The organism is Peptococcus simiae, assembly GCF_046097595.1.
Classification (GTDB): domain Bacteria; phylum Bacillota; class Peptococcia; order Peptococcales; family Peptococcaceae; genus Peptococcus; species Peptococcus simiae.
Window position 1 is genome coordinate 1 of record NZ_JBJUVG010000010.1, and the last position, 57,171, is coordinate 57,171.

Annotated in this window: 63 protein-coding genes (1 of these 63 only partly in view); 56 read left to right on the forward strand and 7 right to left on the reverse strand. The window is 42.4% G+C overall.

Going from position 1 to position 57,171, the window contains the following annotated elements:
- The 5 genes from ACKQTC_RS06975 to ACKQTC_RS06995 all read left to right on the forward strand — a co-directional run.
- Positions 1-478: CAP domain-containing protein (locus ACKQTC_RS06975; protein WP_408977721.1), on the forward strand; the 478-nt coding region annotated here is incomplete at its 5' end.
- Between the two features lie 123 nt (positions 479-601).
- The gene (locus ACKQTC_RS06980) at positions 602-814 is read left to right on the forward strand and encodes a zinc-ribbon domain-containing protein (protein WP_408977722.1); all 213 of its coding nucleotides are present in this window, start codon (positions 602-604) and stop codon (positions 812-814) included.
- A 29-nt stretch (positions 815-843) separates the two neighbouring features.
- On the forward strand, positions 844-1,527 hold the full coding sequence (locus ACKQTC_RS06985) for a hypothetical protein (RefSeq protein WP_408977723.1): 684 nt from the start codon (positions 844-846) through the stop codon (positions 1,525-1,527).
- 208 nt (positions 1,528-1,735) lie between these two features.
- Positions 1,736-3,064 (forward strand): stalk domain-containing protein, encoded by a 1,329-nt coding sequence (locus ACKQTC_RS06990; protein WP_408977724.1) that lies wholly within the window; start codon positions 1,736-1,738, stop codon positions 3,062-3,064.
- A 112-nt stretch (positions 3,065-3,176) separates the two neighbouring features.
- Positions 3,177-3,485: a hypothetical protein gene (locus tag ACKQTC_RS06995; protein WP_408977725.1), complete on the forward strand. Its 309-nt coding sequence runs from the start codon at positions 3,177-3,179 to the stop codon at positions 3,483-3,485.
- Here ACKQTC_RS06995 and ACKQTC_RS07000 read toward each other — a convergent pair.
- Complete coding sequence (locus ACKQTC_RS07000) at positions 3,448-4,329, reverse strand: Abi family protein (RefSeq protein WP_408977726.1); 882 nt, start codon at positions 4,327-4,329, stop codon at positions 3,448-3,450. The two genes, ACKQTC_RS06995 and ACKQTC_RS07000, sit on opposite strands and share 38 nt — an antisense overlap.
- Before the next feature lie 66 nt (positions 4,330-4,395).
- Here ACKQTC_RS07000 and ACKQTC_RS07005 point away from each other — a divergent pair, with 66 nt between their 5' ends.
- On the forward strand, positions 4,396-7,137 hold the full coding sequence (locus ACKQTC_RS07005) for a DUF7927 domain-containing protein (protein WP_408977727.1): 2,742 nt from the start codon (positions 4,396-4,398) through the stop codon (positions 7,135-7,137).
- 136 nt (positions 7,138-7,273) lie between these two features.
- The gene (locus tag ACKQTC_RS07010; protein WP_408977728.1) at positions 7,274-10,261 is read left to right on the forward strand and encodes a DEAD/DEAH box helicase; all 2,988 of its coding nucleotides are present in this window, start codon (positions 7,274-7,276) and stop codon (positions 10,259-10,261) included.
- A 78-nt stretch (positions 10,262-10,339) separates the two neighbouring features.
- Here ACKQTC_RS07010 and ACKQTC_RS07015 read toward each other — a convergent pair whose 3' ends face one another.
- Positions 10,340-11,701 carry a stalk domain-containing protein gene (locus tag ACKQTC_RS07015; protein WP_408977729.1) on the reverse strand — a complete coding sequence of 454 codons (1,362 nt, stop codon included), beginning with the start codon at positions 11,699-11,701 and terminating at the stop codon, positions 10,340-10,342.
- A 316-nt stretch (positions 11,702-12,017) separates the two neighbouring features.
- Between ACKQTC_RS07015 and ACKQTC_RS07020 the strand changes: the two genes are divergently transcribed.
- The 5 genes from ACKQTC_RS07020 (at position 12,018) to ACKQTC_RS07040 (ending at position 15,095) form a co-directional block, all read left to right on the forward strand.
- Complete coding sequence (locus tag ACKQTC_RS07020) at positions 12,018-12,476, forward strand: Panacea domain-containing protein (RefSeq protein WP_408977730.1); 459 nt, start codon at positions 12,018-12,020, stop codon at positions 12,474-12,476.
- Entirely contained in the window at positions 12,427-13,077 is a 651-nt protein-coding gene (locus ACKQTC_RS07025) for a hypothetical protein (protein WP_408977731.1), read from the forward strand. The genes ACKQTC_RS07020 and ACKQTC_RS07025 overlap by 50 nt, the downstream gene beginning before the upstream one ends.
- 175 nt (positions 13,078-13,252) lie before the next feature.
- On the forward strand, positions 13,253-13,858 hold the full coding sequence (locus ACKQTC_RS07030) for a hypothetical protein (RefSeq protein ID WP_408977732.1): 606 nt from the start codon (positions 13,253-13,255) through the stop codon (positions 13,856-13,858).
- Positions 13,859-14,074: 216 nt separating this feature from the next.
- Complete coding sequence (locus ACKQTC_RS07035) at positions 14,075-14,527, forward strand: Panacea domain-containing protein (protein ID WP_408977733.1); 453 nt, start codon at positions 14,075-14,077, stop codon at positions 14,525-14,527.
- Positions 14,520-15,095 carry a hypothetical protein gene (locus ACKQTC_RS07040; protein WP_408977734.1) on the forward strand — a complete coding sequence of 192 codons (576 nt, stop codon included), beginning with the start codon at positions 14,520-14,522 and terminating at the stop codon, positions 15,093-15,095. Before ACKQTC_RS07035 ends, ACKQTC_RS07040 begins: the two co-directional genes overlap by 8 nt.
- 176 nt (positions 15,096-15,271) lie before the next feature.
- Here ACKQTC_RS07040 and ACKQTC_RS07045 read toward each other — a convergent pair whose 3' ends face one another.
- From ACKQTC_RS07045 to ACKQTC_RS07060, 4 genes are all read right to left on the reverse strand, one after another.
- Positions 15,272-15,694, reverse strand: coding sequence for a hypothetical protein (locus ACKQTC_RS07045; protein ID WP_408977735.1), 423 nt, complete (start codon positions 15,692-15,694; stop codon positions 15,272-15,274).
- Positions 15,694-16,059, reverse strand: a complete 366-nt coding sequence (locus tag ACKQTC_RS07050) for a hypothetical protein (RefSeq protein ID WP_408977736.1) — start codon at positions 16,057-16,059, stop codon at positions 15,694-15,696. The genes ACKQTC_RS07045 and ACKQTC_RS07050 overlap by 1 nt, the downstream gene beginning before the upstream one ends.
- An 88-nt stretch (positions 16,060-16,147) precedes the next feature.
- Positions 16,148-16,492: a type II toxin-antitoxin system RelE/ParE family toxin gene (locus tag ACKQTC_RS07055; RefSeq protein WP_408977737.1), complete on the reverse strand. Its 345-nt coding sequence runs from the start codon at positions 16,490-16,492 to the stop codon at positions 16,148-16,150.
- Entirely contained in the window at positions 16,489-16,794 is a 306-nt protein-coding gene (locus tag ACKQTC_RS07060; RefSeq protein WP_408977738.1) for a type II toxin-antitoxin system RelB/DinJ family antitoxin, read from the reverse strand. Before ACKQTC_RS07060 ends, ACKQTC_RS07055 begins: the two co-directional genes overlap by 4 nt.
- A gap of 177 nt (positions 16,795-16,971) precedes the next feature.
- Here ACKQTC_RS07060 and ACKQTC_RS07065 point away from each other — a divergent pair, with 177 nt between their 5' ends.
- The 32 genes from ACKQTC_RS07065 (at position 16,972) to ACKQTC_RS07220 (ending at position 46,373) form a co-directional block, all read left to right on the forward strand.
- The gene (locus ACKQTC_RS07065; RefSeq protein WP_408977739.1) at positions 16,972-17,424 is read left to right on the forward strand and encodes a Panacea domain-containing protein; all 453 of its coding nucleotides are present in this window, start codon (positions 16,972-16,974) and stop codon (positions 17,422-17,424) included.
- Complete coding sequence (locus tag ACKQTC_RS07070; RefSeq protein ID WP_408977740.1) at positions 17,399-17,860, forward strand: hypothetical protein; 462 nt, start codon at positions 17,399-17,401, stop codon at positions 17,858-17,860. Before ACKQTC_RS07065 ends, ACKQTC_RS07070 begins: the two co-directional genes overlap by 26 nt.
- A 167-nt stretch (positions 17,861-18,027) precedes the next feature.
- Complete coding sequence (locus ACKQTC_RS07075) at positions 18,028-18,417, forward strand: hypothetical protein (RefSeq protein WP_408977741.1); 390 nt, start codon at positions 18,028-18,030, stop codon at positions 18,415-18,417.
- 36 nt (positions 18,418-18,453) lie between these two features.
- Positions 18,454-19,455, forward strand: a complete 1,002-nt coding sequence (locus ACKQTC_RS07080; RefSeq protein WP_408977742.1) for a type II toxin-antitoxin system antitoxin SocA domain-containing protein — start codon at positions 18,454-18,456, stop codon at positions 19,453-19,455.
- Positions 19,456-19,524: 69 nt separating this feature from the next.
- Complete coding sequence (locus ACKQTC_RS07085; protein ID WP_408977743.1) at positions 19,525-20,067, forward strand: hypothetical protein; 543 nt, start codon at positions 19,525-19,527, stop codon at positions 20,065-20,067.
- 216 nt (positions 20,068-20,283) lie between these two features.
- Complete coding sequence (locus ACKQTC_RS07090; protein WP_408977744.1) at positions 20,284-20,940, forward strand: hypothetical protein; 657 nt, start codon at positions 20,284-20,286, stop codon at positions 20,938-20,940.
- Positions 20,933-21,358, forward strand: coding sequence for a hypothetical protein (locus ACKQTC_RS07095; protein WP_408977745.1), 426 nt, complete (start codon positions 20,933-20,935; stop codon positions 21,356-21,358). Before ACKQTC_RS07090 ends, ACKQTC_RS07095 begins: the two co-directional genes overlap by 8 nt.
- A 308-nt stretch (positions 21,359-21,666) precedes the next feature.
- On the forward strand, positions 21,667-22,092 hold the full coding sequence (locus ACKQTC_RS07100) for a hypothetical protein (protein WP_408977746.1): 426 nt from the start codon (positions 21,667-21,669) through the stop codon (positions 22,090-22,092).
- Positions 22,065-22,619, forward strand: a complete 555-nt coding sequence (locus ACKQTC_RS07105; RefSeq protein WP_408977747.1) for a hypothetical protein — start codon at positions 22,065-22,067, stop codon at positions 22,617-22,619. Before ACKQTC_RS07100 ends, ACKQTC_RS07105 begins: the two co-directional genes overlap by 28 nt.
- Before the next feature lie 152 nt (positions 22,620-22,771).
- Complete coding sequence (locus tag ACKQTC_RS07110) at positions 22,772-24,823, forward strand: hypothetical protein (protein WP_408977748.1); 2,052 nt, start codon at positions 22,772-22,774, stop codon at positions 24,821-24,823.
- Positions 24,824-24,899: 76 nt separating this feature from the next.
- Positions 24,900-26,642, forward strand: a complete 1,743-nt coding sequence (locus ACKQTC_RS07115) for a CHAP domain-containing protein (RefSeq protein ID WP_408977749.1) — start codon at positions 24,900-24,902, stop codon at positions 26,640-26,642.
- Between the two features lie 189 nt (positions 26,643-26,831).
- The gene (locus ACKQTC_RS07120) at positions 26,832-28,049 is read left to right on the forward strand and encodes a phage tail tip lysozyme (RefSeq protein ID WP_408977750.1); all 1,218 of its coding nucleotides are present in this window, start codon (positions 26,832-26,834) and stop codon (positions 28,047-28,049) included.
- 7 nt (positions 28,050-28,056) lie between these two features.
- Entirely contained in the window at positions 28,057-30,441 is a 2,385-nt protein-coding gene (locus ACKQTC_RS07125) for a VirD4-like conjugal transfer protein, CD1115 family (RefSeq protein WP_408977751.1), read from the forward strand.
- A 105-nt stretch (positions 30,442-30,546) separates the two neighbouring features.
- A complete protein-coding gene (locus tag ACKQTC_RS07130) occupies positions 30,547-30,906 on the forward strand; it encodes a type II toxin-antitoxin system RelE/ParE family toxin (RefSeq protein WP_408977752.1) in 360 nt (119 codons plus the stop codon).
- The gene (locus ACKQTC_RS07135; protein ID WP_408977753.1) at positions 30,899-31,183 is read left to right on the forward strand and encodes a helix-turn-helix domain-containing protein; all 285 of its coding nucleotides are present in this window, start codon (positions 30,899-30,901) and stop codon (positions 31,181-31,183) included. The genes ACKQTC_RS07130 and ACKQTC_RS07135 overlap by 8 nt, the downstream gene beginning before the upstream one ends.
- A gap of 158 nt (positions 31,184-31,341) precedes the next feature.
- Positions 31,342-32,391, forward strand: coding sequence for a hypothetical protein (locus ACKQTC_RS07140; protein WP_408977754.1), 1,050 nt, complete (start codon positions 31,342-31,344; stop codon positions 32,389-32,391).
- Positions 32,392-32,518: 127 nt separating this feature from the next.
- Positions 32,519-33,004 carry a hypothetical protein gene (locus ACKQTC_RS07145; RefSeq protein ID WP_408977755.1) on the forward strand — a complete coding sequence of 162 codons (486 nt, stop codon included), beginning with the start codon at positions 32,519-32,521 and terminating at the stop codon, positions 33,002-33,004.
- A gap of 1 nt (position 33,005) precedes the next feature.
- Positions 33,006-35,570, forward strand: a complete 2,565-nt coding sequence (locus ACKQTC_RS07150; RefSeq protein WP_408977756.1) for a VirB4 family type IV secretion system protein — start codon at positions 33,006-33,008, stop codon at positions 35,568-35,570.
- A complete protein-coding gene (locus ACKQTC_RS07155) occupies positions 35,567-36,115 on the forward strand; it encodes a DUF5697 family protein (RefSeq protein WP_408977757.1) in 549 nt (182 codons plus the stop codon). The genes ACKQTC_RS07150 and ACKQTC_RS07155 overlap by 4 nt, the downstream gene beginning before the upstream one ends.
- 2 nt (positions 36,116-36,117) lie before the next feature.
- The gene (locus ACKQTC_RS07160; protein WP_408977758.1) at positions 36,118-36,804 is read left to right on the forward strand and encodes a hypothetical protein; all 687 of its coding nucleotides are present in this window, start codon (positions 36,118-36,120) and stop codon (positions 36,802-36,804) included.
- Between the two features lie 290 nt (positions 36,805-37,094).
- A complete protein-coding gene (locus ACKQTC_RS07165) occupies positions 37,095-38,249 on the forward strand; it encodes a hypothetical protein (protein ID WP_408977759.1) in 1,155 nt (384 codons plus the stop codon).
- 13 nt (positions 38,250-38,262) lie between these two features.
- Positions 38,263-38,586 carry a hypothetical protein gene (locus ACKQTC_RS07170; RefSeq protein ID WP_408977760.1) on the forward strand — a complete coding sequence of 108 codons (324 nt, stop codon included), beginning with the start codon at positions 38,263-38,265 and terminating at the stop codon, positions 38,584-38,586.
- A gap of 17 nt (positions 38,587-38,603) precedes the next feature.
- Positions 38,604-38,804, forward strand: a complete 201-nt coding sequence (locus ACKQTC_RS07175; protein ID WP_408977761.1) for a hypothetical protein — start codon at positions 38,604-38,606, stop codon at positions 38,802-38,804.
- 567 nt (positions 38,805-39,371) lie between these two features.
- A complete protein-coding gene (locus ACKQTC_RS07180) occupies positions 39,372-40,616 on the forward strand; it encodes an RNA-guided endonuclease InsQ/TnpB family protein (protein WP_408977762.1) in 1,245 nt (414 codons plus the stop codon).
- 104 nt (positions 40,617-40,720) lie between these two features.
- Positions 40,721-42,310, forward strand: coding sequence for an Ig-like domain-containing protein (locus ACKQTC_RS07185; protein WP_408977763.1), 1,590 nt, complete (start codon positions 40,721-40,723; stop codon positions 42,308-42,310).
- A 54-nt stretch (positions 42,311-42,364) separates the two neighbouring features.
- Positions 42,365-42,877, forward strand: a complete 513-nt coding sequence (locus ACKQTC_RS07190) for a metal-dependent hydrolase (protein WP_408977764.1) — start codon at positions 42,365-42,367, stop codon at positions 42,875-42,877.
- Positions 42,864-43,094, forward strand: a complete 231-nt coding sequence (locus ACKQTC_RS07195) for a hypothetical protein (RefSeq protein WP_408977765.1) — start codon at positions 42,864-42,866, stop codon at positions 43,092-43,094. The genes ACKQTC_RS07190 and ACKQTC_RS07195 overlap by 14 nt, the downstream gene beginning before the upstream one ends.
- A complete protein-coding gene (locus ACKQTC_RS07200) occupies positions 43,087-43,605 on the forward strand; it encodes a helix-turn-helix domain-containing protein (protein WP_408977766.1) in 519 nt (172 codons plus the stop codon). The genes ACKQTC_RS07195 and ACKQTC_RS07200 overlap by 8 nt, the downstream gene beginning before the upstream one ends.
- Before the next feature lie 5 nt (positions 43,606-43,610).
- On the forward strand, positions 43,611-44,648 hold the full coding sequence (locus ACKQTC_RS07205; RefSeq protein ID WP_408977767.1) for a hypothetical protein: 1,038 nt from the start codon (positions 43,611-43,613) through the stop codon (positions 44,646-44,648).
- A 12-nt stretch (positions 44,649-44,660) separates the two neighbouring features.
- Complete coding sequence (locus tag ACKQTC_RS07210; RefSeq protein ID WP_408977768.1) at positions 44,661-45,020, forward strand: hypothetical protein; 360 nt, start codon at positions 44,661-44,663, stop codon at positions 45,018-45,020.
- The gene (gene tnpB, locus ACKQTC_RS07215) at positions 44,998-46,119 is read left to right on the forward strand and encodes an IS200/IS605 family element RNA-guided endonuclease TnpB (protein ID WP_408977769.1); all 1,122 of its coding nucleotides are present in this window, start codon (positions 44,998-45,000) and stop codon (positions 46,117-46,119) included. The genes ACKQTC_RS07210 and tnpB overlap by 23 nt, the downstream gene beginning before the upstream one ends.
- A gap of 80 nt (positions 46,120-46,199) precedes the next feature.
- Positions 46,200-46,373: a hypothetical protein gene (locus tag ACKQTC_RS07220; RefSeq protein ID WP_408977770.1), complete on the forward strand. Its 174-nt coding sequence runs from the start codon at positions 46,200-46,202 to the stop codon at positions 46,371-46,373.
- 424 nt (positions 46,374-46,797) lie between these two features.
- Here the strand turns inward: ACKQTC_RS07220 and ACKQTC_RS07225 are convergent, their stop codons facing one another.
- Positions 46,798-47,529, reverse strand: a complete 732-nt coding sequence (locus ACKQTC_RS07225) for a hypothetical protein (protein WP_408977771.1) — start codon at positions 47,527-47,529, stop codon at positions 46,798-46,800.
- Positions 47,530-47,673: 144 nt separating this feature from the next.
- Between ACKQTC_RS07225 and ACKQTC_RS07230 the strand changes: the two genes are divergently transcribed.
- The 12 genes from ACKQTC_RS07230 to ACKQTC_RS07285 form a co-directional block, all read left to right on the forward strand.
- Complete coding sequence (locus ACKQTC_RS07230; RefSeq protein WP_408977772.1) at positions 47,674-48,342, forward strand: hypothetical protein; 669 nt, start codon at positions 47,674-47,676, stop codon at positions 48,340-48,342.
- Positions 48,342-49,079 (forward strand): hypothetical protein, encoded by a 738-nt coding sequence (locus ACKQTC_RS07235; protein ID WP_408977773.1) that lies wholly within the window; start codon positions 48,342-48,344, stop codon positions 49,077-49,079. Before ACKQTC_RS07230 ends, ACKQTC_RS07235 begins: the two co-directional genes overlap by 1 nt.
- A 394-nt stretch (positions 49,080-49,473) precedes the next feature.
- The gene (locus tag ACKQTC_RS07240) at positions 49,474-50,331 is read left to right on the forward strand and encodes an Rpn family recombination-promoting nuclease/putative transposase (RefSeq protein WP_408977774.1); all 858 of its coding nucleotides are present in this window, start codon (positions 49,474-49,476) and stop codon (positions 50,329-50,331) included.
- A gap of 108 nt (positions 50,332-50,439) precedes the next feature.
- A complete protein-coding gene (locus ACKQTC_RS07245) occupies positions 50,440-51,051 on the forward strand; it encodes a hypothetical protein (RefSeq protein ID WP_408977775.1) in 612 nt (203 codons plus the stop codon).
- Positions 51,052-51,149: 98 nt separating this feature from the next.
- The gene (locus tag ACKQTC_RS07250; RefSeq protein WP_408977776.1) at positions 51,150-52,628 is read left to right on the forward strand and encodes a hypothetical protein; all 1,479 of its coding nucleotides are present in this window, start codon (positions 51,150-51,152) and stop codon (positions 52,626-52,628) included.
- A 24-nt stretch (positions 52,629-52,652) separates the two neighbouring features.
- Complete coding sequence (locus tag ACKQTC_RS07255) at positions 52,653-53,177, forward strand: hypothetical protein (RefSeq protein ID WP_408977777.1); 525 nt, start codon at positions 52,653-52,655, stop codon at positions 53,175-53,177.
- A 30-nt stretch (positions 53,178-53,207) separates the two neighbouring features.
- Positions 53,208-53,639, forward strand: a complete 432-nt coding sequence (locus ACKQTC_RS07260) for a hypothetical protein (protein ID WP_408977778.1) — start codon at positions 53,208-53,210, stop codon at positions 53,637-53,639.
- A gap of 47 nt (positions 53,640-53,686) precedes the next feature.
- Positions 53,687-54,442 (forward strand): BRO family protein, encoded by a 756-nt coding sequence (locus tag ACKQTC_RS07265; protein ID WP_408977779.1) that lies wholly within the window; start codon positions 53,687-53,689, stop codon positions 54,440-54,442.
- A gap of 49 nt (positions 54,443-54,491) precedes the next feature.
- Entirely contained in the window at positions 54,492-55,403 is a 912-nt protein-coding gene (locus ACKQTC_RS07270; protein ID WP_408977780.1) for a BRO-N domain-containing protein, read from the forward strand.
- Between the two features lie 32 nt (positions 55,404-55,435).
- Positions 55,436-56,167 (forward strand): Fic family protein, encoded by a 732-nt coding sequence (locus ACKQTC_RS07275; RefSeq protein WP_408977781.1) that lies wholly within the window; start codon positions 55,436-55,438, stop codon positions 56,165-56,167.
- A 1-nt stretch (position 56,168) separates the two neighbouring features.
- Entirely contained in the window at positions 56,169-56,732 is a 564-nt protein-coding gene (gene fic / locus ACKQTC_RS07280) for a protein adenylyltransferase Fic (protein ID WP_408977782.1), read from the forward strand.
- Positions 56,733-56,818: 86 nt separating this feature from the next.
- Positions 56,819-57,171 carry the 5' portion of a JAB domain-containing protein gene (locus tag ACKQTC_RS07285; RefSeq protein WP_408977783.1) on the forward strand. 160 nt of this gene lie beyond the right edge of the window, so the window shows 353 of its 513 coding nt (coding positions 1-353); its start codon is at positions 56,819-56,821; the stop codon falls past the right edge of the window.

Genomic DNA, 57,171 nt, shown 5'->3' on the forward strand with positions numbered 1-57,171 from the left:
TTACAAAGCCTTGGAGGCCCCTCGAAAGCCTTTTACAGCAGACCAGCTGCGGATGCTGGAGCTGGTGAACGCCGCCCGGGCAGAGCATGGACTACAGCCTGTTAAGCTCTCTCCAGCCCTCTGTGAAGGGGCTGAGATTAGGGCGAGGGAGTTTGGAATTGATCAGAAAAGGATTGGTGCAACTAATTACGATAATTATGTAAAAGCTAAAAATAATGGTTGGGATCCACACAACAGATTAGATGGAAAAGAATATGATACTGTTTTGCTAGAAATAGGACTTGCTTCAGCAGGTATTTCAATGCGAGAAAATTTAGCTGCACTCCCCCCCGTTCTAAGTACACCTGAAAATGCTATGAAAGGCTGGATGGAATCTCCTGGACATCGTGCGAATATTTTAAACCCATTTAATGTATATATGGGAATTGCTCATAGCGATTCTACAGCTTGGGATAACTGGGCTCAGCTTTTCCAATAAAAATATAAAAAAGTCGGGTTATCCCGACTTTTTTGCTTATCATTAGTATTTTAGAATATGACACAAAAAGAAAAGTATGGTAAATTAGTTACAATATCTCATTAAAACAGGAGGATTAAAGTTATGAATACGTCTGATCAATATTCTGTGATTCTATGTCCTTTTTGCGGCTCCATGGATTTAGAAGCTGTATATGACGAACATAGCGACAACTTTTCTATAGGAAATCTTTTTCGGAGAGGTCTTCTAGGATTGATTTTTTCAGTCGCTCGTGGCAGCAGACAAAACGCTTTTTGGGTTTGTCAAAATTGCGGGCACCAATTCCCTATTCAATAAAATCCAATATATAGATAGTGGAGGAAAATATGAATAAGAATGAGGCAATGAAGTCTGTCTATGAGGCATTACCTATTTTGCAAGAAATAAACCGCTTGTATTTTAAAGCCCGAAGTATAGAGCAACAAGCTTCAGTAGCAATGGTAAAAACCCAGAGAAGTAAGGCTAGGATATCTTGGATTCCTGCAATAATCGCAGCCTTCATTGTTTTTTATTTACTAGATATTTTTTTCAAACTTTTTATTGCGGGAAGAAGCGGCTACATTGTTCCTATTTTTATTATTAGCAGCTTGATATTATGTTTTGTTATCTATAAATTTATAAGAAAATCCTTAAATTTTAATCCTAATGCACCTAATAAAGGACTCTCTGCGGCTAGGAATGAGATAGACTTTATCTCAGATCAAATTTTTAGATTGGCAAGTGAGAATACTGAAATATTGGAAAAAATACCAAGGGACTATAGGAATTATGAGGCTGTAAGTTATTTTGAAAAATTATTTGCTAATGGACAAGCCGATTCTATGAAAGAAGCGGTCAACTTATTTGATGAATATGTACACAGATCTAAGATGGAGAGCAACACCGAGCGTTCTCTAATGATTGCTAGACAGCAGTCTCTAATGCTACAAAATATAGAATTCAACTCAGCACGAGCAGCTGATGCTGCTTCCGTGGGAGCATTTTTTTCTGTACTTAACTATTTAAAGTAAAAATACAGGCCAGAAACATCGTAAGTTTTATCTATAGAAAAAGAGCCGATCATTTTAGAGTGAACCCAAAAAGCTGGACCAAAGAGATAAGTACATTCCTTGTGCTTGTCTCTCTTTTTTATATACACTTTACGATTAACTACATCTAGTGTGCGTGGTATTATATACCTAACGAATAATACGCTAACCAAACACAGGAGGAATATCCATGAAAGGAAGCCTAACTAAAAAAGCAACGGCAGCTGTTTTAGCAGCAGCCCTCTTGGCTAGCACTGCCCCCGTACAGGCTGCGGAAAGCCATGCAAGAGACATTACCATCACAGTAGACGGACGTACAATCCCCCAGACAGACCAGAAAGCCTTTATTAAGGATAACCGGACCATGGTCCCCTTACGGACCGTCATGGAAGGCTTAAATATGGGCGTTGAATGGAACAACGAAAATCGATCTATTACCGTAAAAAACCCGGCCAAGGCTGAAACCTATACCTTTTATGCAGACAAGCCCTATTTCCTGCGCTACAAAAAAACAGGTACGGATTTTATAAAGCTGGACGTGGCCCCCTATATTACCTCCAGTAACCGAACCGTCATGCCCCTCCGGGCCATTGGCGAGACCTACGGCAAGGTAGACTGGAATAACGATACCAGTACCGTGGTTATTACCGGGACTGCTACTAACCCGGTCCAGCCTCAAGCACCGACTAACCCAGTACAACCGGCCAACCCGGTCCAGCCGGCTATTCCTACACAACCTAGCGTACAACCCACCAACCCTGTCCAACCCAGCGTAACGCCTAGCAAGCCTTCCAGTAAGGTGAATACACCCGGTAACCCCTTTACCCCTCCAGTACAAAAGGGAGCCTTAACTAGCGAAGAATTAGCCTGGTTAAAGGACCATGCTCAGTCAGGCCCCCAGACAGAGGAAGACCTGGCTAGATATGAGGCGTTCAAGACTAGAAAGGGCCTCAGTAGCGAAGAAATCGATCTAATGAATGCCTTTGCACGACAGGTGCCGGAGTTCAAGAAATTACAGGACCAAAAAACACATGCAAAAGTCCTTGAAGATATTCAGTACCAATCCTATGTGACGCCTTATTCTATTAAAGTATTTGAAGAAACCAATAACTACAGAGCTATGAATGGGTTGAAACCTTTGAAGTTATCGCCTTTTCTTTGCAAAGCAGCAAGCATTAGAGCAAATGAGTGCTTAAAATATCCTAACGTTAAAACCATTGAAGAATTTAGATATTGGCGATCACAAGGAAATAATTCGCACACGAGACCTAACGGTATGCCTTCAAATTCGATTATGCGTGATTTAGGTTACCCGTGGGATACAACTGGTGAGAATTTACTATCCCTCTATAATATGCCTCTACTTGAAGCTGAAGTAGCTGCCATTGAAGACACTAGAGATCTGTACGAGTCTCCTGGACACCGTGCTAATATGCTGAACCCTAACTTCACATATATGGGTGCGGCTAGAGCTCATACAACTTATAGTCAAAAATCCATCCAATTTTTTTGTAGTTGAATCCTGCAAATAAGCGACCGAAGCAAAAGCGACGGTCGCTTTTTTGAGGGATCGGTTCACGTTATCAGCATTATAGAGGATAATCTCTAGCTTCAATCCAACTAGAATCTTTGTGGTAAGCGAAAGCGAGCTGGATAAGCTCCGCAAGCAACACGCCGTTACCCTCACGAACACCGCCAACGCCACCGGTGAAAACGGTACAGGCGGTGCCACAGACGATAAAGTCAAAGTCCCCCCGGTATTAGTGCCGGAAGAGGGAGGGAGTGAAGTACCGGGTAAGGATGTTAATCCCCCTAAAGGTGTACCCACCCTCGAAAAGACCGCTGAAAAGGATATTGTAGACCTCTCCGCCCGAGATGGGCTCAGACTAAATGTACTGCTTGCTAAAGAACTTCCTCCCAATTCTCAGGGAAACCCATAAAACTGAAATTGAAAGCACCTTGGTATTTATTAAAAGATTTTTTCAAATCCCTTAACAGAGAAGTCCATTGTTCATTAGAATTCAACATTCTTTTAATGATTAATAAAATAGGAAATATTTTGTTTTGTTTTTTCTTATATTTTTCGTTTTCTATATAAAGGCGAGGGTTTTCTTTTAAAGGCATATTATATAGTCTGGTATAATGAGCGCAAATATTTCTTACTTCTACAAGGCATAATATCCAATTTTTGAGATATTTTGGACTTGTATTAAATTGGTTAGAAATCTCCTTTTGATCTTCAAATTTTAAAATACTAAAGAGGGAAGATAGAGTTCCAAATGACATAAGTTCAACAGCAGCCCAAATAGGAAAGTTACCATCATATTTTTTAAGATGATGCTTTACAAAGGGCTTGTTTTTTTGTCGTGCTATCTCTTTATCCAAATTATTTCGGATAAGGGTGTCTATAGGTTTGCCTTTTTTGTTTTTCTTATAGATGAAGTTGTTTTTATCCATAAGAGCGGTCGAACCGTATTTTATTGATAGGTGATGTGTAATTTTTGCCCTCAGTTCTATTTCAATCTGCTCAATAGTTCTTATAAGATTATTCTTAAATTGACTATCAAAACAATAAAGACTAAAAAGCTGCTCGATGGTAATACTGTCTTTATAATGTTCTCTATTGTTAAGCTTTTTTAGTCCAATCCCGTAGCCAGAAAGCCTGTAATAACTAACTTTCATTAAAACTTCTTTTGCAAAGTATTCATCGGATATTGTAAGATTGTGGTCATTTTTTAGCTTTTCAATTTGCTCATCATATGTTAAGGGCGGCTTTAGCTGCATGGTAATCCTGCTCCTTGATATAAAAAAGCCCTCTCCGTGGTCCGCATGTAGAAATCTACATTAAGCGTGGAGAGGTTCTGTTGGTATGATTATAGCATAGAAGCACAGAAAATCAATGGCTCATGTGCATTTTTAGGTGTAAAATCGCAAAATATAGATAAAAATGTTCTAAAAACAGATGGCAAGTCTAAGAATGACGCTAAAGAAGTAGTCGTAACAGACCTCATTGATCCGGCCTTAGACTTTGCAGGCTCTGTCACTGTAGATGGCAAGGGCCATAGCGACTTCTCCTATGATGAAGAAGCCCGGCTCCTAACCGTCAACCTCGGTGACGTGAAGATTGACCAGACCAAAAAGGTTGTTTTCAAGGTCACTGTTAATAAGACCGGGTATGGTAAGGAAGTAGAAAATATTGCTTCCGCTACTGCTAAAAATACCGGCGAAGTAACTGCACAGGCCAATAGTGGCATTGTCAAGATCAAAGACGGTAGTGCAGAACTTCTTATCGAAAAAGAAGCAGACAAACAAGCTGCTAAAGTTGGCGATAAGCTGATCTACACCCTCAAAGTTGCTAATAGCAAAAACGCTGAAGTGGATGCCCAAAATGCCGTTGTTAAAGATACCCTACCCAAGGGCCTCTCCTTTGACGGTATGGTAACTAAAGATGGTGCAGGTACTTCCTACAAATATGACCCGGCTACTAAGGCCATGGAGTTTCCGCTAGGCGATCTCAAGGTTGGCGAAGAAGTCACCCTAAAGGTTTATACCGTTGTAAATGAGGAAGCCTATGGCAAAGATATTGAAAACGTAGCTACCGTCACCGCTGATAATGCTACTGAAAAGAAAGCTACCAGCAAAATCACCACTGTAGACAAGGGTAAAGCAGATGGTCGCACCGGGACTAAAACACCGTCTAAGACCCTCGTTAAACCCGGTGAACGTATGACTTACACCATTACCTTAACGAACAGCCCCAGTGCTACAGCAGACTGGGAAAACGTAACCATTACAGACCCCATCCCTGCCGGCATGATCTTCAAAGATGCGGTTGAAGTAAACGGTAAACGTACCAATGAATACTCCTTTGATGCTGCTACCAATACTTTAACCTTAAAGCCCGATCCGATTGCTCCAGGAGCCAAGCAAATCTACACCATTGATGTGGAAATTGCAGAAGGCATGGAAGGGAAGACCTTCACGAATATCGCCTACTTGACTGATGATATCACACCGAAAGAACCAGTCCCCTCTGTGCCGGTCAACGTTCCGGATGGTAAAACCAAGCCCCTCATGAAAAAAGAAGCCTCTGTAAAAGAGACTAAAGAAGGGCAAGTATATACCTATACCGTAACGGTAGAAAACGGCTCCGGTAAAGATGTGGCCACTTGGAGAAACGTCACCTTGACCGACCTCCTACCGGGCGAAATCGCATTAAGCGGTATGGTCCTCGTAGATGGTAACCCCAGCCCTGTTCAAGTGACCTCTAATAACAGTTTTACAGCTGTCTTAGGGGATATTGAACCCGGCACCCATAAGACCGTCAAGTATGACGTTCGAGTAAAAGATGACATCACGAAAGGTCAAGAAAAGACCCTGACTAATATCGCTACAGCAGCCGGCGACAACGGCATGGCCAAAGACAAGGCTGACGTGAAGTTAGGGAAGGGTAAAGGGGTTCCTGAGCTGCCATCTACTCCCCCTAGCGACAAAGGCGTTCTCTTAAGCAAGGACCCTGAAAAGGCCCATGTGGACCTGACAGATGATCCCTACAACACCTATACCGTTACCCTGCAAAACAAGGATAACAAGGACTGGAAAGGCATCCGCCTCAAAGACAAGATTGACACCAGCTATGTTGTCCTCCTCCGTGACAGCATCCGGATGAATGGCCTGTCCCTCAAAGAAGGTAAGGACTTCAGCTACGTTGTTGGTGATAACGGGGTAGACACCCTAGATATTAAAGTAGGAGACGTTGCCGTTAACGGTACTGTTAAAGTAACCTTCAAGGTCAAACACAAAAACGATACCGCCGGCACGCCCTATGTTAATACTGTCAAAGCAGAATCTACCAGCCACAAGCCGGTAGAAGCAAACGCTGCCAGCGTAACTACCGTTAATCCTAAAGAAGTCACAGATAATCACCAGAAACTCTTCTCCGGTTATCCTAACGGCGAGTGGTGGCCTGATAACAACGCACCGGGTAAATTCTTATCCCGTCCTGAAGCAGCAGCCGTCATCCTCCGGTCTTACTCCAACTCAGATAAGATGGACCAATGGATTGGCAATGCTAGAAACATTAAGATTGACCAAGGGTTCCCGGAAGGCTTTACAGCTAAAGGCCTGCAAGGCATGGATCTCCCCATTAAGATCATGATGCAAAATGAACTGATGGGTCCGACCTTTGCTGATCCCTTCGCCTTTAGTGGCGACACGCCTCGCAACTCCGACATGGTAGAGTTCTACGAAACGACCCCCCGGATTAAAGTCACCCGGAAGGAAATCGGGGACATAATTAAAGTCGTCCTCGGCCCTGAAGCCCTCGCTAAAGGGATTGCAGCCGGCTATGACTACAACTCCACTGACCCCAACGTAGAAACCAGCCGGAGAGACTTTGCTAAAGAAATCTGCACCATTACTGGTCGAGATACCAACCCGGATATTAATGGTAACCGGATTCCGACTTTTACAGACGTTAATCCATCTGACCTGCTTATTGCAGAAGTTTCCATTTGGCACCAATTCACTTTGGATGAAAATGGTCATGAAAAATGGACTAAAGTCAATCCGAATGCAGGCGTAAAACCCTAATAGAAGGCAACAAAAAAGAGGTAGCTTAATCGCTGCCTCTTTTTTATTTAACGTAAAAGATGGTGACATAAAATAGCTAATATGGTAGATTCAATATATAGTATTCTGATAATTCTTTCCCAGCGGAGGATATGTTATGAATAAACAGATTGACTTAAAAAACAATATTTTAGATGCCTTTATATTTTATGAAAACCTATCCGAAGCAAAGCTACCTAAAGACTTTAAGCGGCTAGATCGAAGCAAATTAAACTATAATGAGTTAGAAAAATTACTACCAAGGACGAAAATCAAGAAATACACCCACTTAGTTCTGTGTATTAATGCACTTAGTTTTAAAGAGGTATTGGATAAATTAAGGAAAAAATACAATCTAGAAATAGTTGACGAAGAGGTGACTTGGGAGAAAACCTTTCAATACTCTTTGGTTTTTGACCATAAACTAAACCTTGTTTTAGATGAAACTTTTATTTCTATTCCATACTATATTTATTTGCAAGGCGAGCTTATTAAAGATAGCAAAACCATTAAGGAGCTGTCGGACAATTTAATTAAAGAAATAGGTGAGATATATAAACAATCTGACCGTGATATTGAAAGGTTTTTATTGAATTTAACCATCTCATCCAATACTTTTGTTAAGGCCAATAATATTTATTATAAAGGGTTTCGTAATAAAGCTGAAATGAATACAAGCCTGCACTCTTTTATAATAAACGATTTAAAGGCAGCTAAAAACTGTACCAACAGCCACCTCCTCAATCGTTTTTTAGGTGAAAATCTACCAGTGCAAAAAATTAACCTAGATAGTACCAAGCCACAAGGTCAAGAACAAATTTTAGATATTTTAGCCCCTTGCAATTTCCCATTAGGTCGCTTTCCTAGCAACCCTAGCCATGCGCCTAGCTTAATGCAGCAGGTAGCAATTAACTTGAGGATGATGGAAAGAGATAGACTTTTAAGTGTTAATGGGCCTCCTGGAACTGGTAAAACCACACTCCTAAAAGATGTGTTTGCAGGCTTAATTGTCCAAACCAGTCGAGAGATTTCCAAATGTTTAGGCGAAGTCACTCTTGATGAAATTAGTGTTACCACTGAAAGTAGTGGTCAGAAGCAGACATTCCAAATGAAAAAACTTTCTCCGGAGCTATTAACGTCTAATTTTATTTTAGCAAGCTCAAACAACAAAGCACTTGAAAATGTTGTTGTTGATTTTTCGATTTGGGACGCTATTCATGATTCTTTTCAAAAGCCGGACTACTTCCCTTTTGAGATGAAGACTGAAGATAATAGTTCTGCTACACAAAAAATGTGGGGATCCTTTTCACTCAGAGGAGGAGCGAAGGCAAAGCGCAGGAAAATTACCGAGCGGATAGACGAAATATGTTTAGAGTTAAATCAGATGGGAAAAGACATTAATGGAAATTCTGGAGAGAAGATTTCATATCTACCGCCAGACTTTTTTCTAGAGATAGATTGTGGTGATTTTAATTTTCTCTATGATAAAGTTCAAGAAGAGATAAATAACACACAAAACGCATATGAAAAATTAAAGAAAATATCTGAAGTTAAACAGGCTGTAGAAAGTTATCCCGGATTAATAAAAGAATTAACTAATGAGGTCTTTTCGATTTCTGACTCTTTAAAGAAGCTTAATAATGACTTAGAATCGGCTCAAGAAGAAAATAATAAAATTCTTCAAACGAAGCCGAGATTTTTCCTTATTAAGAAACTACTCAGAGCAAAGGAGGCTAAAATCTATTTAGATAAAATAAATAAAAGTGAGGAGATGATTAGTGAAATATCTGGTTCCATTGAGGAAGGCCGTAATAACCTTGACGGAAAGAAAGATTTAATTGAACAATATGAAAGAAGCTTAGACCAAGCTGAAGTAGATATGCAATTGATAGAAAAGGCTTTAGAAGATTTTAAGAAATTAAATAAACCGGTTTTAGATTTCAAGAAATCTTATCAGGAAAATGAAAAAATAGCGCCATGGTTTAATGATGAGTTTAGAAAGAAGCAAAGTCATTTATTTATAAAAGCATTAGGTGTCAGAAAAGCTTTTTTATCTAAGCATAGAGATTCATTAAAAGTTGCGAACCTAATTCTTAATGATGATAATAAATGGAAAATAAAGCAGCAAGAAAATGGGAGAGAAATTCTTCTTGCTGCATGGAATTGGATTAATTTTGCCATCCCAGTCATTAGCACCACCTTTGCCAGTATGTCCAATATGTTCGATTTTGCTGGTTCCGAAGATTTGCCTAACCTCTTCATTGATGAAGCTGGGCAGGCAGCTCCACAAGATTGTATAGGCGGACTAATGAGAGCAAGGCAAGTGATGGCCCTAGGTGATCCCTTTCAGATTGAGCCCGTAAAAACTTTAGACTCGCAAGTGTTAGGGGTGTTACAAAATCACTTTTTAGTTTCAGATCGATACCTTGCCGCAGAATCTTCCTGTCAGACTATCTTAGATGCTTCTGGTTCCTATGGCTTTAAAAAAGATGAAGATACATGGATTGGTATACCTCTATGGGTACACAGGCGGTGTGCAGAGCCGATGTTTTCAATTTCAAATGCCATTTCTTATGACGGAAGAATGGTCCAAGGCCTTGAGGACAATGCTGGATTTTCGACTTGGTGTGATGTTACAGGGGCTGCTGATAACAAGTTTGTTCAAGAGCAAGCCGAGTGTCTGGAGGAATTGCTAGAATACCTAATAAATGAAGAAGGTTATTCCAATAAAGATATGTATATTATCAGCCCATTCAGGAATATTGCTATGAGGATTAAAGAACATTTAAGAAAAGAACGCAAAGAGCATTTAATTCATAACATTAACGAGCAAATTGGTACCGTTCATACGTTTCAAGGTAAGCAGAACGATATAGTTATCCTCGTTATGGGTGCAGATAAAAACAGCTTGGGGGCAGCTAATTGGGCAGTATCTAAGCCCAATATAATGAATGTTGCTGTCACACGAGCAAAAAAGAGGTTCTATATTGTTGGTGATAAAGGGTTGTATAAAGGACTCCATTCGAATGTTGTTAAGGAAACCTTAGATAAGATTGAGGGGTATAATAAGATCCTTATAGGGGAGGTTTTACAGTTGGAGGATTAATAGATTTACCCTTTAAATTAAATAGATATCTACGAGAAAGAGCCAGTCAGAAGCGACTGGCTCTTTATATGGTCTGTTTTACGGCTGGAATTCTAATGCCCATTCCGTTTCAACGTTATCTTCTTGTGTATCGTAACCTACCCCCACATATTTGTGGTTGGGGTAGAGGATATTCGCCTTGTGACCCGGAGAGTTCATCCACATATTAAAAATTTCGTCAGGATTATTTTCATCAGTAAATATTGTGGCTAGATTTTCCCATAGCGTCGCTTTGGAAATGAATTGAGACAATCCAAGGTCCTTTAGTACCGTTGTTGGTTCAGTCCCATCAAGTCTTATATGAGGATTCCAGCCATTGGCCTTGGCCTTCATGTGACTATTATAATCAACTGCACCAACTCGTTTTTGATCAATATCATACTCCCTCGCCCTAATATCAGCCCCTTCACAGAGGGCAGGAGAGAGTTTGACGGGCTTCAGTCCATGCTCAGCCCGGGCAGCGTTTATCAGCTCCAGCATCCGCAGCTGGTCTGCTGTAAAGGGCTTCCGAGGTGCTTCCAAGGCTTCATAAAAGCTGAGTAGCTCCACATCCGGCTTGCCCCGGACGGCATCTAAGATTAAGTCGTTGTCGACCTCTTCACACTCTATAGCAGGATTATTCGCCCAGCCAACATACTTATCCTTAATCTCGTTAATACGTACAACCTGTGCCTTAGCTTCACTAGCCTTATCGGAGAGGCCATTAGCAATAATGCCCTTTAAGAAAGTCCGCTCTTCATTAGATAAAGCTTTCTTTTCCTTCTTCACGCTAGGCTTACTAGGTTCACTAGGCGTAGGTTTAATAGTCGGCTCACTAGGCTTTACGCTGGGGGCCGGTGTGGGCTGGGCCGGTTTATTCGGCTGGGCAACAGGTGGCTTAACAGTAGGTGTAGTAGGCTTAGCAGGCGTACTAGGCTGTGCGACCTGACCGGCTGTAATAGCTACCGTACTGGTGTCATTGTTCCAGTCTACCTTGCCATACGTCTCCCCGATAGCACGAAGCGGTACAACTACCCGGTTGTTTACTGTAATATAGGGGGCAACGTCTAAGTTAACCTTACGGATTGGCTCCTTGCCTGTCGTGCCGTATACGTTGAAATAAGGCTTATCTGCATAGAATACATAGGTGAGATTCTTAGCCGTGTCTGAAACAAAGATAGACCTATTTGATTCTACCCAGTTAACATTCATTTTCAGCCCTTCCATAACAGTCCGTAAAGGTACCATGGTCCGGCCATCCTTAATAAAGGCCTTCTGGTCAGTCTGGGGGATCGTACGTCCGTCTACTGTAATGGTAATGTCTCTTGCATGGCTTTCAGTAGCCTGTGCAGGGCTAGCACTGGCCAAGAGGGCTGCTGCCAAAACAGCTGCCGTTGCTTTTTTAGTTAGGCTTCCTTTCATGGGTGGTCCTCCTTTGTTTGGTTGGCGTATTATTCGTTAGGTATATAATACCACGCACACTATATGTAGTCAACGATCAATGAAGGTGACTATATGTAGTAATTTTGAGAGGAAGGGGGCTAGGGGTAGAGGATCATAGATAGGTAAAGTTTTGTTTGATTCCTTCTGCTAAATTACCTATAATAAAATTAAAGTTTAATCGCCCCCCCGGTTTAGTAAACTTTCTTGCTGAACACAACAGATACGTCTGACGGGGGCTTTTTGTATAACATGAATTAGGATAGTGGCATAGTTTAGGCAAAAGGAGATATCTAAAATGGATGCTAATAAAATTGCGAAATGGTTTTTAAGTAAGGAATCTATGTCTCCTAAGAAAATACAAAAATTAGTGTACTACGCATATTCATGGTATCTCACTCTCATGAATGATAGTGTTGAATACTTGAACAATAAATTATTTGATGAAGAAATTAAAGCTTGGGTACATGGACCTGTAGTAATTTCAATTTATCAAGAATATAGAGATTATAAATTTCGTGAAGTTCCAAAACAAAAAATTGACGATAGTGACTACAACGAAGACACTTTAGATGTGCTAAACCAAGTGTGGGATGTGTATGGTCAATTTAATGCAAATGAACTTGAGAGCATTACTCATCAAGAAGATCCTTGGATTAGAGCAAGAGGAAACTTGAGTCCACTTGAAAATGGTTATGACTCTATTGATGATCGAATTATTTTTGAATACTATTTACGCCAAATGGAAGAAGGCTAAATTGAGTAAGAAAAGTAATAGAATTAGAAATAATAAAAGACCTAAAAATAACGTTACAAAGGGAAAAACACCTTTGAAGAAAAAAGAAGAAGAAAAATTAGTTATTTCTATGTCTTATAAAAATTGGATAAAAGGATATAGAGGAAAAGACATAACCACTTATACAGAAACAAAAGAAGAATTTGTGAATAATTTAATGTACATTATATATACGCTAATTCCCTATGTTTATGAGAATTGGGGTCAAAAAATGTCGCATTGTCATTCCATAAATGAATTAAGGGGTAATAGTTCTAAAGAAGCTCAGGGTAAATATATTGAGGTCATCAAAAATATACATCCTGAGTTGTTAAATCCACTATCAGATAAATCTAAAAATAAATTAAATGGAGTAGAGTACGGAACTGGGCAGCTTGAAGATTTAGAATTGTACCAATTAGGATTGAAGGGTTCAGTAAGAGTTATATGCGGAAAAGTAGACAACACACTTTATCCATTATTGATAGATCATCATCATTTAGGGTATGAAAGTCAAAAATATAATCAGCGTGATACAAATAAGTTTGATTTTTGTCCGATTAATTGTGGATTAACTAAGTAAATTATAATTCGTGTCTCTTGTTGATTTTCTGAAGTAAACCACGTATAGTACTGGCATGAAGTATAGCTTAATATTTAATTTTTAGGTTTATCTAGTAGGTAACAAAAACTATGCTTCTCTAGGAAATCATTATTTAATAGGTTTAGGGGCCGTGAAAATACACGGCTCTATTTTTATGTCATCAGCCCTCGTAGACACTCTGCCTTCCGAAGTCCAGCTCATTGGCCAGCCCACCCTGCAAGGGAAAACAGACGGTGAAGGCCTAGCCATGGTTGGTGGCAGCACAGTGACCCAGCCCATTGGGGATATTGCCCCCGGCGAAAGCGTAAAGGTCACCTACACCGTCCAAGTGAAGAAAGGGACGGCCAAGGAAGTCACCTACAAGAAAGGTGCCAGTGAAAACGAGTTAGACAAGCTCCGCAAGCAACACGCCGTTACATTAACTAACACTGCCAACGCCACCGGTGAAAACGGTACAGGCGGCGCTACAGACGATAAAGTCAAAGTCCCCCCGGTATTAGTACCGGAAGAGGGAGGGGGAATGGTACCTCCTACTTTCGATAAAGGTAAACCCACCCTCGAAAAGACCTCCGAAAAGGACATCGTAGACCTAGCCACCCGAGATGGCGCCAGAAACACCTACACCATTAAGCTAACCAACAGTACAGATAAGGTCTGGAAAGATATTAAGGTAACAGACGTCCTAGATACCTCTCGCCTGACCTTTTTGGACTCTGAACCTCCTTGTGTAAGTGCAAGGGGGTCTTTTTTGTGGACTTAGATAAGCCTTATGAACGCTAAGGCGAGGACGGGACTGCTAGGAGTAGGGGCATAAAAATAGCCACCTATGAGAAGGTGGCTATTTACCAAGCGCTTATTTGTGGAGATAACACATATCGCTTACGCCAAGAAAAATTTGTCTTTTGGTATTATACATTGTATAATGTGGATACTAGAAGTTTTTCTAATTTGCCTGTTCTAGGGAGGGGGAAAGCAAATGAAAAGTGTTGTAGATGTGGCCAACTGGTTTTTAAGCAAAGAGAGTATGACTCACAAAAAAATACAGAAATTATGCTATTATGCTCAGGCTTGGTATTGTGCGCTGTATGATGGCACTCCTCTTTTTAAAGAGGAAATTCAAGCATGGGTTCATGGCCCCGTTGCCCCTTCTCTTTATCCCTATTTTGCAGATTATAGATGGAATGAAATCCCGAGGATTGAGTCGAACGAAGGTTCTTTCACGGAAGAAGAGTTAGATGTACTGGAGGCAGTATATTTGACCTATGGAGGCTTTACGGGAGACCAACTTGAAAGCCTGACTCATTCAGAGGACCCCTGGATAATCGCCAGAGGAGAATTAAAGCCTTGGGAGACGAGCAGAGAGGTTATATCTCATGCTTCCATGAGAGAATATTACTCTAAGAAATACGAAGAAGCGCAAAATGACTAAAAAAATTAAACTTCCACCGGTGAGCGCAGAATTAAGTGACCATACAAAAACTCTTCCCTATAATGGAAATGCTGTTACGGAGAAGAGTTTTTCTTTTTCCTTTGCTTGTTTTGACAGAACGCATGAATTATTTAATTTAGGTAGCAAGGATAGAGGAAAGAGCGTCTCGGGAGAGTGGTTTATCGAATTAATGGACTGCTTCAAAAGTGTAAGTAACAAAACGATATCAGAATTGAAATCTTCTTTGCACGACTTGCACTCGATAAGGTGGGATAAAACAAACACTAAACCTCCATTGTACAGTGGTCAATATGAGTTTTCGCAGTTCCGCATCAATAAGTCAAAGGGAAGAATAATTGGCTTTATTGTTGAAGGGGTGTTTTATATCGTGTGGCTTGATCCCCATCACAACCTGACTGACAGTGCTGGGTATGGTGGGGCAATAAAGTATCCCCCTGGATTGAGTTTATATGAAAAGCAAGAGAAAAAAATTAGTAGTCTGGAGAAGCGAGTTTTATATTTGGAAGAAGAGTTGAAGACCGCAGAAGAACTCTTAGATAAAGTGTAAGCCCAAAGGGTTAGACAAACCTTGCTTATGCTGTGGGACTCTGGACCTCCTTGTGTAAGTGCAAGGGGGTCTTTTTTTGTAGGCTTAGATAATCCTTATGAACGCTAAGGCGAGGACTGGACTGCTAGGGATAGGGGCATAAAAATAGCCACCTATGAAGGTGGCTATCTGTAAATCTATTCTTTATTTTCTTTTTCAAGCAGAGCCGTTACATTCAGTACAGGGAGTATATAATTTGGGAACTCATTAGCCCTCATGATTATATCTGAAACCATTGGACGCATATACGAATATAGGATTGCGGTAGCATTTTCAAGCAAATATTGCTCAAAAGACCTGCCATCCGATTCGTCCTTGTTGTAGCTAAAGTGTGCGGTCATTTTAAGGACAACCTGAAAGGCAGCCCTCGGATCTTCTAGGCTACCTAAGATTAGGTCGAAGTTTACGAGAGCCTTATCTTCTTCGCTTTTATCGTTATATTTCAAATTTACAATAGGCTTAATATCAAGGGTTATCGTTCCATCTGACGGATCGAAGTTATCATTTCGAATATAGGATATTTCGTTAAGATGATAATTATGAAATCCTATTCCGGCCATTATGCAGCACTCCCTATATCAATATTTGCTGGTTGAACACTGGTATCATATACTTGAGAAGCCTCTTGGCAAGTTAAGCTTTTTGTGGAGTCAGGATTAAGATATGAAAAATTAGTATGATTTTTCTCTAAAGAGAACTGAATATCTGAATCTATATATGCCGTAACATCTTCAATGGAATCTTGAGCGTAAAAATCTTGCTCTAGTTCAGGTGGTTTGAGGGCGGAAAGAGATAAGACTTCATCAATCCTCGCAATTAGCTCGCCGCTACTATCAAAAAAACCGGGTGTACTTGAGTCGAATTCCACTGTATACCCATAGTTAGCCATATATTCTATAAAGGCTTTCTTATCTAATTCATTCATAATATACCTCTCCTAAGCCCTCTGCGATTTCATATATCCGCAACTCTGAGAAGTCAATAATACTTTGGTCAAATATAGAAAGGTAAAGCTATTCTTTATCTGCTCTTTCAGTCAATGCAGGCATGGTACAAATATTTCGACCGCTATAAACAATACGGATAATGGTAACTGTAGATATATTGCTGCTTATCATGTAGAAGATGATAAAATTATCAATTGGCATATTGTACATTGACCGGTTTCTCCAAGGACTCCGATTTAGAACAGGATTCCTAGTCGGCATAAATTCGAGAGAACGAACTGCTTCTCGAATTCGATTAATCTGGCTTTGGGCTGTTTCTGGTGCTAAAAGAGAAAATGCGATATAAGAGTAGATTTTCTTTAGGTCGCTTTTGGCCTCCGAGGAATAAACAACCGCATAAGAATTGCTCATATCCCGAATTCCCTGGCAAGTTCGGCATCAACCTCATCGGTGGTATAGGTTTTCCCTGATTTTAGAGAATTAACACCCTTCATAAGTTCCGCATCAAGTTCAGAAGGAGTCATCTCACCTATAAAGGTGGGTCCAACAGAAGGTAGGGATAAATTCAAAGGCAGCCCTCTGGTAAGGACAATTTGGCTGTAAAGCATCTGGATTGCACTAGATGGAGAAATCCCGAGCTGTGAAAGGATGTCTTCTGCATTCTCTTTTAGCTCAGTATCAATTCGAGCATAAACTGCGGATGTATTTGCCATATTAATCACGCTCCTTTTTAGCTACATTATATCTAACAACTGAATGCAAATGCAAGCGATTGCTTGCAATGGTTGAGGGCGGTTCGGGGTGAAAGAAAAATTTGTCCTTTGGTATTACACATTGTATAATATAGGTAGTAGAACTGTTTGCTGATTACTAAGCAGGAGATGGTTATAATGGCTAGTGTTTTAGATGTGGCAAAATATATCATTGAGAACCTTGGCGAAACTACCACCATGAAGCTGCAAAAACTTGTTTACTATAGCCAAGCGTGGTCTTTAGCTTGGGATGGTGTGCCGCTTTTCAATGAGGATTTTGAGGCGTGGGCTAATGGCCCTGTGTGTAGGGAGTTATATAACGAGCACAGAGGAATATTTACTGTTCAGAGTACTAGCTTTCTTGCTGGGCGTAATATTACTGGCCTTTTTACTGATGCTGAGCTAGAAACCATGGATGTTGTGCTGCATGATTATGGTAATAAAGAGGCTCGTTGGTTAAGCGAACTAACCCATAAGGAAAGACCTTGGCGTGAAACTCGAGGAAATACGCCACTCGGTGAGCGTTCTAATGCGATTATTCCAAAAGAGCTTATGCTGGAATATTATGCCGGACTTCTTGCTGATGGCTAAGAAAAAACGGACAAAGCAATCGCAGCAGGTTGGAGCGAAAAAACAATCACGGATAAGCGAAGATGTTGATATATCTACGCTCACTCGTCCGGTATGGAGCTTTTCTCAATGTGATACTAGACACGAAAGGTGGGCCTTTGATCATAGTCGGATTAATGAGGTTCTTTTTGAAAAGATGCAGAACTTCGAGAACCAAACATGGCATGAAATCAAGGTTAAGGGCAAAAGAAATAACCATCATGTACAAATAAACCAACTATGTAAAGAAGCACAGAAACGTCTATCTGAATTGCATAAAGAGGACTATGACGCGCTGTTTAGTTTGCGCCTTAGCGGTAGGGAACGCCTTTGGGGCATCATTCAAGATGGTGTCTTTATGATTTTGTGGTACGATAAAGAGCATGAAGTGTGTCCTTCACATTTGTCACACACATAGTAAAAAATCAGAGCTGCCTCTTAGAGAAGCAGCTCTTTTCTATTCCGTTCAGAATATAGCTAATCTAAAATAAGGGAAATAGCAGATGTGTTTCAACGTTGACAAAAGGCAGCTAAATGATACAATAAATAAAAAAGTGAATCGCACTGTTGGTCGGGAGAAGAGGTTTGGATATAACAGAAAAAGAGGTTGAGACCTATTTAGAAGAAGCGAAGGCTTTAATTCGAGATGGAGATTATAGGATTGCTAGGAATGCTAACAGAAGTGACAATAATGACCTGTTTTTAGAATATGTGCTCTCGGAAGCTGAGGCTGAAAAAATATTATTAAGCTTATCGACTAAAGATTTTTCGGAGGCTCGCAGAAACCAAAAAGAAGGTTACGGGCATGAGCTTCTGTACATATTTGGAAAAAAAGTTGAATTGCTAGAAAGATTTGGGGCGAACTTGGTAATAGTGCCCTTGTATATTAAATTGAATAGGATAGAAAATAAAATCCTGATTGTTGTATCATTCCACAAGCAAAAATACAAACTTATATATTGCTTTAAAGATTAATGCCAACGATAATTACGAACTAAAGGAATGATAACTATGACTATTAGAGGGGAAAAGAATTTTTGCACAGAGTGCCGAGAAACAACCACCTATACATTAAAAAGGAAGGATATAGCAAAGGAGATTAAAGGACACGCATATCACTTTAGTGTTATTACAGCTGTTTGTGATAACTGTGGCGAGGAAGTTAATATTCCCGGAATCATTGATAAAAACATTAAAGAAGTAGACGAGCAATACAGAGCCATTAAAGGACTAGTGTCTATTGAAGATATTCAAAAACTCATGACCTTATATGATATCGGAAAGAGACCCTTGTCTTTAGCCCTTGGGTTTGGTGAAGTTACTATTGAGCGTTATTTATCCGGTCAGATTCCATCTAAAAAGTATTCTGATGTTATCAAAAAAGCCTTAACGGATCCCTCGTATATGAAAGCTTGTCTGGAAGAAAATAAAGACAAACTAAGGGAGATAGCCTTTGCTAAATCAATGAATGCAGCCCAAAGATATGAAAGTTTGTTTTCGGTATCTGAAAAAATATTAGGCGTTATCTCTAGGCTCTTTGCCAATTTAGAAGAAATTACCCCATTAATGCTACAGAAATTGCTCTACTATGTGCAGGGCCTATCATATGTGAAAAACGGGAAATCGATATTTTCAGAAGAGTGTCAAGCTTGGGTACATGGACCTGTTTATCCGGAAATCTACTTCATGTTTAGGGATTTTAAGTATAACCCAATTGAAGATGTGCGATTTGCTATTATTCAGAGTGATAAAGAGAGATTAACTGAGAGCGAGGTCTGTGTAGTAGATTTGGTTTCTGATACATTCGGGCGATATAGTGGAAAAATTTTAGAGAGGATTACCCACAGAGAACCACCATGGGTATCCGCTAGAAAAGGCCTTACCAATGATATGAGATCAAATAAAATCATCTCGTCCGAAAGTATAGAAGCGTACTTTAAAGAAAAAGACGGTGAGTATGGTTTCTCTGAAAAAGCAGGAATAGAAACTTACATTTGCAATATGATGGATTAGTAGAGGTTTGATAAGTCTCTAAAAGGTCATATCTATTGATTTTAGGGATAGTGGATATTATGAAAGGAGGTGAATTACAATGGGGTAAAAGACCGAATTCCAGAAAAATTAAAAGTATTGTTAGGTTGCAAATATAACCAACCAACCCCTCGTCTAAAGGACGAAGAAAATCTCGTTCAAAAATATGAACATTTATGTTTACGGGATAAGAATATCATGTGGCAAGAAAGTAGTTTAGAGGAATTACTTAAAGATATTGATGAGGAAATACTGAAAACGGGTCTCAGTAAAGAAGCTCTTTTCTTGGAAATTGAGAAATATAGGCACGTTATTTCAAGGGAGAAAAATTATGGTGGGTTTGGAAAAAGTATATTCCCATCAGTTGTTAAAATGATTGGCGGCCTTACAATATTTTGCTTTTCTTTAACCAGTTGGAATATCATTGATATTATTAAATGGACTTTTGATTATTTCGGGAATTATAGTTTTAGCGTTATAACCATCATTTTACTTGCAATTTATCTATACAAAGTTTTTGGATCTAGAAAATACGAAGAAAACATGAATAAATATTATGATTTCTTGATAAGTTATTTAGTTATGAAAAAATAGGCTAGCTATATATTGTAGAGTGCATATAGCAATATCAAGGTTCAATCTCAATCGCTCCCCCCAGTTTAGCAATTTTAGTTGCCGAACATAACAGATACGTCTGACGGGGGCTTTTTTGATGCGAAGGAAAAGTTTGTCCTTTGGTATTATATATTGTATAATATAGGTAGTAGAACTGTTTGCTACTTTGACTAGCCGAGGGAAGGAGGCTTCCTAGTGATTAACTCTAATGACAGAAAACTGGCTTTAAGCGGCTGGTTAAAAGAACATAATCCTTCGTCTTACAATTCATCTCTAAAACTACAAAAGTTTTTGCTTTTTTACGAATTGTTTAGTCATGTGAATAATGAACCTGCGGATTTTTCCTCTCTGAAAGGTTATAAAAAGGGACCAGTCTTTAGTGCTGTCTGGGGAGATTACACTAAGGAACACGAAGAGTTTATAAAAAAATCACAAGAAGCATATCTGAAAAACAGCACTGCAATCAATTCCTCTCATGCAAAGCGTAGTAGTTTTCTCACTTCCATACTAAGTGAAAGTGAATTATCAGAGCTAACTCATGCGCTAAACCTTTGGCGGTCCGAAGAAGGGCGTATACTTGCCGGTGAAAAACAGGTGCCACTTGATAAAAAGGATTTTATAAGAAGCGATAAGGAGCTAATTTGCAAACTTGAATCTCTATATCCAGACGATCTTATTGAAAGCGTTATTATTGAGCACATAGATAATAAGAGTTTTCTCATCCCGAAAGATAAGGTTCGCGAGTTTACCGCTGAGCATATGGATGTTCTTATGCAGATTGCAGAGTCTCAAGAGTTATATAATCCTGTGTATGTAGATATTGCAGATGATGGAGGACTGATCATTGATTGAGGCTAGAGATGTGATTCGGATGCGAGTTCCTTTCCCTGGTATTGACTCACGGCTTGCTATGCAGTCTCATATGTACATTTGTCAGATCAAAAAGACAAATACCCATGGGTTCTTGAAGTGCCAAACGCTAAAGCCATATATGTTGGGCGAACAAAATCCCATGAAAAATTTTCATGATGAAGAGGCCGATTTAGATAGGAATCCCTTTGTGCGCACTACTAGGATCGATTGTGATCGCATTTTTTCAACAAAAGCTATTGAATATAGTGAGAAAATGAGGACTACCAACCGGAAAGATATCTGCACCGAGCTCTTTCAAGTTTTGCTGAATAAAATTGCAAACGAAACTCCGGAAGTTATTCAAGTCAATGAAGATGAACTCTTGAGAATAAACCCTCTAGCTGCAAAAATAAAATAGACCTTCATAAAAAATCAGAGCTGCCTCTTAGAGAAGCAGCTCTTTTTCTTGTTCTATCTTAAAACCAAGGGATTTGAGGCGCAATTCCTATAAACGGAATGAGGTTGATGTAAAACAACTAAAAATAAAAGAATTTGAACTGAAAATTCAGCTATAAATCCGTTTTTTAGGATAAAATATGGATGGATTTCAAATAAGTTCATTAAAACAATACGATTAAACATTGATACTAAACTATTAACATGGTAATATGTATATACAGGATGTCTCTTGAGACATCTGAATTTAAGTAAAGGAGCGTGAGTTAAATGTCTAATGTTAAGGTGGTCGGCAAGAGGATCTTGACTAATAAAAAATTGTCTATCCTCCTTGGCTGCGCTATGATTGCCGGTTTAGTGCTGGCGGTTGGTTTGCTTTTCCCTGATATGGCTCTTGCAGCTAATCCGGGTGACGCTATTCAAAAAGGCGTTAAGCAAGGCTCCGGTGCTATTTGGCGAATCATGACTGCTGTCGTTGTCCCGGTTGCCGCTGTCCTCTTTGCTTGGAACGTTTTCCGGGCTATTTTCGGCGGTGAAAGAGGCATGGAATCTGCTAAGCGGAATATCTTTACCATCATTATTGTTATCGCACTTGTTCTCTTGGCCCCCGTTATCGTTCAACAAATCGGTGGCTGGTTCGGCAAAGGGGAAGATGGAGGCGTATTCGGATGCGTACCAATGCTGTTAATGATGTGATTTCCGCTAGACGCTTAAAATTATTTCTTGTTTTCAGTCTTGTAGGGCTTGCCTCTTTAGCCCTGCTTCTCCCGGATACTGCTTTTGCAGCCTCCTTTTCCGGTACAGCCGAGAGCGGCGTGTCATGGGACCTATCAAAGTATAAAGACATGATGGGTAGCGTATACAGAATTGCTATGTATATTCTTTTTCCTGTAGCCGCTGTTTCCTTGGCTGCTGCGGCCTTTATGATGATTACCGGGGATGAACAGTCCGTAGCTAAGGGTAAAAAGCAGGCGTTTATCACGCTATTTACCGTTGCAGCCCTCTTGCTTCTGCCGGCAGTCCTTGATTTTGGCGTATCAACGGGGTCCTCGCATGGCTGGAAGCCAACTATGCAAAGTGCAGAGGACTTTAAAAAGGCCAACTTGCCGGACTTCACCGCTGATAAAGGAGAAGGTGGCAAGACTTCGAAAACAGGCGGTAAGAAGGCGCAGGCACTCAAAAAGCGGATGGGCATAAAGAAAATAAAAGCTCAGGAGGGATGAGGTGATCGCCTATGATGAATACTATCCTATCATGGATTGCTGAAGCCATAAGTGACCTCTTATGTGCCATTATTAAAGCCTTCCTTGGCATGATGCAGATGAACCTAAGCGTTATCGCTGGCTTTTTCCCGGGCCTCATAACCGGCTATCGGATGTTCCAAGCTATAGCGATAGGGTTAACGCTAGCCATTGCTATTTGGCAGCTCTTTAAGTTTTTTGGTGGGCAATTAACAGAAGTCAGAGATACACCTATCCGGATTCTTATCCGGACCGCTATTGCCGGCTGGCTCATCTTCTTTGGTGGCTACTTTATAGACCTAATCGTTAATATCGCTCAGATACCTTATGAGGCCTTTAGTGACGTTAAGGCCCTAGAAAGCGTAACATCACCATTTGAATTTGATGGCTTTGATCTTGTTCAGGTCCTTTTTGGGACCAGCATTGCCTTGGGCGAGTCGGGAGCAATACTCGCCTACCTTTTCTTAGTTTTCTTGGTGGGCTGGAACTTGCTCAAACTCATGCTAGAAATTGTTGAGCGGTATCTCATGGTAGCTGTCTTAGCCTTCACCGCTCCGCTCTTTTACTCCACTTTTTCTTCCCAGTCTACTTCCGGGATCTTTAAAAAGTTTGTCGGTATGTTCTTTGGCCAATGTGCCATTCTTTCCGTTTCGGCTTGGATGCTCAAGGTCATTATTTCGGGCCTTGCAGGTCTTACAGCAGATGCAGAAGGGATGATTTTCCACGTTATCTTCATCTTGGCTATGTGTAAAATAGCCCAGCGTGTAGATACCTATATGCAGAGCCTCGGCATTGGCGTGGCCTTAACTGGTGAAAATATCTTAGATGATGTTATTGCTGGTAGTCGAATGCTTAGAAGTATGGGCGGCAATAGAGGTGGTGGAGATAGAAAAGAAGCCTTGGGCGCTAATACAGCTGGTAGCCTGTCTCGCTTCGGTGGTGTTTTTGGGGCTGCTTCTAATGCGACTCAACGGATGTTCCAACGGAGCGCTCAAGGAGAGGGCTTCTTAGGTACTTTTAGTCCCAAACAGGTTGGTAAGGATGCCTTAGAAGGGGCCGGTCCTGTTGGTAGAGCAGCATTAGGTCAGCTTGAAAATCGTAAGGCTGGCATTAGCGATAACAATCCTTTAGCCGGCAAGTTTGATGTGACAGATGCCTACAACAAAAAAGCTGCTGAAACTGAAGAAAACAAGGCCAATACAGCTAATGCCGATAACACAGCTCAGGCTCCAGATCCTAATAGTGAGATTAAGTATCAGGATCCGTCTCAAGCTAGAGATGCAGATGGGATTGCCGCCAGTGCCGCAAGACTGTTTGATGAAGAAGATAACCCGGCTGAAGGCGCTGAGAAATTATTTGAGGCAGAGAAAAAAGAGACGCCTCAAGTATCTGCTAATGCTGGTATCGTCAAAGATGACAAGGGCCAGACCGGCCTTAATGATGAAGCCAAGAAGTATGGCTTATCTTGGGATAATAACCATGCTAATAAACAGGAAGGAGAAAGGACCAACCAGATTGAAGGTGACTCCCACAATGTAGGGGCCTTTATGGCCGCTCGTGTTGCAGCCGGAGAGAACCCGGAAGATTTGCAAGCTGCGCTAACAGAAACAGCAACAAACGGCTCTCCCCTTGCAGCAGAAAAAGCCCTTATGCAGCCTGACTATAACCTAAAGGGTAATGATCAGGTCATGAGTGCCATGGTAAGCAATTCCTTCGACACGCAAGAAATCGTTGGTGATGACGGAGACGGGACCATTAGTAACGTAACCGCTACCACAGGCGAAGTAGAAGGCGCTAGACAAGTAACCTTCGATTATACAGACACAGATGGCAATACCAGTAGCTATGAAATTGTTAACTCAGAAGCCATCTATAAAGATGAAAACGGACATAGCGTAACCAAAGAAATCTATCAAGAACCCGGTGTACTGAAGCAAATTCGATCTCGGGGGACTGGGGGAAATTACTATGTTCGCAAGGTGGATGTCGGTCAATCACAAATGGGCGTCAGTACCTCCGGTGGTACGAGAACAGTACAGGCCCCAAGACCGGTGCAAGTGTCTAAACCTACTATAAATCAGAGTAATATGCCTAAGCCTAAAGGTTTTAGACAGCCTATCAATAAAAAAAGCAACACCAATTCCCTAGGGAAACCTAATAACGGTCAACCCGGTAAGAAGAATTAGTATTGCACTAAGTGTATAGTAAACCGCTGATAAGCCGGAGCCTGAGCGCTTCGGCTTTTTTCAAAGGAGGTGTCATATGTCGGAGCAAGATAAAAACCTAGCGGATTCCACAATAGATGACGCTAGAAGAGCCAAGGGCGCTGTCAAGATGGGCAAGAATACAGCCAAAGGGGCTAAAAAGCTATTCGGTGCTAAACAGGCCAGCCAGGCTGTTGCTGCTAAAGGTGCAGGAGCGGCCATAGGTGGCCCTTTAGGACTTCTGTTAACCAGCAAAAAAGCTAGGAAGGTTTCAGCCTTTGCTATTTCTTGCTTAATCACTATTATGGTTGTCTTCCTGTATGCCTTGCCTACTTCCGGTTTTGAGGCCACAGAATCCTATTTCGAGGCCTTTGCAGAGGAGTACCAAGCTAGAGTATACAGCAGCACCGGCAACGTAAAAGTTGCCAAAGTTACTGAAGGCTTTAAGATGGGTTCTAAGGTCGCTAAGGATATCTTTGCTTCAGTCCTCAAGTTGAATGACAATGATGTGGATCCGCAAAGTAAGGATGGCACTGAGCTATTGGTGGTACACAACGAAAAAGCTCAAAAAAAGGCTATTAAGGAAAAGATGGAGGTCTGCCGGAAAAAGGTCGATAAACGGGGAGATGATATTGAAGAGGCTATAGACGATAACGAAGGGGCCATTAAAAAGGCCATAGAAGCCAAGGTGTCTGCGCAAGGAGATTATGACGAGGTTAATGTTAATCTGAACGTCAATAAGTATAACCTCTCTGATATGGGATCCGCTGCTGTTTTAGGCCTATATATGGTCGGAGAAGCCGGCTCTCTTGATCAGGTCCGGCTGTCCTCTGTTGCCAAGTGGTTAGGCTACTATGGCGAAGAACAGGCCGGGAAGAGAACGACCTCTTTTGACATTTATGGCGTTCCCTGTAAAGTCAAAACATGGACCGGGACCTATTTACCCCAGTACCTCTTAGAGCAGAAGAAACAGGAAAAACATAAATACAGAAACTACTTTAGGAGTAAAAATAAAGGGATCCCTAAGAAAGAACGGAAACACACCATGATTGACTACTCGGCCTATTCTGGCCCGGCAACAGACCTTATTGTAAAGACCAAGGTTCCTAAGCCGGAAGAGTGGGATATTACCACCTATACCGAAACAGACGAAGATGGTAATAGCAGAACGATTGCAGAAGTCAACGTTAATATTGATGTAACCCCTAGGGACCTGCCAGAAATTGCAGACCTTATGGGCATGTGGATTGGCAACTTAAAAGAGGACCAATCTGAAGCCATTTCTAAGTTAAGCGTCAATATGGTCGGGTCCTCCGGCTTTGGTATTGATATGGGCGAATACGGTTTCCTTTCCGGGGACTGTATTCCTAGTGTCGTTAAGGGCTTTGATCCGCACGGCAGAGGTTATCAGAAACACTGCACTTCCCATGTATTTAATAGAATCTATCAAGTAACGGGTAAGTCGCTTAACCTAGTAATGGGTAATGGGGGCCAATGGTGGTCAAATGCTCAATCTTATGGCATGAAAGTTAACCGGTCCAATCCCTTCCCGGGAGCGGCCATGTCTATGCCCGGTAGTATACCTGTCTATACTGCTAACGGTATTCACGTCAATCCCGGTGGGGCAGACCTCGGTCACGTTGCCTTTGTTGAAAAGGTAGATGATGACGGAAATGTCTATACCTCAGAATGGTGGGGATTTGAAAATAATGGTGTCATTCACTATGAGAAATATACGCCCCAAGAAGCAGCCAAGTGCTACTTTATTGACGTTATCGATTACGTAAAGAAGAATAGGTAGGTGATCTCCTTGAAAAAAGTCATTTGTGGCTGTCTTGTTTGTTTATTTGCCCTTGCGCCTCTCTCCGAGGTTGCATGGGCGACAGACAAGGCCGATAAAAAAGATAGTACTGCTATTGTAGAAAGCGGATCCTCAAATGAGAAGGAGGCAAGTAAAACAGAAGCTAAAAAGGAAAAGAAAAAGCCGCCTATGAAGCCTGCGGATGCCCTCCTGTCTAAGCGACCGACAGCCAACGGTAAAATGGAAAAAGCCTTTGATGAAGATATAGAAGAACTCAAAGAGGCTAATGAAACCGCCTACGGGTGGGAAGATGACCTTGGTAAAGTCCGGTATTGGAAAACAGAAATCGGCGGAAAGGACATGGTTGACTTTGAACGTCAAGCAGGCTGGCAGGAAGAATTTTTAGGTGACCTCCTTGAAACGACCAGCGAACACTTAGACCTGCAAGGGACTGGTCGGGCCGGAAATAAAAAATCCGGTGCTGCCGAGGTCGTTACTATGGCCCTCGGTGAAGTCGGGACCAAAGAAGAACCACCCGGAAGTGGGATTAATAAGTACACAAAGTGGTTCTTTGGTAAAGAAGTCGAAGAGAAAAAGCCTTGGGGTATAATATTCATTAGCTACCTCATGAATAAGAATAAGCTGGATAAAGATGGCTTTTGGAAAAAGACAGCTAGCAGGTCAGCAGCCTATAAAAACCTAACAAGCACCTTAGGCTTTAAAGCTTACTCCCTTGACCAGCTGGAGAACTTTGGTGGTAACGCCTATAAGGCGAAACAAGGTGACCTCTTATTCTTCGGAGATCATATCGGCCTTGTGACCAGTGCAAGCTCCGGTTTGGATATTGTTGTTGGTGACTATGATAGCGAGGTCAAAAAACTCTCCGTCAAAAAAGATGATGAAGAATTTAAAGACGCTGAACTGGTCGCTATGGAATATCCTAAGTCTGACTATACAGACGGTGACCAAGCACAAAATAAAGAAACCGTATTCCGCTTTTTGACGGATGAAATGGGTTATTCAGCAGCAGCCGCTTGTGGCGTTATGGCCAATATCCAGCATGAAAGTGGCTTTGTTGCAGACATTAACGAATTTTCCGGTGGCGGCGGCTACGGGATCTGTCAGTGGACCGGTGGCAGGCGGACAAGCCTCGTGAACTGGTGTAAAAGCAATGGTTACTCCGAAAAGACCCTAGAGGGGCAGCTTTGGTATCTCAAACACGAAACGGAAGGTACCTACGCTAAGATTAACGACTATATGCTTAGAATTCCCAATACCGCTGACGGAGCCTATGAAGCCGGTCGCTACTGGTGCGCAAAATGGGAAAGACCCCTTGATCAGATTGGTCAGCCCCGGTCAAGAGGGCAAATGGCTAAGAATAAATACTGGCCGACCTTTGGGCGGTGATTGAGGTATGGGTGGAGATAAAAACCAACAAAAAAGAAGCGTTTTTGGTATCGTTATATTTACTCAAATTGTAGCTGTTTACTTTTCTCTTGTCCTAGCTAGTATTTTCTTTTGGCAGGAGCAGACCTATAATCCATTTAAGTTAATGGCTCAGTGTCGTATTGAGGGATTTCCCTTCCGTATATTTGCCATTCTTGAGGTGCTACTCCTTGGTTTCATGATCTATGGCTTCTATGATTTTCGAGTGAAATATTCAAGCGATCTCTTAGGGCGGAATTTTAGACTACCAAAAGAACGCAACTCTTACGGTGAGAGCCACTTTGAAACGCCTGAGGAATTTAAAAAGGCAGCTCTTGTGCAAAAACCTGAAGATGCTTACGGGACCATTTACGGACAAATGGATAAGAGCGGTAAAGAGTTAATCAACCGCCGGATGGATAGCACTAACCGTCTTAATTCTCATATAGCGGTAGTTGGTGCCAGTGGTACTGGTAAGACATATACCTTTACTAAAAACTTTATCTTTCAAGCAGTTAAACGGCGTGAATCTTTAATTTTAACGGACCCCGACGGGGGCCTTTTTAGGGATACAGCTGGCTACCTTGAAGATAATGGGTATATTGTTAGGCGCCTTGATCTAACAAAGTTATGGCTGTCTGATGGATGGGACTGCATGAAATCCATTAAGCCCGAATCAGTAGAGTTGGATGCCCAGTTTTTTGCCCAGACCGTCATCTCTAACGTCAGTGATGATATGACCAGTATCTATTCAACTGGTCCGCTTTCTCTTTTAAAAGCTTTGGTGCTAAGAGTATTTTTAGGGCCGGACTTTAAGACAAAGGACATCAGTACAGTCTATGGGTTAATACAAAATGAGGGTGGGGAGGCTTACTTGGATAAGCTTTTCAACCCGGACTACATGCCAATTGAGGCAAGACCGGCTCTGGGTCCATACCTCTCCTTTAAACAGGGGTCTCCTAATTTGCGAGGTAACTTAATTACAAATCTGGCCACGCAACTACAAATTTTACAATCCGGGACAGTAGGCTCAGTACTTTCCCAAGACGATATTGACCTTGAGCTTCCAGGCAAAGAACTCTGTGCCTACTATTGTATTTTTCCGGATTCGCACGACACCTATAGGTTCATAACCTCTCTCTTTTTCTCTATGCTGACCACTCGTTTAGTTAGTTTAGCTGATGAGCAGGAGGCGAACGAATATCACGGTGCCGGGGAACTACCTGTGCCGGTAAACTTTCTGTTAGATGAATTTCCATCTATTGGTATGTTACCGGACTGGGATAGAAAAATGTCTACTATCCGAAAAAGACGTATTAATGCTACGATGATTTTTCAGGATATTACCCAGCTGCAAAACCTGTACCCTAATACCTGGGTAACCATTTTAGCCAACTGTTCTACCATGATTTCACTAGGGATTAATGACCAATATACGTCAGACCTTTTTACAAAAAGGCTAGGAAACATGACCGTAGAAGCTAAGACAGATCAGTATATGCGAGACTTCAGTAGGAGTATGATGGGGATGACCGGTATGGATACGCATAGTCGCTCCTCAATTGGCGAGGGACGCAGAGCCCTACTGTCATTAGACGAACTTTTTAAGGTAGATGAGGATAGGCTCCTTATCGTCTTTCAAGGACATGATCCGATTCTTGCCTACAAGTACCCACACGTCTTGCATCCGGAAGCGAAGAAGCTTAGAAAGATTTATCAGGCAGACCTTGCTCCTTTTTGGGACGTTGAGGCTCGTAAGCGCAGAAAAGAAGAAGAGCAGATTCGGTTGGAGGAATATTACAAAAACCACCCTCGGGCCTTTGAAGTAGATAGATCCTATGAACAACCGGGCCTATCTTCTATGGGAGCCTCCGCTTTTAACAGGTTAAGCGACCTTAAAGAGGAATTTGTGGAGCGTTTTATCGAAAATCCAACGAGAGGCAAGAAACCGGCCCAATTTAAAGAGAAAAGCGACCTCAAGGGGGATAAGTCTATGACGGATTTTAAAGGCTGGATAAGTGATTTTAAACCCTTAAATACAGACCTTGTAGAAGAAAAAAGCAGTTTTCAGCTAGAAAGCAAAGTTAAGACCACAGGATCTCATGAAAAGACAGGTAAAACAACTAGAGTTGTGGAAAAAAAAGTCGTTGCACCCGTCAAAAAAGAAAAGCCGGTAGAGGTTCATCCTAAAGAAGCCGAGCCGGTTATATTCAAAGAAATATCGACAGATAAAAAGGAAAAATACAAGGCTCAAGAGAAGATAGAAGATAAGCCTAAATCCTTTCCTAAAGCAAGAAACGTCGGTTTTGCTATCGGGACAGGGGCAGATGACAAGGAAGCAAAATCTAGTGAAATAGCGAATCCCTTCGGGTGAAAAATAACCTAAGAGAGGTGGCTTTTTAGCTGCCTCTTTTTTGCCATCATGGGACTTGACGGACATAGGATATATCCTATAAAATAAAGCTGTAAGGAGTGAATGATGAGCAATTTTGCTGTTGAATTTTTTGAAAAAGAGGACGGGACCTACCCAGCAGAAGAATTTATTTTGTCGCTAGATATCAAGATGAGGGCGAAAGCGTTTAGAACTCTAGAGCTTTTAGAGTTAAAAGGGAACTTTCTCAGAGAACCCTACTCGAAACACTTAGAAGATGGCATATTTGAGTTAAGAATTAAGCAAAGCAATAATATTGCTAGGGTGCTGTATTTTTTTGTTATTGGGAATAGAGTAATATTAACGAACGGTTTTATTAAAAAAACTCAAAAAACGCCCACTAAAGAAATAGAGATTTCAAAACAGCGCAGAAAAGAATTTAAACAAAGAAGTGAGAAAAATGACTAAAAATTTTAGAGAAACCCTTAACGAGCAAATGCGAGATCCTGAATTTCAAAACGAGTGGGATAGCCTTGATGTGGAGTTTCAAATTATTAAAGCAATGCTTGACGGGCGATCTGAGCAGCAGGTAACGCAGAGTGAATTATCTCGCTTAACTGGTATTGCACAGGGGGATATTAGTAAAATAGAGAATGGAGGTGCAAACCCCTCAGTAAAAACATTAAGCAGATTGGCGAATGGTTTGGGAAAAAAACTAAAAATTACTTTTGAAAAAAGTCTATAGGTGAATATAAAAATAGAAGAGGTGGCTCTTTAGCTGCCTCTTTTTTTTATGAAATCACGATAAGATCAGAATGCCAAATCGTTGAACATAAACTATAAACATGGTATGATGTTTATAGTTACTATTGCCCTTAATCCCTTTAGAAAGGAACGATTTATATGCCGAAAAATGAGCAAGAAAACCTAGAAAGAAGCGAGCCAACAATCCGTAATATTAGACGGGATGGCCGGATGAGATCAGCCCTGCAACAGGAATTTATTACTAAGTGGAACGCTGTCTTATCCGCTCAAAAGTATGGAGAATTTTTATACGGGACCGTTTCAAGCGTAACGACTTTTTCAGCAGGAGAGGTCAGTTGTGCTGCCCTAGAAGTTTTAGTAGACGGGACAATTAAAGCTACCATTCCCTTCTCAGAAATCTTTAGAAACGGGGAGGACGTTCTCAACTTAAACGCTGTAGATGCCTCAACTGAAAAGGGCAAGAAGGAAATTTTAAACCGGCAGAAGGCTTTTTGTGAAAGACTTTATGGTTTGGAAATCCCCTTCCTTGTCAAAGAAACCTATGCCGACAGGGCTGGAGATTTAGACCTGCCAAACGACTACTTTATCTTGGGGTCAAGAAAAGATGCCCTCCTTGAAATGGAAAAGGGGAACTTTGATCCCGACCACCCTCGGATTTTAGAAAATGACCTCGTTAATGCGACTGTCGTTTCAGTCAGCTACCGAGGCCTTGTGGTCAACGTAGAAGGCGTAGACGTTCGTATTCCCAGTAACCGGGTCACAGGCCGCTACCTAGAAAACTTTAACGAGTTGGAAGACTTATATCAGGTGGGGGATGAACTCCCGGTCATCATTACAGACGTTAGTCACAATGAAAAAGGTCAAGTGACCCTCCAAGTAGATGCTAGATCAGCCCACAACTATCTTAAAAAAGCCTACCAAGGCACCCTCTTAAAAGAAGGTCAACAATGCCTTGCGACTATCTCAAATGTCGTGACCAAGGATGCCGGAAAAATTACCGTATTCCTTTATCTTGACCAGTACGACATGTCTGCTTTTACAGGCGTTGTCCCGGCAAGTGCCATTCAAAATGAAGGCTTAAGAGCCGGTGATGTTGTCCGAGTAACAGTTATTGGCTTTACTGATGACGGTATGGTCTATGTTCGTATTCGGTCTATGCACAAGAGGGCTGGCAGAACACTAAGATAAGAAAGGGGCGTTTCCATTGATTCAAGATGAGCAGCCCAATGTCTATAACATTCCGGAAAATTTTATTGACGAATCTCGCATTATAAAGGGCCTTTTTAAGACAAGAAACTTTATTGAGGGGGCTTTAATGGCCCTCTTTGTAGCCCTCTTTGCTTGGTTCATTCCTATTGAAAATATCAACATTCGTCTTTTTGCTATCGTTACCTTGTGTATGCCTTTCTTCCTCATTGGCTACCATGGCTTTAATGGCGATCCCTTCTCCGTTGCGGTTAATAATATCTATTCATGGCTACAAAACCGTGGCGTTATGCTCTATAACTCACGGACACAGGCCCTTGCCAAGGCACCCTTAGATGCCATGATGGAAAGTGAGGTCCTGCAAGATAAGCTTGTTGACGCTTGGGACACCGCTATTGAAAACAGACGCAGAAGAATGGCCGCCAAGCCCTTGATCGAAGGGGAAACCTTTGAGTTTGCAGATGATGAAGAACTATTTGGCATTTATGCAGACAGTAAACAAATGAAGGGTGTCGGCGTGTACGACATTAACGAGCCGGCCGGACTTGTCCATGTTGGCCGCTTGCAACAAGAAAAAATAGAAGGGGGTAAATAATATGGACTTTAATATGCCTTTTTTAAAAGGGAAAAAGGATCAGATTGCCCGACCTAAAAAAGAAAAAAAGTCTAAGAAAACGAATAAAAAACAAGAACTTGAACAGATTGTTAGTACCCAGTCCTTCTCGCCCATTCGAGACGTTAAGGACGGGATCATCATCACAAAAGATGGCCGCTTTGTTAAATTAATGGAAGTCATGCCTATTAACTTTAGCTTGCGGTCTTATAGTGAACAGGCAAGTATTATTTCCAGTTTTGCTAAAGCCTTGCGCAATATGCCGAGTAATGTTCAATTCAAAGTCGTATCAAAACGAGCAGACGTTAGTCAATTCGTGGACAAAATTAAAAATGAAATGGCCCTAGAAAAAAACAGCCATTGTCAAAGACTGCAACAGGAACAGATTAACTTAATCTCCTCTGTTGGATCCAGTCAGGGCGTTTCTAGGCGGTTTTTTCTCATTTTTGAGTACGAGCAAAAGGTTGGATTCCAACACAGACCAACCTTTGATCAGGTCCGAAGGGAACTGGAAAGAGAGGCAAGAAATATCGCCAACGACATTAGCGACTGTGGTAATGAAGTCGTTTCCGTCAGCGATTCTGATGAGTACATTTTAGAAGTTTTGTATTCCATCATGAGCCGCAGTGAATCCTCTATTCGGTCTGCAAGGGACCGGGAGTATGAAGTCTTAGGCCGGTATGCTGCCGGCAACATGGACTTTACTCGGAAGGATTTACATATCCCTGTGAACGATTTTATTGCCCCCACCTTAATAGATGACCGGTCCAGTCCAAGGTATTTGGTGGTAGATGACCTCTTCTATATGTACTGTTATATTCCCGGCGGTTCTTATCCGGTCCGGGCCTTAGGTGGCTGGATGCTCTTACTCATTAACATGGGTGAGGGTGTTGACGTGGACTTTTGGGTCAAGAAAGAAAACATAGCCACCACACAAAGAAAGTTACAGTACCGCTTGCGGTGGAACAAGGTTCGGATGAGAGAAACCGAGGACACCTCCCAAGACTTTGAAGACTTGCATGGAGCCATTGAGTCCGGTTACTACCTAAAAGGCGGACTGTCAGCAGGGGAAGACTTCTGCTACATGGCAACCCTTATTACTATTACCGGGCATAGCCTACAGGAAATTAATTACAAATACGAGGCCATTAAACGCCATTGTATTAGAAACGATATCCGGATTAAACCCTGTCATTTCCAGCAGTTGGAAGCGTGGCAATCTTCCCTTCCAATTTGTAAATGTGACCCCGGTATTTGGGCCAAGGGCAGAAGAAATGGACTGACAAGAGATCTTGCTTCAGCCTATCCCTTCGTCAGTTATGAATTGGCAGACGAGAACGGGATCCTCTTGGGGGCCAACTCCAACAACGGGTCCTTGGTCTTTGTTGATGTCTTTGACACTTCAAAATACAACAACGCTAACATTGCTATCTTAGGTTCTTCCGGGTCAGGGAAAACGTATACGCTTCAATGTATGGCCCTTAGAATGAGACAAAAACAAGTCCAAGTCTTTATTATTGCTCCCTTAAAAGGGATTGAATTTGAAAGGGCCTGTGCTGCTATTGGCGGCTCTTTTATCCGGATTGCCCCCGGTAGTGGGAACAATATTAATATTATGGAGATCCGCAAAAAGACGGAAAGCATTGATGATTACGATACGGATTTTATCCCCGAAGAATCCATTTTAGTTAAAAAAATCCAACAGCTTCACGCCTTTTTCACCCTGCTTTTAAAGGACATTACCTTTGAAGAACAACAACTTTTAGACGAATCTCTACTTAAAACTTATGCCAAGTTTGGCATTACACCGGAAAACGATTCCCTCGTTGACCCGGAAATAGGGGAGTATAAAAAGATGCCTATTTTAGGCGACTTGTATGAAACCTTACGTGAAATGGAGCGGACAGACAGCCGACTATACGGGGCGCTTACCCGGTATGTTACCGGCTCTGCTAAGAGTTTTAACCAGCCCACCAATGTCAACTTAGACAACAAATACGTTGTCCTAGACGTTTCTTCCCTCACAAAAGAAACCCTTCCCATTGGGATGTTTATTGCCCTTGATTACGCTTGGGATAAGGCGAGAGAGGATCGAACGAAGAAAAAAGTTATTTTCATTGACGAAACATGGCGGCTTGTTGGACCCGGTTCTTCTGAACTAGCAGCAGAATTTGTCCTTGAAATTTTTAAAGTCATTCGTGGTTACGGTGGTAGTGCTGTCTGTGCTACACAGGACCTAAACGACTTCTTCGCTCTTAAAGATGGGATGTACGGGGCCGGTATTATCAACAACGCTAAGACAAAAATGCTCATGAAAACAGAGCCTAGAGAGGCCTCAGTTGTCGCTCAAGCTATGGACCTAACAAGGGAAGAAGCAGAAGAAATTAAAGGCATTAAGAGAGGGACCTGCCTCTTAGCAGCCAATACCAACCACGTCTTTATAGATATTAAAGCTTCTAGAACAGAGCATGACCTCATTACAACTGACGCTCAAGAGTTAAGAAGATTAGCCCTTGAACGGATGGCCAAGGAGGAACTAGTCGAATGATTTACGAGAGTCTGAAAGATAATATAACTGCTTTTGTTGACGCTGTTGGCTTCGTAAAAAAGAAACAAGTCGTTCACCTCTTCAGCGATCAAGCCGACAAAAATACGGTGGGTCAAACTGTAAAACAACTCATCCGTCAAGGCACTTTACGAGAAGAGGAAGGATCCCTTCTCACAACCGGCAGGGCCATTAAGTTAAATAGTTCAATGCTCAAAAGAAAAATAGATGCCCTGTGGGTCGTTGCTTCTATAGGCAGTCAACAAATCATAGATCTTTCAGAGATCTCGTTTCCTAGGTGCTTTTTAATCCTACTGGCCAATGGAAAGTCCGTGGAACTTTCAGCCTGCGGTAAATATCAAGAGGCCTACATGGCACAAAAAAAACATGACTTAGAAAAAATTAAGGGCGGTGATGACGATATGATCTACACCGTCCTAGTGCCAAGTCGTGACCTTGGAGATAGCCTAGAAGACTTTTATTTCAGCAACTTTTGTCTGTTAGATGAAAATAAAAAGCCTTCTTTTTACTTGTGGAAAGGGGAATAGTATTGTCCGATTATAAAAAAGATGAAGACACAGAAAAGATGTTGCAGGCGATAAAATGCTTGCGTATAACAGACAGATTGATTCAAAAAATTGACAACTATGGCCGGCTCTTGGGCCTTGTTCCTAAAGAAAAACGTAGGGGACAAGAGCAAATAAGGCCCACACTTTATGAATTAAACAGAGAAATTACCAAGCTGGTTTATGATGAGGACCCCTTCTTTTTTAAAGAAGAAGAGGCTAAAAAATATACAGAAGCTGACTGTTTTTCAATCAAAGGCAGCTTTAAAAAAGATAAATATATAATTCAAACGCCCCTCTTGCCCTCCATCTATAACAAAAAAACTGGCAAGGTATTTAGCAATCTTTACGTTGATGAAGTGAGCCTTTTCTTACGCTCCAACGAGAAGAAAATCCCCAAGTTCGATCAAGCTAACATAGCGGTTGTTTCAGTCCGAGAAAACAATAAAATCGGCGTGGACAACGACAATGTAGATAGCAAAGCCATTGTAGATGCAATTGCTTCTCACTTAAAAGGCGGTGATAATCCAAGAAGTTGCAGCTTCTTTTTAGCCTCCATTTTTGATGATTTCCTCGAAGAAGGGACCTACTTTATCGTCACAGAAAACTATGGACAGCCCCCTCATTTAGAAGAAATAAGGGACTGGATAAGCGACATTCAGGAAGATTAATAGACCTAAGAGGCATAAATAAGGCTCAATAAAGTGTAGCCAGACTAGAAATAAGTGGAAGGGGGCTACAAAATAAGTAACCAATACAGTCAATAAACCCCTGCAAGAACTGCAAAAAATATCGGAAAATCGAAAACGGCTTTTTTGCACTAAAATACCACTATTTTGCAGGGGGAAGAAAGGCTTTAAATAGCCCATTCCATCTATTTCAGCTAGAGAAAACAGGGGCCTTTATAAAGCCAATTCCTTGGCAGCCCTTTTGTCCTCATATTATAAAAAGGAGGGATTTCATGACCAAAAAGACAAGGCTTTTGCTCCTGCTTTTCTATCACAGTCTAGTGTCAGTTCAGAGCCTACTAGCAGTAGATAATTCAGAGCGTTCCACCTACCAGACCCTAAAGAAGCTAAGGCAGGCCCAATACATCAAGCCCCATCAGCTAACGTACAAAGTAAATGGCAGGCCCATCAAAGAGAACAGCTACGTGATCACCCTAGAGGGGATAAGAGCGCTCAAGAGAGAGAAAGACCTTCCCCGGGCCTACTACCCCGAACTGATACAAGCCCTAGAGATACCGACCAGCCTCAACATAGTAGGGAGTGGGAATAGTCACCAGCGGTTATCCGAGTATCTCGGCAAGAGTAGAGCCTCCGTTTTTTCAGCCCTCATGGGCGCAAGGTTCAGCCCCTTGTATCTTTACAAAGGAGCTGAAATCCCCAACTCATTAGGTAGCCTAGTAAGTGAAGCCGCCGGCAAGCTAGCAGACCCAGAACCTGACCTTCAGCCCCAAAGCCCCTACCGGTTTGTGAGCTACGACCACATCTTAGAGGAACTGATCAAGCGAGGATTGTATGATGCCCAGTACCGCCTTGGACGTGAAGTCGGGATAATAAAGAGTAGTAACAGGTCCTTGCTCCTGTACGCAGGAAGTGAGAGAGGGTTAGGGTGGAGCAAATGGCACCTCAAGTGCGAACTACCGGCCTACTACAAGTACATGGAAGAAGTAGCGAATAAGTCCCTAAACCGTGAAGCATACGCAGCCATACTTTTTCCCAGCCCCAAGATTTTCAGTGACATATTCACCGACAAACGGAGTAAGCGAAAAGAGAGCGGCAAGCTGGGAGACCACATAGATAAACTGTACGCCTTTCCCGAGAGCCAAGCCGGAATAGCCAACGCCAAAGACTGGCTAGACTATGGAGAAGGGTTAACCGAGAGCCTCATTAGCGCAGCCATAGAGCAGGGAGCCTATGAGAAGAACGACAAGCGGCTCTTTCCCCTAAAGCTTAGAGGGCAAGACGTATACATCAGTCCCTACCTAAGCTACAGCGACCTAGAAGAGCTAAAAGGAATCTCCAGCCCCTTCAGGATCCTCTGCCAGCCATGGCAGGAAGCCTACTATCGGAGAATCATGCCCGACAAAGCCTACGACCACCTCTATATATAAAGGAGTGATAACCATGGATAAGAAATCCATCCACAAGAAACTAATCCCCCTCGCCCTAAGTACAGCCCTTCTAATAGGCGTAGCCCCCCTACCCATAGAAGCAACAGAAGTCCTCCCAATTACCGAGAGCCAAACAGTCAATATAGAAACCATTAACTACCAGCCCCTAGCCTCCAACCAAGAAGTCACAAGCGAGAGCGAAGCCGACATCATCACAGACGGACAAGCAGAAGTCAAAGAAGAGAAAAGTAAGAAACACTTCTTTATTCTCGGCGGCGGCCTCTTAGCCATCATGATGATCACCTACCTCATAATCGGCCGAGTGAATAAAAAATAAGAAAGGAAGCCCCCAGCATGGATAGCCACCAAGAACACCTAAAAAAGCGACGAGAGTACTACCGGAAGAACTGGAGCCATATTCGCCAACGGGACAACGCCAACGCCAAGCGGCTAAGGCAAAAGCACCCCCAGGAGTACAAAAAGAAAACCCAAATCTACCTAGATAAGAATAAAAAAAAAGAGACAAGCACAATAGAGATGCAGCCCTTGACCTAAAGAATAACCCCGACTACCGCAATATTATCAACCGCCTCGTAAAACCCCTGGCTTCAGCTATGGGGATATAAGAGGCAAATGGTAAGCATATAGGGAAACCTGTATGTAGCGGTACGCAAGTACCCTCTAACACCTGAATTGCTGGAATACCCTAAAGCCGGACTGGCTACAACGTAAGGATGAAAAGCCTAAGCGTGAAAGCAGCGAAAGCAGAAAAAACAGTCCGGATGGCATAAGGTTAAATCCTAAGTGCCGGTTGCAGAGTGGGCAATCAGCAGGCAAGCCCCGAATAGGGGAAGCTTCAACGACTATTCCTCCTGAGGGAAGTAGGTTCAAGCGAACCGAAGTGGGTGTACCCAAACAGGTCAAGCTGTGGGACGAGATATAGTCTGTGCTTGCAGGAAACTGCAAGAAGTTCATAAGAGAACTGCATGGGAACTAGCGAGCCTATGTGAACTAGGCCTCCAAAACGGCCTAAAGACAGGTGGTTCAAACACCACTACTGTATAGAACATCCGTTCTCTTTCGTATATAATAAAGATATACAAGGGAAAGGAGGTGTTCACCATGTATCGCACACTAAGCTGCTATATTCGTTCCCTTAATAAAGACGAATACGAGTCCCTAAGAGAGCTGTGTCGGTACAGCAACAACCTTTACAATGTAGCCCTTTACAATATCCGCCAACATTACTTCAAGGAGCAGAAATACCTGAACTATGAAAGCAACTATCATCTTTGTAAAGAAAACGAAAACTACAAGATGATCCAAGCCGGAGTAGCCCAGCAAACCCTGAAAGCAGCGGACCGCAGTTTTAAATCCTTTTTTGGCCTGCTGAAAAAAGCAAGCAAGGGCGAATACCGCCATAAAGACATACGGATTCCCAAATACAGGGAAAAAGGCGGTAGCTTTTCTTTAATCCTGCAGAAAAATGCGATTAACATCCGGAAAGGGAAAATCAAAGTACCCATGAGCAGGGCTTTTTCAAAAACACACAAGCCCATCTACCTCACCCTTCCGCCTATCCTTGAAGGCAAAGTGATCGAGGAAATTCGCATCATCCCCATCTACAAGGGAAGGTACTTCAAGATCCAGTACTGCTACAAAGAAGAGCCTCTTCTGTTAAAACAGGATTCCGGAAAAGCCCTAGCCATTGACCTGGGCGTTAATAACCTAGCCACCTGCTTAACAAGTGACGGGACGACGTTCATTATGGACGGACGTAAACTGAAATCCATTAACCGCCACTGGAACAAGCGTAAGGCTAGACTACAAAGCATAGCCGCCAAACAGGGGCTTAAAACGACCAAGGTCATCCAAGACATAACCATAAAAAGGAATAACCGTTGTAAAGACTACATTCGTAAAACCGCAAGATATATCATCAACTACGCCATAGACCACAAGATTGGAACAATCGTCTGTGGCTATAACCCTGAAATGAAAAAATTCCTAAAGCTTGGAAAAAAGAATAACCAAACCTTCACCCAAATAAGCTTTAGCGATTTAAGAAACAGCTTAAAATTCCTTTGCGAATACTACGGCATCACCTACATGGAACAGGAAGAAAGCTATACATCCAAAGCAAGCTTCCTAGACCAAGACCCCATGCCTGCCTATCCGACAAAAGAAAACGCAAGCTTTTCAGGGAAACGGATTCATAGAGGACTATACCAGACCTCTACCGGTCAACAGTTGAATGCTGACGTTAATGCAGCAGCCAATATCCTGCGTAAAAGTAATGTTGTGAGCTTAGAAGCTCTATACAGTAGTGGCGTTCTGGGTACGCCAGCAAGAATAAGGGTTACCTGACCATTCAGGTGGAAACATAAAACCAAACTTCTTGTGAACTCCCTGCCTTTAGGTATGGGGAGGCTCAGTGCAGCCCTAGAAGAAGAGAAAGGAGGGCAAGAGTAATGCAGCTATACACCGACCAAGACCTAGAGCAAGAGAGCATCCCAATGCTTCAGGATAAAGACAACGCCCAACTCTACCGGGTAACAATGGGCCAAGACAACTTTCTCCTGCTCAAGCTAACCAGCGAGAGCGACAACCCCATCCACGTTATCCTGTCATCAGGCGACCCCGATAAAGCCCAACTCTTTCAGAACCTAAGAGATACCGCCAACCCCGTCCTAGACCAAGCCCAAGTCAAACAAGGCGAGAAAAGAATAGACTACCAGTTCATCATCAAAGAAGAACCCCCCCTAACCGCAGTTGACCTGAGCGAGAGTAAAGATAAAGAGCGAGCCATCTTCCACCTACAAGTAACAGCAGCCCTTATTCAGATCAACGCATGGCTGAATGGCCTAGGCAGTAGACTGGGTAAAGTCAGCTATGATGACCTCTGCCTGTCACAAGCAACAGGAAATATTTTGCTCCAGTCCCTTGTTTACGACCCAGAAGAAGAAGCCCTATATTATAACCCACCCCTAGAAAAAGAAGTCGGCTCTGAAACCGCCTACCTGTGTGGGCAATTGTGGAACAGACTGAACAAAAAAGAGCCAACCGAAGCCCCCAATATAAACGAGCTGCCTAAGATCCTTAGCAAAGAAAGCCAAGAAATGCTAGAGCAGCTTATCCTAGGCGAACCCTTAAATAACGAACTTATTTATAGCCAACTCCGTAACGAAATCCAACTTCTTTCAGCACCCCCCGAAGAGAAGAAAAGCGGACTGAAAAAGAAACTGGCCGGGAGCAAAGAGAAAGAAGCCAAGCCCAAGAAAAGGAAGAAGAACCTACCACCCCTCCCCCTTTTAGTCGCCGGCGGCCTCCTTATTTCCCTTATGCTCTTCAGGCTCGTCAGCTGTCAGGCCCAAGATGATCCCGAAGATACCAGTTCCACCATGGAAACCAGCGAAAGTAGCCAGACAGATAGTAGCGCCGACCTCGACTTTGAAAACTCCAGCCTGTCCGAACTTGAAGAAAGACAGGAAGAAGAAGATGCCGCCCGTGAAAAAGAACTAGAAGAAGAACGGGAAAAAGAAGCCGCCGAACAGGAAGAGAAAGAAGCAGCTGAAAAAGCCCGTCAAGAACAGGAAGAAGCCGCCAACGCCAAAGAAAAAGAAAGAGATAACGCCTACAACGACCGACTCAAATCTCTTGAAAAAAGAAGTAGAGAGCTTGACGCAAGAGAAGCTAAGCTCCGGGACATGCAGAACCAATTAAGTAAGGCCCAAGCCAACGTGCAGGCCCAAAGCCAAGCGAATAGACAGGCCCAACCTGCTCAAAGTACCCAAGGAGCGCAACAACCTACCCCGGCTAAGCAATCGGGCCTCAAAGCGAGTACCAGCGAAGGCTTTTCAGTCAGTCCCTCCACAATTACCCTCGCCGTTAACGGTAAGGAAAAGCTGCTGCCGAATAAGACCTGCATTTGGTTAGTTGAAGATACTAGTATTGCTACCGTTGAAAAAGGCACCGTTATTGGCCATGCTCAAGGCAAGACAACCATAAAAGCCCAAAGCCTGAAAGGGGAGACTTATACGATAAACGTGACAGTTAAATAAGCGGATGTTGAGATTAAAATATAATCATTGTAACCAATGGAAAGGAGGTATCATATGCAAGGCAGGACCCACCTTGTAGGTGGACTGGCAGTGGGGCTGGCCATGCTTAGCCTAGAGCGATTTCAAATGCCCATGGAAGACGCCCTCGTCTGTCTGGGAGCAGCAGCAGTAGGGAGCCTCCTCCCCGACATAGACACCCCGGAGAGTAAACTAGGCCACCTCGTTAAACCCCTAGCCCTTATCCTTAACCGGACCACAGGCCACAGAGGCCTCACCCATAGCCCCCTCTTTGTTGCCATCTTATACCTACTCCTCGAAGCCATTATTCCCGGCTTTCATGACCCGGCCCTCTTTTTTACAGTCGGCATGCTTAGCCACCTTGTATTAGATATGCTCAACCATAAAGGCGTACCCCTCTTGTACCCCTTGCCCCTAAAACTTCATATTGCCAACCTAAAAAATGGCAGTATAGAAGAATTTACTATCCGAATGATCCTCTGTGGCACCTGCTTCTTGCTGTGCCTACACCTCGTTATGGAGAAAGGAATCCCTTATGAATTACTTTAATCCTGATTACACCAAAGAAAAAATAACCCTATTAAATAAACTCGCCGAAAGTCACCTAGAACGAGCAGAACTCCTATCTGAGATTGCCCTCTTAACAGCCCTCCTAGCGGATGCCCAAGGGGCAGAAAAAATAGTCCTGCATGAAGAAATAATCTCCCTAGATGACCTAGAAACCTTTTTCCAGTCCCTCTTCGACAGGGGTGGTAGCTTTGACTGAAGAAGAAAAAATAACCGTCTGCCTAGAACGACTGAACCACCGGAGCATATATGACATAGCCCAGACCATAGGGATTACTAGCCAAGGAATCCATAACTTCTTAGATAAATTGCCCGGCGTAAAAGGGGAGTGTAGCATCCCCCCTATTCCGGATAGCCTCGCCAAGCGAGTGATTACCTACTACTTCCTAGGCTATACAACCCTAGAAATATCCGAGAGGCTAGACCTATACCCCGGCGAAGTCATAGATGTATTTTCAGCCCTAAAGACCAAGAAAAACCCGGCCGTTCGCAGCAAATACTACCCGGCTGTTACAGAATGGATGAAAGAAAATGGCTACACCATCAAAGAATTTGGTCAGGCCATAGGCGTTCATCCTAATAAGCTAAGTGCTATTTTACGGGGCGAGTACAGAAACCATATGACCTGCAAAGTTGCCCAGAAGATTAAAAGCTTTACAGGCCTAAGCCTGAAAGAGATCTATAGCGTTCAGCTGAATAAAGGAGAGTAATCACCATGAATAAAGCACAAAAAAGACTTTTACTCGTAGTCGCAATAATCGGTTGTGTGATCCTCGGCTTTATCTTGGGAAAGATCCTCTTGAAACCTCCGGAAGTGGAAGCACCCAAAGAAGAACCCACTAACGAAACAGCAGAACTCAAGGCAGACCCCAAATACACCAATGATGAGGTCGTCCAATACAACTTCGGTAAAGGCACCTTAAAGGCCGGACTGGGGAAAAAGATTAAAGATGACCACATTTACCTGAACCTAGATAGTGATTACAAGGGCAATATTGGCTACTATGTCGAAAGCGACCGTGTTCCCCTAGAACTTAGCCGGGGCCAAGACCAAACCGCTGATACCGTTGACCTATCCAAAGAAACCAACGTCATTATGCGGTCCCCCTACTACCAAATAGACCTAGGACCTAGCCGCTACCTAAACGAGAAAGATTACGGCATCCGCTGGCAGGATGACGAACTCTATGACGGGAAAAGAGGCGGTGCCACCATTAATATCCGGGGCATTGACCGGGAAAGCGGTGAACTCCTTTTCATTGCAGACCTAACCATCAGCTATAACAAAGAAACCGGAGAATACCGCTTAGATACGCTAAAGAGCGCAGAAGTCCTAGATAAACAGAATCTTAGCCCTAAAGAAAGAGATAAGGCCCTCCAAGAGGCAACAGACTTCGTTAATGACAAGCTTGAATTAGACCTACCGGAAGGCTGGGAAAAAGAAGCTAAAGAAAAGGCCATCTGCCATATGCACGAGATGACCTATTTCCCTCGCTACCTAGATACAGAAAAGAAAGTAGCCTACAAAAGAGACATTACTACCTGCACCAATACCGTAGCAGTCAACCTGCCCCTGCCCCCGAACCGGTATGGCTTTGTAACCGTCTACTTTGCACCTAAAACCCAGCTGATTGGCCTAGAAAAGCCGACAGCCCCCGGAGAAGATGACCTTAATCTGAAACTCATAGGCTATGACCCCATCTATCCTAAAAACCCACAGACCGCTATTGCACCGCCACGATTCTATGATTAAGGAGGGATTAGCGTGGCAAAAATCCTAGATACAGCAGAACAAAAAGAAGCCCTAAGAGAAATAACAGAAGGGCTGAAAGTCATTCAAGATATAGACAAAGTTTTAGCCAGTTCCAGCCCCCTTTGCCTTGGTATTTTAAGCGACAACAAGCTAAAAATAAGCCTAGATACCCATACCTCCGAGAGTGGTCAAGTCGAGCGCCTGCTGGGAAAATTAAGGGCCAAGATAGCCAAGAAAATACCTGCGCAAGCAGATAAATACCATATTGGCCTCTCCGAAGAAGAGCGGACCCTTATTAGCGGCCCCTCGAAGGAAGAGAAGGGTGTAGAGGATAAGAAGGTAAGAAAAAATGCTGAAGTCACTAAAAATTAGGATCTATCCTAATAAACAGCAAGAAGAACTTCTCAATAAAACCTTTGGCTGTGTCCGGTTCATATACAACCACTACTTGGATCAAAAAATTGGCCATTACAAAGAAACGGGGACAAATTTAAGCTATGCGTCCTGTTCAAAGGATTTAACGGCATTAAAAAAAGAACTTATTTGGCTAAAAGAAGTCGATAAATTTGCATTACAAAATGCACTCAGAGGTCTTGAGGCCGCCTATAAGAACTTTTTTGAAAAGAGAAGTTCATTTCCGACCTTCAAATCTAAAAAGCGGAGTAAACCATCTTACAAAACAAGCTTTACCAATAACAATATCGAAATTCGAGACAATGCAATAAAACTACCAAAACTAGGCTTTGTTCACTATCGAGACGCTACAGTCATCAAAGAGAAAATCATCAGTGTTACCCTGTCAAAAACAAGGACAGGTAAATACTTTGCAAGCATTACTTATGAAAAAGAAGACGTCCTGCGACTTGAAAAGACCCATTCACACATAGGTATTGATGTAGGTATTAATGATTTTCTCATTACCTCAAGTGGGGAAAAAATAAAAAACCCCCACTTCTATAGATGTCTGGAAAAGAAACTCGCTAAAGAGCAAAGGATTCTTTCCAGGCGCTATGAACAAGCCAAAAAGGAAAACAGACCCCTCTCAGAATGTAAGAACTATCAAAAGCAAAAACGAAGAGTTGCAGCGATACACGAGAAGATAGCGAATCAAAGAAAAGACTTCTTGCAAAAATTAAGCACCGATATCATCAAAAGCCACGATGTAATCTGTGTTGAAAATATCAACGTAAAAGGTCTTCTCCAAAAGCACAAGCTAGCAAAATCTATTTCCGATGTATCGTGGTCAGAATTTATTCGACAACTTGAATATAAAGCGGACTGGTACGGCAAACAAGTCATCAAAATCGATCGCTTTTACCCGTCGAGTAAAACCTGTCATATCTGCGGTCATAAAGAAGACTTAACCCTGTCAACAAGAGAATGGCAATGTCCAAGTTGTCACACAATCCATGACCGAGATATCAACGCAGCGGTTAACATATTGCACGAAGGCTTAAAACAATTAGCTTAACATATACAATAACCCTAGGAACTAGGGGGATAGCTTGGTAAATTTACGTAACCGCTGGTTTAGCGAATGTTAAATCAAGTATGCGTATTACCCAAGAACCCCGTGACTTTAGTCGTGGGAGGTTCAGCGTCAAATGGAACGAGGAGCAGATTAATACGGCCCAGCTTCTAAAAGCCTTTGGCCAGCAGCCCCTCTTTGGCGATAAGCGTGCTAAAACACGCTGGCTTGTATTCAAAAAGCCAGAGGTTCAATAAAAAATAGCCCTGCACTCATTGTGTAGGACTGAAAAAGAAAGGTTAAAAAATAGATAAATTTATAAAAAGGGTTGACAGTAAACCCCAATGATGGTATGATGTATTTAGATGAGATTGGCCTATCTCATCAGGTTCATTAGATAAAAATCTGCGATTCATTTTTTATCTCCTTTTTTTCATGGGAAGCACCCGACCGTTTTGCTCCGGTCGGGTGTTTTCTTGTCTATAAAAATAAACCATAAAAGGTAAAAATTCAGCAAAAGGATGTTGACAAAAAACCATAAAGATGGTATCGTATAAATAGATAAAGACCTAGCCCTTTATCTTTGCAGGTAAATTCGCTCATTTCTGCATTTCTCCTTTTTTTCTCATAAAGAAAATACCCGATTGGTTTAATGCCAGTCGGGTATTTTCGTATGCTCTTCTATAAAGCCACATGGCCCAAAAGTACGCTAGGTCGGTCCTCGTTAAAGTAAATGATGTAGACCCCGTTAATGATGAAGTCCTTCTTGCCCGGTACAACAAAGGTAAAGTAGGAGGGGATATCATCACTTGTTGCAAAGACAACCTTAGTCCGGTTTCTTGCCTTGGAGGGCTTCACGTCAACAGCTGATACCACCTGTTCTACAATCTTCCCGGCAGCAAATTGGAGTTTTGTTTCCAGCGCCATGTAAAGAAAGCAGAGGGAGATCACTATCCCCGTAAGGTAACTAATCCGCTTCTCCGTTATGGTTAGAAAAATACAAAAGAGAAAAACACCGAGGGCCATAAGGTACTGCATGAGGACCTTCTTTTGCAGCCCGGCAGGTAATTCAGTTGTCCGGTAAGTACGGAAGCCCGCTAAAATCTTTTTTTTGAGGCCTTTAACCCATACAGATAGGTCAGCCATAGCGAGGCCTAGTTTACCATTATTTTCTTCTCTGGGCGCTTCCTGTGGGGTTTCTAAGGACAGGGCTTCCTCTTCCGGCAGGTCCTCTTGAGGCGCAACCCCTTCATCTTCAGCATAGTCAGTAATCGTAAGTACCGTTCCTGTTAGTTCCCTACGGTCATCCATGAGGTAGAGTTTCTTGTTTTCCTCATCATACCTACCCTCCCGTGTTAAGGTGCCAAAAGTAAAGACACGTCTTGGGAGCAGGTAAATTTCTTTTGTGGTCATGCCGCACCTCCTGTAAAAACAAACATATTGTACATAATAATATCATACCATTTTAATTGCTTAAGGTCTACATATTGTTGACCAAAAATCGCAAAGATGGTATTATGTTGATGAAGTATAGCTATTCGAAGAGGGAGGATATACATGGCAATCGCAGAACGTGAATTAGTAGATAAGACTGTTGAAGCCGCCCTATATCAATACGGAGAAAAGACAGATCCCCAAACCCTAGGGGCCTTTAAGAAAAAGTACTGGTCTAAGAATAATAATACAAATGATGTCCGGTCTATGACCTATGATATGCTTTTAGATTTTACTCACTTTTACGAGATAAGCTTGAAAGAGGCCCTTCGTATTGCAGGCATTGATTTTCCAGACCTCGAAGGGGAAGAGGCAGCATTTCTCGACTTAGCAGAAAAGGTGGACGAGGCCGTTTTACCCCATATAGAAGCCAGCCTAAAGCGAATCCTGCCGGAGTGCTGGGAAGAGACCGTAAGCCTCACCCCTACCAAGCGAGTAATGGAATACATAGACAGGTCTACCATTCCTCGCCGCCGGCATTTTCAGAACCAGTCCCTTCAGACCGCTTGGGAAGACAGGACAGCATCTACCACCCTAGGGACCAAGGACCTGCCGGAGATTGTCCGTGAATTAAATTTGACCCTTTCCTGGATTTTAAATACAAGAGAGCCAACCGGCCTTTATACTGATAACAGTCAAGTTGAGCGGATCCTGAACCTCTTTATTTTACTCCAGCCCTATGCAAAAAAGACCCTACTTGAGGCCTTAAAAGCTATTCAGGAGGTGGGCTAATGGAATTATTAAAGGCATGGCATAATCTCCCTGAAGAAGATAAATACAAGGCCTCCATCCCTATAGCCAAGATCCTGCGTAATGATGCCTCCGGGAGAGTAAAGGACTTAATAGAAGCCCAAGGGAAGACTGCCAGTTACATATCTGAACAAATAGGCGTTACCCGAGGCGGCCTTTCCCGGAATTTAAAGGGTAATTTTAATTGCCCCCTAGACAGCCTGCGCATATTGGCCTACCAAGAGTTTAACGTCAGCATTCACTATATATTCTTTGGAGAAAAAGGGACCAGCCAACTGCCGAGACTCTTAGAAGAAGTCATGGCAGCAGAGGACCTGCCTAAGTTAGAAGGTCGACTGGAGGATCCGACAGTGGCGCCTCCCCTCCTTTACAGGCTCACAGAACTGGCTCAGGATAGAGGCCTACCCCTGCCGAATCTAGGTGGTCTAAAGGCTTCTCAGGACCTCAAAATGACCTTTCGTAAACTAGAAAAGAATCCGGACTTTACCCCAAGGATAAATTTTTTCATCTTCCTAGCCATGTACTTAGATACCTCCATGGACTACCTCCTTGGGAATAACTACGCCCGGTTTACGGACATATCTGTCCATGGTAAGACTATTCGGGATAAGGACCGGTTGGGGTTTCTAAGGTGCTACTTAGAGCTGGATAAAGAAGAGCAGGTGAAGGTAGCCGGTCGTGTCCTAGCTGGGGACTGGCAAGAAAAGGGCAAAAGGTAGACAAAGGTCCTTTCAGTCCAAGAAGACATGTTTATATATAGGCACGCCTTAATGGCGTGTTTTTCTATCCATAGATGTTGACTTTAAAAAATAAAGGTTGTATAATGTGAATATATTAATTTTCCGGAGGCTATTGTAATTTCGGTAGGCAATAGTAGGATCCGGTGACGTGAACCGAGGCGTCTTTATTATTGTGCCGACCAGTGTATTTGCTGGCCGTAGTCCTTGCGAGTAATTGCAAGGAAGTAACCCTTAATTGGGAATAATGGGGAAGTATAGATAGGGACCTTGTGTCCATTTTTAAGTTAATCAAGAGATATGTAAGAAAGATTTTCTTTCAAGCGTATCTCTTTTTTTATTGTCAAAAGTAAGGTATACTGAAAGGAGAAAATGTATGTGTGAACCTAAGTTTTATCGGTTGACGAACGATTTAATGTTTCATATTGTCATGCAAGAGAACGAGGTGGCTTTGCGAGGCCTTATAGCAGCAATGTTATCCAAGCCGGCTGATGCCATTACAAGTGTACAGGTTTTGAATCCGATTGATTTTCATAAGAAAATGACCGGAAAAGAGATTATTCTTGATGTTAAGGCTGAAGTTGATGCAAGAGAGATCGTTAATGTAGAAGTGCAAGTTCGCAAATTTAAATATTGGCGTGATAGGGCGCTCTATTATGCTGCTCGTATGTTAAGTGGGTATAATCCCGGAGCAGAATACGGAGCGGTTAAGCCAATAAGACAGGTAAGCATCCTTGATTACCCTTTTGACAGTTCAGTTCCAAAGTTTTTTTATAACTACAGGCTGATTGAAGATGATATCGGTGAAGAATACTCCGACAAATTTCAGCTTTCCGTTTTAAATTTGCGGCGAATGGATTTAGCAACTGAGGTAGACAGGCTCTCGAATCGCTTGCTTTGGGCAAAGTTATTCCGGGCCCAGTCATGGAATGCACTTGAAGAGCTAACAGAAAATAGTAATTTAGCAAAGGAGGTTGTAGAGACTATGTATGAAGCAACTACAGACGATAATATGTCTCGTTGGTTAAGTGATAAGGAAATCCTTGAACGAGACCGTGCAGCCCAAGAAGCTTATGCGAGAGAAGAAAATATGATTAAAGGCATGGAAAAAGGCATGGAAATCAAAAACTTTGAGTTTGCTAAAAACTTATTGGTTGAAGGTTTCTCTCGTGATGATGTGAGGCGGTTAACTAATTATCCTTTCTCTGATGAGGAATTGGATAGCCTTAAATAAGAAAAAATAAAGCTAAATATTAAGAGATATGTAAGTGAAAGATATTCTTTCTTGCATATCTCTTTTTTTATTGCGAAAAATGAGAGAACAGAAAAGGAGAATGAAAAAATGGCGAATATTTCAGAACCGTACGGTGGTATCTTCTTCGACTGTGACCAGTCCGTTATGGAGGACATTTACCGGCAGATAGAAGAACAGAAGTGGTATTACGGGGCCCCAGAACTGGAAGAGGCTCCCAAAAGCAGGACATGGCTACAGTTTTATGGAATCGGCCGCTGGCTCTTTGCCAATAATGTTAAGCGATTTTTTGAAACCTTGCAGCCTACCGGGCCGGTTAGTATTAAGTGGGATTTTGTAGACTACGAGCCGGGAATGGAGGTCTTTTACACCATGAAGTGCGAGACCACCTACAACCCGGAAGCAGAGTATGCTACAGAGCTTATCGTTACTGAGGACTACGACTTGGAAATTAATGCTGAAAACTTGGAAGCGTATGGATATGAAGAGATGGCAGCGGATACCTTTACCGATTATGGCCTCTTTAACTTGCAGGCCGAACTGGAGGAAAGGGGTTCCTACTTGCTGCCTTACTTATTCAAGGATATGTCTCGCCGAGAACTCGTTGCATTTTTAGACGAGAATAATCTCCGGATGACAGACTGTCCTGAATGCCTTGCCAGTACCTTAGAAGAAGAATTGCACGACTATTTTATAGACTAGGCCAATCAAAATTGATACCAAAGAGATGTGAAAGCGGAAAGATTATCCTGCCGACACGTCTCTTTTTGCTTTTTATGGAGAAAAGGAGCGAGCAAAAAATGGAAATAAGGATTGAGCAAATCGTAGATATCTTGGGGCTGGAAAGAGAGCGTCGGTCGCAAAAGGCTGACTCATTCAATGTCCGCTGCCCCTTCTGCAATGACCACAAATACCACCTGAACGTCAACACTGCCAAGGGCGTATTTAACTGTCCTCGGTGTAGTACAGGTGGCGGCAAGCTGGACCTATATAGTCTTGTTCGCTTTGGTCGCAAATACTTAAAGGGGGATTTTCCTAGCCTTTTAGAAGAAATCGGCGAAGATAACAGAAACTACGAATACAAAAAAGCACGAAACACGGTAGAAGAGAAATACGAGGCAATCTTGCCTCCCGGTGATGATGTTCTTCACAAGGCGTATAGTGCAGTCCTGCGCTTTAAGCCTTTTGCTTTATCGGAAGAGCATAGACAGAACCTCTTGGATAGGGGCCTAACAGAAGAGGACGTTGAAAGAAATGAATATAGGACTATTCCTGCTGAAATGCCTTGGCTAAAAGGCCATACGAAAGCACTCAAAGTGGCTGAAATGATGCGAAAGCCTTTACAAAATAGGGGTTTTAATCCAAGCCTCTACCACATTGCCGCAGGTGTCCTCTTAGCAGACCACCTAGCCGGGGAAGGCTATACCCTCAAGGGTGTTCCGGGCTTTTACAAGCTTTGTGGTCACTGGGGCTTTAACCTTTCCTCCGGGATGCTTATTCCCACTCGCAATATGAACGGGGAAATTGTGGGCCTGCAAGTCAGACTAGACAAAGGAGACCTCCGCTACCTAACCGTGTCCTCAAAAGGACTGCCGGAAGGGGCAACTGAGAACATCTCCCGGACCCATTTTCCGTTAGGCAATCCGGTTATTCGCAATAAAGGGGCCATTCTTTTAACAGAGGGACCCTTGAAGGCTGATGTGGCTTCCCATCTTATGGGCGCTAGTTCTCCCTTTATGGCTCTACAGGGAGTCAACAACACGAGGGACCTGCCAGATGAGTTCCAGACCTTAAAAGAGATGGGCGTGTCGCAAGTAATTGAAATGTTCGACATGGATAAGGTAATTAACCCCAATGTCAGTAAGGCATCTAAGAAGATTGAAGACCTTGCTCATGAGGTTGAAATGGACTTTAGACGACGGTACTGGGCCTTAGATGAGTGCGAGCGGCGCTATGGCGAGCTGCTAAAACTAGCGGCTTTTAACGGGATCCAGGTCCCGGAAGAAACCGGGAATATCGTGATTGATACTGCCGGTGCTGCCCAAGCCCTGTATGCCTCCGGGAAAGTAAAAGACTACTTTTCGGGGAAGGCGCTTTGGGATCCGTCATCTAAAGGCATTGATGACTACCTGTTGAAGCAACTAAAAGCCAAGGAGGAGCAGGAGGCTAAGCTGGTCGTTCTCCCAAACAAGGAGAAGCCAGTGGAAGCTAAAGAAGAGGCGACTACTGAACACTCAAGTGGTCTCTTGCAAGCGGTTAAACGGAAGTTTGCGTTTTAAGCATAAATAAAGGAGCGAATTTTGATGAATAAACAGGTCGAAACCTTAGAAAAAGTCATTGCATGGGATGAGGCTAATCAGAACTTTTTACGGGTGCTTATTTCTTTCGATAGCTATAACGTGTTAAGCGTTAATTACTATATCTATCGTATGGAACAATGCTCCGAAGAAGATATTTATGAGGCCACTCTTGAAACCCTTGAAGAAATTGGAATGATTAGTCAAGAAGCTAGCTACGATCAGGAAAAAGAACGGTTTGTCTGGATGAAGAATATGTCCATGGCAGAAATGGAAGACTTCCTCTTTGGTAGCAGTAGCGCCCTGAAGGCGTATTATTGTCCGCCATATTATCCAAGACTGGAAAATGCCGGAGCAAGCCTTGATCCAGCTAACTATATTGACAATCTGTCTCCTGAGGTAGAGGTGTTGATTTCCCTTTGCAAGCGTCATCAAGGGAAAGAGTTATCCGACTCCTTGGCAGGCTTCATCAAATACTGGTTTGATGAAGTTGAAGAAATTAGCCCGGAAGATGTAGTGGCAGCCTTATAGGACTGGCATCAAAAGAAAAGAGAGGGAGTTATGGAAGAATATACGAAGCTTACCAGCCGGAGGATTATCGACTGGAATAAAGAAACGAGGATGCTAACAGAAGCGGTTGCTTGGTTTTTTGAAGGCAATAGAGCCCGGATTCAATATAATCTCTACCGGCTAGAGCATTACTCGCCGGATTCTTGTATTGATGACATCATGGATGCCCACTTTAAAGAGGAGGTCCATGGGCCTATAAAGGATTTTTACTTCCCGTCATACTACCCTTGTATGGTGGCTAGTACAACTTATATAGACCCGGCCAATTATTTTGGCCATCTTCGGACTGAGTGGGAAATCATAATAGCCCTATTTGATCGCTATCATCATCGAGCATTATCCGATCAGCTAATGACCATACTGATGGACTGGTTTCTTTCTGCAAAAGAAATTGAGCCGGAAGACGTATTTAAGGACCTATAAGACTGGAATAAATAAAGCTAAAGATTATATAGAAAGGTGAGATTTTTATGTCTAATCTACAAGTATTTGAAAACGAGATGTTTGGGAGTATTCGAGTGATTTTTGTAGATGAAAATCCTTGGTTTGTAGGAAAGGAAGTTGCAAAAGCATTGGGGTATAAAGATACCTCTGATGCCCTTAAAAGACACGTTGATAGCGAGGATAAGCTGGGTCGGCGTTTCACCGACTCAGGTCAAAGTCGAGAAATGATTACCATTAACGAATCCGGCTTGTATTCCTTAATCATGGCAAGCAAGCTGCCGGAGGCAAAAGCCTTTAAACGTTGGGTAACCTCCGAGGTCCTGCCATCTATCCGGAAGCACGGTGGCTATATCGCCGGTCAGGAAAAAATGGACGACCTTGAACTCCTTTCTAGGGCAGTCCTTGTGGCCAATAGTGTGATTGAAGAAAAGCAAAAGGTAATTGAAAGCCAGCAAAGTCAGATTGCAGAAATGGATCCCAAGGCCAAGTATTATGATGCTTTAGTGGCCTGCAATCATCTGACCAACTTTAGAGACACCGCTAAACTCCTAGGGCTGGGTCAAAAAGCTTTTATTAACTGGCTCTTAGAAAAGAAATTCCTCTACCGAGACAAGCGACAAAGGCTCCTGCCTTATAGCATCAAGAATAGAGGCTATTTCCGGATTAAGGAATGGGGGTACGGCATTGAAAAAGCCGGCGTTCAGACCTTAATCACCGCTAAGGGGCGCACTCACTTTTTAGACCTCCTAGATAAAGAAGGGTTACTGGTAATTAATACTTAAATGTTGAGATTAAACTATAAAAATAGTTAAAGATAAAAGGAGAAGGAAGATGAAGATTAAGCGAATGAACAATGTAAGAAAATTCACCGTAAACTCACCAAGTATTCTGTCCATACGGGCTTTCATGGAAAATGGTGAACCGTGGTTCTGCTCAGCAGATATTTGTAGGGTATTTGGTATTACCCAGCCATACAAAGCATGGGAATCGCTCGACAAGGAGGATAAATGCAAGCGCCGCATTGATTCATGTGGTACCGCATACAATTGTGTTAACGAGTGGGGCATATACCAAATGATCATTTCATTTGAATCAAAAAAGAGTGAGAGAGAGGTTAAATTTATTAGAGACTGGATTAGGAATGACATTATTCCTGCGCTCAAAGGAGAGTTTCCCACGGCCTCTGAAAACACATCTAAGGTAGATGTTAGTTTCAATTATTCACTAAAGCCTAAGACTTTTTTCGGCAATCCAGTATTCATTGCTGAGGACATTGCCTTTATTTTGGGAAGCGGTGTTGAAACTGTTAGGTGGCTTATACAGCACCATGGCATTAAGGGCTACACTATATCCGACGGTTCAGTGAAGGTTTTCAAGAAAGAAAATGGTATTAACCAAATTGACCTACCGAAAAATACCAGCATAGATTTATATCTAAAGGATGATGTACGTATCCTCCTAGAGGCCTATAAGCCCGATGATTGTAGTAGATTTGCTGAGAAATTCTTTGAGGAAGGGGACCCTTCAGAGAGCGTTAAAACGGCCATTCATCAAGCGAACATCCTGTTAATCCTAGCTGAAGAGTGGGAAGATGGTCCTAAAGAAGGTTTTTATCACCTCATAGAAGACCTTATGGTTCAAGCTGGTGCTTGGACAGAGCAGGTGGTATCTTTCTGTAATAAGTATGGCTGGAATGAGGAGCTATCTAAGGGGCTGTCTGTTGCAGTAAGCATGATTGAATAAATTATGATAAAATAGATACCGAGGTGGTATCCTTGAAAAATAAGTGGAATATGACCATAGAGCAGAATATTGCCTTTGCAAAAAGGTCCTTGGTCGATGCTATATGGAAAAGTGCTAGACTGGAAGGCCTTTCAGTAACATTTCCGCAGACAGACGATATATATAATGGATATGTTGGCTCCGGCGTCTCTGTAGACGCCGTGGTCACCATTAATAATCTAAAACACGCATGGCAGTTTCTATTAGCCAATTTAGATTATCCTTTGGATTATCCGTATGTCTGTAAACTCAATTCTCTTGTCGGTGCAGATAATCTTATTTATCGAGCAGGCCGCATTAGGGAAGAGGGTCAAGAGGTCGGTATTGGTGGTACAAGTTGGAAGCCGAATATACCCTCCGAAACAAAGACTAAGCGAATTTTAGCTGAGTTAATGGAAATACAAGGCTATTCCGCTACTGATAGGGCTTTGCAGGTCCTCTGCTTCCTAATGAGAAATCAGACCTTTTTGGATGGGAATAAAAGGACTGCTATGCTTGCAGCTAATCATATCTTAATTGGCTGTGGGTGTGGCATATTAAGCATTCCTATTGAGTTTCAAGAAGAGTTTAAAATAAAGCTGATTGCTTTTTATGAAACCGGAAATGCCGAGGATCTGAAAGAGTTTCTTTATCAGAACTGCATTTTTGGGCAGGCCCGAAGTGAAGAAGCTAAAACAGACTATCCCTTTGCAGGCATCAAGTGGAATGAGCCTGATGGAGAGTAATATGGATCATAAAGAAGAGTTGCTAAGTAAAAAAAGGTCGCTAGAACTTTGGGATAAAGGTTTATATCGTAACATTGAAGTCGGTACCTTTGAGGGGCTAAGTGCTATTCATAAGTACCTGTTCCAAGATGTGTTTCCCTTCGCTGGACAAGTTCGGACTGAAAATATCTCAAAAGGTAATTTTCGATTTGCCGGTGCTTTGTTTTTAGAAGCTAATCTAAAAATAATCGATACCATGCCGGACGCTACCTTTGAAGAGATCATAGATAAATATGTAGAAATGAATGTAGCCCATCCTTTCCGAGAAGGTAATGGACGTTCTATGAGGATCTGGCTAGACCTGCTCCTAAAAGAGCGGTTAGGTCTTTGTGTAGACTGGGCTAAAGTAGATAAGGACCAGTACCTCCAAGCCATGGAGCGGTCACCGGTAAACAGTCTGGAATTGTATGTATTGCTCCAGTCCGCTCTCACCGATAAGGTAGAGGACAGAGAAGTCTATATGCGTGGGGTGCAAGCATCCTACGAATATGAAGGGTTGAGTGATATAGATATTTACGAACTGTAGAAAAAAAAAGAAACCACCAAGAGATATGTAAGAGAAAGATATTCTTTCCTGCATATCTCTTTTTTTATTGAAAAGGAGAAAATGAAATGAAACTACAAGGACTTATCAAAGATTTTAACGATATAGAAGAAAAAGCCTTCTTTAAGCAGGGAGTCGTTATGGAGCATGCACCGGTTTATGAAGCCGAGGAAGAGAAAGTATTTGTTGAGCCGCTAAACTCATATGAAAAAGCCGCTCTATGTATAAGAGAGTTTCTCAAGCCTGAAAGACTGACGGTCGAGCAGTTTGGCGTTCTGTTCCTGAATACCAAGCTGAAGCCTGTAGGCTATAGCATTGTGTCTGTAGGTGGTTTGACTCAAGCTATCGTAGAGCCTTCCGCTGTTTTCCAACGGGCAATGTTGGCCAACGTACAAAACATAATTGTCTTTCACAACCACCC

Excerpts from the sequence above, each read along its gene's own strand:
- ACKQTC_RS06980 (WP_408977722.1), top strand. The coding sequence starts at position 602 with ATGAATACGTCTGATCAATATTCTGTGATTCTATGTCCTTTTTGCGGC.
- ACKQTC_RS06985 (WP_408977723.1), top strand. The coding sequence starts at position 844 with ATGAATAAGAATGAGGCAATGAAGTCTGTCTATGAGGCATTACCTATT.
- ACKQTC_RS06990 (WP_408977724.1), top strand. The coding sequence starts at position 1,736 with ATGAAAGGAAGCCTAACTAAAAAAGCAACGGCAGCTGTTTTAGCAGCA.
- ACKQTC_RS07000 (WP_408977726.1), bottom strand. The coding sequence starts at position 4,329 with ATGCAGCTAAAGCCGCCCTTAACATATGATGAGCAAATTGAAAAGCTA.
- ACKQTC_RS07010 (WP_408977728.1), top strand. The coding sequence starts at position 7,274 with ATGAATAAACAGATTGACTTAAAAAACAATATTTTAGATGCCTTTATA.
- ACKQTC_RS07015 (WP_408977729.1), bottom strand. The coding sequence starts at position 11,701 with ATGAAAGGAAGCCTAACTAAAAAAGCAACGGCAGCTGTTTTGGCAGCA.
- ACKQTC_RS07020 (WP_408977730.1), top strand. The coding sequence starts at position 12,018 with ATGGATGCTAATAAAATTGCGAAATGGTTTTTAAGTAAGGAATCTATG.
- ACKQTC_RS07025 (WP_408977731.1), top strand. The coding sequence starts at position 12,427 with ATGATCGAATTATTTTTGAATACTATTTACGCCAAATGGAAGAAGGCT.
- ACKQTC_RS07030 (WP_408977732.1), top strand. The coding sequence starts at position 13,253 with ATGTCATCAGCCCTCGTAGACACTCTGCCTTCCGAAGTCCAGCTCATT.
- ACKQTC_RS07035 (WP_408977733.1), top strand. The coding sequence starts at position 14,075 with ATGAAAAGTGTTGTAGATGTGGCCAACTGGTTTTTAAGCAAAGAGAGT.
- ACKQTC_RS07040 (WP_408977734.1), top strand. The coding sequence starts at position 14,520 with ATGACTAAAAAAATTAAACTTCCACCGGTGAGCGCAGAATTAAGTGAC.
- ACKQTC_RS07045 (WP_408977735.1), bottom strand. The coding sequence starts at position 15,694 with ATGGCCGGAATAGGATTTCATAATTATCATCTTAACGAAATATCCTAT.
- ACKQTC_RS07050 (WP_408977736.1), bottom strand. The coding sequence starts at position 16,059 with ATGAATGAATTAGATAAGAAAGCCTTTATAGAATATATGGCTAACTAT.
- ACKQTC_RS07055 (WP_408977737.1), bottom strand. The coding sequence starts at position 16,492 with ATGAGCAATTCTTATGCGGTTGTTTATTCCTCGGAGGCCAAAAGCGAC.
- ACKQTC_RS07060 (WP_408977738.1), bottom strand. The coding sequence starts at position 16,794 with ATGGCAAATACATCCGCAGTTTATGCTCGAATTGATACTGAGCTAAAA.
- ACKQTC_RS07065 (WP_408977739.1), top strand. The coding sequence starts at position 16,972 with ATGGCTAGTGTTTTAGATGTGGCAAAATATATCATTGAGAACCTTGGC.
- ACKQTC_RS07070 (WP_408977740.1), top strand. The coding sequence starts at position 17,399 with ATGCCGGACTTCTTGCTGATGGCTAAGAAAAAACGGACAAAGCAATCG.
- ACKQTC_RS07080 (WP_408977742.1), top strand. The coding sequence starts at position 18,454 with ATGACTATTAGAGGGGAAAAGAATTTTTGCACAGAGTGCCGAGAAACA.
- ACKQTC_RS07100 (WP_408977746.1), top strand. The coding sequence starts at position 21,667 with ATGTCTAATGTTAAGGTGGTCGGCAAGAGGATCTTGACTAATAAAAAA.
- ACKQTC_RS07105 (WP_408977747.1), top strand. The coding sequence starts at position 22,065 with ATGCGTACCAATGCTGTTAATGATGTGATTTCCGCTAGACGCTTAAAA.
- ACKQTC_RS07110 (WP_408977748.1), top strand. The coding sequence starts at position 22,772 with ATGTTCCAAGCTATAGCGATAGGGTTAACGCTAGCCATTGCTATTTGG.
- ACKQTC_RS07115 (WP_408977749.1), top strand. The coding sequence starts at position 24,900 with ATGTCGGAGCAAGATAAAAACCTAGCGGATTCCACAATAGATGACGCT.
- ACKQTC_RS07120 (WP_408977750.1), top strand. The coding sequence starts at position 26,832 with ATGAAGCCTGCGGATGCCCTCCTGTCTAAGCGACCGACAGCCAACGGT.
- ACKQTC_RS07125 (WP_408977751.1), top strand. The coding sequence starts at position 28,057 with ATGGGTGGAGATAAAAACCAACAAAAAAGAAGCGTTTTTGGTATCGTT.
- ACKQTC_RS07130 (WP_408977752.1), top strand. The coding sequence starts at position 30,547 with ATGAGCAATTTTGCTGTTGAATTTTTTGAAAAAGAGGACGGGACCTAC.
- ACKQTC_RS07135 (WP_408977753.1), top strand. The coding sequence starts at position 30,899 with ATGACTAAAAATTTTAGAGAAACCCTTAACGAGCAAATGCGAGATCCT.
- ACKQTC_RS07140 (WP_408977754.1), top strand. The coding sequence starts at position 31,342 with ATGCCGAAAAATGAGCAAGAAAACCTAGAAAGAAGCGAGCCAACAATC.
- ACKQTC_RS07145 (WP_408977755.1), top strand. The coding sequence starts at position 32,519 with ATGGCCCTCTTTGTAGCCCTCTTTGCTTGGTTCATTCCTATTGAAAAT.
- ACKQTC_RS07150 (WP_408977756.1), top strand. The coding sequence starts at position 33,006 with ATGGACTTTAATATGCCTTTTTTAAAAGGGAAAAAGGATCAGATTGCC.
- ACKQTC_RS07155 (WP_408977757.1), top strand. The coding sequence starts at position 35,567 with ATGATTTACGAGAGTCTGAAAGATAATATAACTGCTTTTGTTGACGCT.
- ACKQTC_RS07165 (WP_408977759.1), top strand. The coding sequence starts at position 37,095 with ATGACCAAAAAGACAAGGCTTTTGCTCCTGCTTTTCTATCACAGTCTA.
- ACKQTC_RS07170 (WP_408977760.1), top strand. The coding sequence starts at position 38,263 with ATGGATAAGAAATCCATCCACAAGAAACTAATCCCCCTCGCCCTAAGT.
- ACKQTC_RS07175 (WP_408977761.1), top strand. The coding sequence starts at position 38,604 with ATGGATAGCCACCAAGAACACCTAAAAAAGCGACGAGAGTACTACCGG.
- ACKQTC_RS07180 (WP_408977762.1), top strand. The coding sequence starts at position 39,372 with ATGTATCGCACACTAAGCTGCTATATTCGTTCCCTTAATAAAGACGAA.
- ACKQTC_RS07185 (WP_408977763.1), top strand. The coding sequence starts at position 40,721 with ATGCAGCTATACACCGACCAAGACCTAGAGCAAGAGAGCATCCCAATG.
- ACKQTC_RS07190 (WP_408977764.1), top strand. The coding sequence starts at position 42,365 with ATGCAAGGCAGGACCCACCTTGTAGGTGGACTGGCAGTGGGGCTGGCC.
- ACKQTC_RS07195 (WP_408977765.1), top strand. The coding sequence starts at position 42,864 with ATGAATTACTTTAATCCTGATTACACCAAAGAAAAAATAACCCTATTA.
- ACKQTC_RS07205 (WP_408977767.1), top strand. The coding sequence starts at position 43,611 with ATGAATAAAGCACAAAAAAGACTTTTACTCGTAGTCGCAATAATCGGT.
- tnpB (WP_408977769.1), top strand. The coding sequence starts at position 44,998 with ATGCTGAAGTCACTAAAAATTAGGATCTATCCTAATAAACAGCAAGAA.
- ACKQTC_RS07220 (WP_408977770.1), top strand. The coding sequence starts at position 46,200 with ATGCGTATTACCCAAGAACCCCGTGACTTTAGTCGTGGGAGGTTCAGC.
- ACKQTC_RS07225 (WP_408977771.1), bottom strand. The coding sequence starts at position 47,529 with ATGACCACAAAAGAAATTTACCTGCTCCCAAGACGTGTCTTTACTTTT.
- ACKQTC_RS07230 (WP_408977772.1), top strand. The coding sequence starts at position 47,674 with ATGGCAATCGCAGAACGTGAATTAGTAGATAAGACTGTTGAAGCCGCC.
- ACKQTC_RS07235 (WP_408977773.1), top strand. The coding sequence starts at position 48,342 with ATGGAATTATTAAAGGCATGGCATAATCTCCCTGAAGAAGATAAATAC.
- ACKQTC_RS07240 (WP_408977774.1), top strand. The coding sequence starts at position 49,474 with ATGTGTGAACCTAAGTTTTATCGGTTGACGAACGATTTAATGTTTCAT.
- ACKQTC_RS07245 (WP_408977775.1), top strand. The coding sequence starts at position 50,440 with ATGGCGAATATTTCAGAACCGTACGGTGGTATCTTCTTCGACTGTGAC.
- ACKQTC_RS07250 (WP_408977776.1), top strand. The coding sequence starts at position 51,150 with ATGGAAATAAGGATTGAGCAAATCGTAGATATCTTGGGGCTGGAAAGA.
- ACKQTC_RS07255 (WP_408977777.1), top strand. The coding sequence starts at position 52,653 with ATGAATAAACAGGTCGAAACCTTAGAAAAAGTCATTGCATGGGATGAG.
- ACKQTC_RS07260 (WP_408977778.1), top strand. The coding sequence starts at position 53,208 with ATGGAAGAATATACGAAGCTTACCAGCCGGAGGATTATCGACTGGAAT.
- ACKQTC_RS07265 (WP_408977779.1), top strand. The coding sequence starts at position 53,687 with ATGTCTAATCTACAAGTATTTGAAAACGAGATGTTTGGGAGTATTCGA.
- ACKQTC_RS07270 (WP_408977780.1), top strand. The coding sequence starts at position 54,492 with ATGAAGATTAAGCGAATGAACAATGTAAGAAAATTCACCGTAAACTCA.
- fic (WP_408977782.1), top strand. The coding sequence starts at position 56,169 with ATGGATCATAAAGAAGAGTTGCTAAGTAAAAAAAGGTCGCTAGAACTT.